The sequence below is a fragment of the Rhabdonatronobacter sediminivivens genome (assembly GCF_013415485.1).
Classification (GTDB): Bacteria; Pseudomonadota; Alphaproteobacteria; order Rhodobacterales; family Rhodobacteraceae; genus Rhabdonatronobacter; species Rhabdonatronobacter sediminivivens.
Map to the genome: position 1 here is coordinate 1 of NZ_JACBXS010000010.1, position 57,671 is coordinate 57,671.

Below are 57,671 nucleotides of genomic sequence, written 5' to 3' on the forward strand. Positions count from 1 at the left end.
GGCCATCCGCAACTTCGAAAAGGGCGGCCGCGCGGTCCGAGAATGGGTTGCGGCCCGCAATCAGCTGGCCATAATGTTCGCCGGGCGCTTCGACGCATGAACGTATCTGAAAACCGCATGGGCCCGATCAGATACACAGAGTTTCAGACACTCCCCGCGCCCGGCGGGGACCGCCACCAGAGCAGCAGGACAGCCCCCGCCGCGGCAAGTTCCAGCCCCAGTCGGATCAGACGCAGGCTGTCGTCCGGCTGCAGCAACTGGCCCGTCATGTTCCCCGACCAATGCAGCACTATGGCAGCGAAGATGCTCCGCCCGGCCGAAAAATAGATCCAGCCCAGCAGGATCGTCGCCGGGATGAGCCCCGCCAACTGATACAGCAGATGCGGGCCACCGCCCTCGAACGCATCGAAATAGCCCGGAAGCAGGTGCAACGGGATGTGCCAGCTCCACCAGATCAGCGCCAGCGTCAGGCTCGCAACCACCACCCCCAGGCGCGGCAACAGCTGGTCCAGCAGATAACCGCGCCAGCCGATCTCCTCTGGCAAGGGGCCGATGAGCAGCAGAAACAGCGCCGTGACCAGCAGTGCCCCCCAGCCCGGTGCGCCAATCCCGCCCGCCAGCCCGCTGCCCTGACCGGTTGCCAGAAGAATGGCGCCCGCCAGCAAGGTCAGCCCCGGGTAAAGCCCCAGCGCCACCGCCCAATGCCAAAGGCCAAGGGGGCGCGGATCAATGGTGCTTCGCCCCAGCCGAACCAGCCCGGCGCGCCCTTGCGTGGCCCCGGCCATGACCACCGCGCCAAGCACGACCCCCGCACCACCAACCAGAAAGGCGCCCAGCGCCGCCCCGCTCCAGACCGACCCGCCGCCAGATGCCAGCAGCGCCGCCACCGCCCAGAACCCCCAGGTCCATCCATGCGAGAACGCCAGAAACCCCGCCACCGGGTGGCGTGCCAGAAAACCGGACCCGAAGGATGACAGACCAGACCGCATGATCGCACCCCCCCGCGCCGCATCACGCCTGTCAGTACCACTGGTCATTCCTGTTGTCATAGGAGCGATTCAGGCGTATGACCCGGCAATGTTTCGCTACTTCGACATGACTGATCATGCACGCCTGCCGCAGCGCTTCTGCCGCGAGAACCGTTCGGTTCTGGCGCGACTACGCTGAACGCGCTGCAGGCCGCCATCGGGCCTGCCCAGCCGCCGCGCCACGCGCGCGCATGCCACACGCCAATGATCCAGAGAGACCGCGTCATGACCGCTCCGAAAACCCTCTATGACAAGATCTGGGACGCCCATGTCGTCCACGAAGACACCGACGGCACCTGCCTGCTCTATATCGACCGCCATCTGGTGCATGAAGTCACCAGCCCCCAGGCCTTCGAAGGGCTGCGCATGACCGGCCGCAAGGTCCGCGCCCCACAAAAGACCATCGCCGTGCCCGATCACAACGTGCCCACCACCGAAGGGCGCGACAACCCCGACCAGATGCCCGAAGACAGCCGCATCCAGGTGGCGGCGCTTGACACCAATGCCCGGGAATTCGGCGTACACTACTACCCCGTCAACGATATCCGCCAGGGGATCGTCCATATCGTCGGCCCCGAACAGGGCTGGACCCTGCCGGGCATGACCGTTGTCTGCGGCGACAGCCACACGGCGACCCACGGCGCCTTCGGCGCGCTGGCCCACGGGATCGGCACCTCCGAGGTCGAACATGTTCTGGCCACCCAGACGCTGATCCAGCGCAAGGGCAAGAACATGAAGGTCGAGATCACGGGCCAGCTGCCCCCGGGCGTGACCGCCAAGGACATCACGCTCACGGTGATCGGGCGCACCGGCACCGCCGGCGGCACCGGCCATGTGATCGAATACTGCGGCGAGGCGATCCGCGCGCTCAGCATGGAAGGGCGCATGACCGTATGCAACATGGCGATCGAAGGCGGCGCCCGCGCCGGGCTCATCGCCCCGGATGAAAAGACCTTCGCCTATATCCAGGGCCGCCCCCACGCCCCCAAGGGCGCACAGTGGGAGGCCGCGCTGGCCTGGTGGAAGACCCTCAGCTCCGACGAAGGCGCGCATTGGGACAAGGTCATCACCATCGCCGCCGAGGAGATTGCCCCCGTGGTCACCTGGGGCACCTCGCCCGAGGACGTGCTGCCCATCACCGGCGATGTTCCGGACCCGGAAAGCTTCTCGGGTGGCAAGGTCGAGGCCGCCCGCCGCGCTCTGGACTACATGGGCCTGAAACCCGGCCAGAAACTGTCCGAGATCGAAATCGACACCGTCTTCATCGGTTCCTGCACCAATGGCCGGATCGAAGACCTGCGCGCCGCCGCCGAAATCCTGCGCGGCCAGAAGATCAAGGTGAAGCGCGCCATGGTGGTTCCCGGCTCGGGCCTGGTGCGCGCCCAGGCCGAGGAAGAGGGGCTGGCGCAGGTGTTCATCGACGCGGGCTTCGAATGGCGCCTTGCGGGCTGCTCCATGTGCCTGGCCATGAACCCCGATCAGCTGGCCCCGGGTGAGCGTTGCGCCGCCACCTCGAACCGCAATTTCGAAGGGCGCCAGGGCCGCGGCGGGCGCACGCATCTGATGTCCCCTGCCATGGCCGCCGCCGCCGCCATCACCGGGCGGCTCACGGATGTGCGCGAAATGATGCGCGAGCCCGCCTGATTTCATCCTTGCACAAATATCCTGGGGTCCGGGGCAACGCCCCGGCGCTCCGGACAGGAGAGACCGATGGAAAAATTCACCACCCTCACCGGCGTTGCCGCCCCCATGCCGCTGGTCAATATCGACACCGACATGATCATCCCCAAGCAGTTCCTGAAGACCATCAAGCGGTCCGGGCTGGGGGTGAACCTGTTCGACGAAATGCGCTATGACGACCAGGGCCGCGAAATCCCCGATTTCGTTCTCAACCAGCCCGCCTATCGCAACGCGCAGATCCTCGTGACCGGTGACAACTTCGGCTGCGGCTCCTCGCGCGAACACGCGCCCTGGGCGCTGCTGGACTTCGGCATCCGCTGCGTGATCTCCACCAGCTTCGCCGATATCTTCTACAACAACTGCTTCAAGAACGGCATCCTGCCGGTAGCGCTGCCGCAGGAGCAGGTGGATGTTCTGATGGAAGACGCGCGCAAGGGCGAGAACGCGCGGATCAGCGTGGACCTCGAGAATCAGACCGTCACCAGCGCCGACGGGCAGGTGTTCTCCTTCGAACTGGACCCGTTCAAGAAGCACTGCCTGCTCAACGGGCTTGATGACATCGGCCTGACGCTTGAGAAAGTCTCTGCAATTGATGCTTTCGAACAACAGGCGCAGCAAAGCCGACCCTGGGTCTGAGACCTGAAAACACTCGCGTTATTCCTGGCGCCCCAACCGGGGCGCCATCTTTTTTCCATGGTTTTGATGCAAATCTGCGACAGTTCGACCTCGAAAACGCCGTCGGCGCTCGGCATCCTTTGGACAGGGTTGAAAGGGTGTCTGAAAGTGGGCAGAATTGTGGCAACAATGCGGCACCTGCGGACGCGGGTGCAAAACAGAACCGGGGCCGGGCTTGTTGCGCGGACCGCCGGTCGGGGCAAAGGTGGCAGCAGTTACATGTCGCAACTTACCGGGGCGATGATTCGGGCATGCGCCGTGGCCGTCCTTGTGGCGATGCCCGCGCTGATGCTGCCCAATGTCTCGGGCGATACCGCACAGATCGTCACATTGCTGGCACTGGTTGCCGGGGCTGCAATTCTGGCCGAATACTCCGCCGCCTACCCCGGGCTGATAGAATTCCGCGATGCGCCGCCCTATAACCGGATGCGGTTCATCCTGCTGTTCTTCCTCATCCTGTTCCTGTCGATCCTGGCGCGCACCGATGTGATGCCCACACGCTTCAGCCTGCTGCTGGACGCTTTGTCACAGTGGCTGGGCCATGGGTTTGACTTTGCCTACAGCCCTGTGCGGCTTCTGGTGCTGGCCCTGCCCTCGGGACTGCCCGAGGCGCATCTGGCCTCGGTCCAGGCAGGCGCGTCACTGGCCTATACCATTGCGGTGCTTGGGATTCTGGGTTTCCTGCTGTCCATTGCGGTGGGCTACTGGCCCCGGCGCACGGCCTCCTTCAACGTCTGGATCAACCTGCCCACGTTCGACCCCACCGCCGGGCAGGATGTGGTGCAGCGGCTGGAACGTGACGGGCTTGTTAACATGGCATTAGGGATTTTGCTGCCATTCCTGTTGCCGGTGCTGTTGCGCCTGTCCGAGCTTCTGATCCAGCCGGTGACCCTGGAAACACCGCTGGCCTATGTGTGGGGAATTACGCTTTGGGCCTTCATTCCGGCCAGTCTGGTGCTGCGCGGCATCGCCATGCAGCAGGTGGCGCGCCTGATCCGCGAAAAGCGCCGCCAACTGGCCGAGGACGAAGGCAGTATCCCCCGTCCGGCGCGTTCGGCCTATTCCTGACGCTGGCCCTGGCCCTGTGGCTGCTGCCACAAGGCGCCGCCGCCGAGACGCGCGATGCGGCAACGCTGCGGGTTGCAACCTATAATGTGAACCTCTCGCGCCGGGGCCCCGGGCTGTTGCTGCGCGACCTGCGCAATGGCGACCCGGCCGCACAGTCCATCGCGCAGGTCATCGCCCATGTGGCCCCTGATGTGCTGCTGCTGACCAAGTTCGACTATGATCACGGGTTGGTTGCGCTGGACAGCTTCGCCGATCTGCTGCGCCGACACGGGCTGGACCTGCCCCATGGTTTTGCCCTGCGCCCCAATAGCGGGATGCAGACCGGGCTGGACATGGTCGGCGATCGCCGCCTCAACACCCCGGATGACGCGCAGGGCTATGGCAGTTTTGCCGGGGCGGGGGGGATGGCGCTGCTGTCGCGCCTGCCGGTGGACCGGGGCGCCGTGCGCGATTTCTCGGCCTTTCTGTGGCGGGATCTGCCCGGCGCGCGGCTGCCCCGCGCCAACGGCCGGCTCTTCCCCTCGGCCGAGGTGTTCGAGATCCAGCGCCTGTCCACCACCGGCCATTGGTCGGTGCCCCTGATCCTGCCGGATGGCGGCCGGCTGGAGGTGCTGGCCTATTACGCCTCGCCCCCGGTGTTTGGCGGCGCCAGGGACCGGAACCTGCTGCGCAACCATGATGAAACGATGTTCTGGGTGCATCTGCTGGACGGCGCGCTGCCCTTCGCGCCGCCGCAATCGCCCTTCGTGCTGATGGGCGATTCCAACCTGGACCCGCAGGACGGCGACGGCCTGCACCAGGCCATGCGCGCCCTGCTGGACCACCCCGCCCTGCAGGACCCGCACCCCCGCAGCCCCGGCGCGGTCGAGGCCGCCTCGCACCCCGCCAGCCACGGGCATCTGGGCGACCCGGCGCTGGACACCACCCACTGGACGCGCGAGATCGGGCCGGGCAACCTGCGTGTTGATTATGTCCTGCCCTCGGCCGATCTGCGGGTGGTGGATGCGGGCGTCTTCTGGCCCGCCACCGATGACCCCCTGCACGCCCTTCTTGGCCCGCCCGAGGATCCGCCCACCCGCCACCGTCTGGTCTGGGCCGATCTGGCGCTGCCCTGAGCGCCCGCCGCCGGTGGCAAATCCGCTACAGATGGTGGTGCCCCAGGGCATCACCACATCATCCGGGGCAACTGTCACAGTTCTGCACCCCAAGGCCCCACGGCATAAGCGTTTTTCTGGACCCGGGCCGCCGGGCAGGTTACTGTATCGGCAAAACGGGGCGACACAGACCCCGGACAAGAGGCAGCCATGATCTATCCGCAGCGGTTTTCGAACCTGCCAGAATACGCATTTCCGCGTCTGCGCGCGTTGCTGGACGGCCACGCGCCCGGCGGCAATGTGGTGCATATGTCCATCGGCGAGCCGCGCCACCCGATGCCGCCCTTTCTGGGCGCGGTTCTGCAGGACAACCTGCAGGGCTTTGCGAAATACCCGGTGAACGAAGGCACCCCCCCGCTGCTGGAGGCGATCGCCGCCTGGGTGCAGCGCCGCTATGGCGTCTCTCTGGGGCCGGAGCGGCTGATGGCGCTCAACGGCACGCGTGAAGGGCTGTTCAACCTTGCCCTCGCCCTCTGCCCCGAGGAAAAGCGTGGCGCGCAGCCCGTGGTGCTGACCCCCAACCCCTTCTACCAGGTCTATGCCGTCGCCGCCCTGGCCACCGGGGCCGAGCCGCAGTTCATCCCCGCGACCGAGGCCACCGGCAACCTGCCCGATTACACCGCCCTGGACCCGGCACTGCTGGACCGGGTGGCGCTGGCCTATGTCTGCTCGCCCGCCAATCCGCAGGGGGCCGTGGCCTCGCGCGCCTATTGGTCCGCCCTTCTGGCGTTGGCGGAAAAGCATGATTTCCGCATCATCGCCGATGAATGCTATTCCGAGATCTGGCGCGACACCCCGCCGCCCGGCCTGCTGGAGGCTGCCGCCGAAACCGGCACCGACCCGGAACGCGTGCTGGTGGTGCATTCACTCTCCAAACGCTCGAACCTGCCGGGGCTGCGATCAGGCTTCATTGCCGGCGGGCCGGAGAGCATCCGCCGCATCCGCCAGTTGCGCAACTATGCCGGCGCGCCGCTGCCCGAACCGCTGCAGGCCGTCGCCGCCGCCGTCTGGGCCGATGAACCCCATGTGACCGAGAACCGCGCGCTCTATCAGCAGAAATACCGCATTGCCGATCAGGTGCTTGCGGGCGTGCCGGGCTATATGGGGCCGCCCGCGGGGTTCTTCCTGTGGCTGCCCGTTGCCGATGGCGAAGCGGCGGCGCTCAAGCTCTGGCGCGAGACGGGGGTGCGGGTGCTGCCCGGCGCCTATCTCAGCCGCGACACCGCCACCGGCAACCCGGGCGCGGGTCATATCCGCGTGGCCATGGTGGCAGGCGCCGATGAATTCCGCGATGGCCTGACCCGGCTGCGCGCATGTCTTTATTCGTGAAGAGGGGTTGAAATGGCATCCTGGAACGCCCGGCACCGTGAACCGCTTCTGGACCGCAACGCGCAGGACCTTTTGCGCCAGCGCGGGTTGGAGATGCTGGGCATCGCGCTGGTGGTGGCAGGGGTTGCGCTGGCCATGATCCTGGGCAGCTATTCGCCCGATGATCCGGGCTGGATGGCAGTCACCGACGCGCCGGTGAACAATGCGCTGGGCCGTTTCGGGGCGACGCTGGCATCGCCGCTGATGATCATCGCGGGCATGGGCGCCTGGGGGCTGGTGCTGGGATGTGTGGGCTGGGGCCTGCGCTTCATGCTGCACCGGGGCGAGGATCGCTTCCTGGCCCGCGCCATCTATGTGCCCATTGCGGTGGCGCTGAGCTCCGTCTGGGCGGCCACCCTGGTCCCCGGCGCGGGGTGGGAACATGTATTCGGCATGGGCGGCGTCTTTGGTGACACGGTTCTGGGCGCGCTGGTCACGGCGCTGCCCATGGCACCGGGCGCGGCCGTCAACTTGCTGACGGTTGCTCTGGGGCTGGCGCTGCTGCTGGCCTGGGGCTACGTGCTGGGCGTCGTGCGGCCTGAGGCGCGCGCCTTTCTGCGCTTCCTGCTGCTGGGTCTGGTCCTGAGCTACAGCGCCCTGCGCACCGTCCTGCGCGGCGGCACCCGTGGCGGGGCGAAACTGGGCGCGGCCGCCGCACAGGGGATGGCGGGGCGGGTCATGTCCGGCGCCAGCGAGCTGCGTGCACGCATGAGCGCCCCCCGGCGCGCGCCTTTGGCCTATGCACAGGATGATGGCGACCACGACCCTGCCGACGCGCCCTATCATGACCATGATCCCCGCTGGCACCCCCAGCTGCCGCGCGAACCCGTTCTGACCGCCGCAGCGCAGCGCAGCGTCGAACCTGTGTTGCGTGCCGAACCCCGGCACGCTCCGGCGCATGAAGACCCCGGCCACAGCGCATCGCGTGTGCGCCGTGCCCCGGAACCTGCGCCGCTGCCCCAGGCCGAGGACCCGCTGTTCGACGACGACCATGAAGCCGACGGCTGGTCAGCGCCCTACGCAACGGCACAACCCGCCCGGATGCAGCCCGGCGCCACGGATCACCGCGCGAAACCGCATGTCGAAGCGCCATCGCCGATCCCGGCCACCGGCCCTGGCCCCACCGCGACCGAAGACACCGCGCCGGGCATTCTGTCACGGCTCAAACGCCTCAGCCAGCGCCCCGCCGAAGAGGCCCCCGCCCACGAGTTGGTGGAGCAGCCCCCCTCCCCCGGCGCCTTGGCGGCCCAGGCGCCCGAGGATGACCGCATCCGCGCGCGTATCGCCGATGCGATCAAGGCGCGCTCGCGCCAGGCACAGGCGTTGCAGGCCAGTCGGCGCGAACCCCTTGTCGCCCGCCCCCGCGCCGAACCAGCGCTGCGCGCGACACCTGCCCCGGCGCAATCCGCACGCAGCCCCTGGCAGCAGCAGCCCGCAACACAGCAGAACCCGCAACCGATGCCGCGCGCGATGCCGACCACCACACCGGCGGCCCCTCAGCCGCCCGCGCCCCCGCAACAACCAGCGCCCGTGTCGCAGACGCCCGCGCCCACCCCCGAACCCCTGACCGCAGCCGTCAGCCCGACCACCATCTCGGTCGGCAGCTGGCTGGATGCACTGTTGCCCTTTGGCCAATCCGCACCCCCTCAACCGGCGCCGCAGCCCACCCCGGCGATCCCGGACACCCACCACGTTGAGGCCGACGGCACCGACACCGCCACGCCGCTGGTGGCCGAACCCCTGTTCGACCCTGAAGCCCCCACCACGCCCACACGCCCCGGCCAGGTCTTTCAGCGCCGGGTGCTGCCCAGTGGCGGGCGCAAGCCCATCGCACCCTCCAGCCGCGCGGTGGCCGAAGCCCAGCCCGCCCTCGCCTTCGACCCCGAGGCCCCCGAATACGAGCTTCCGCCGCTGTCGCTGCTGACCAACCCGGATGAGATCCAGCGCTATTCGCTCAGCGATGACGCGCTGGAAGAGAACGCCCGGATGCTGGAGAACGTGCTGGATGACTACGGCATCCGCGGCGAGATCGTCAGCGTCCGCCCCGGCCCGGTGGTCACCATGTATGAACTGGAACCCGCCCCGGGGTTGAAGGCCAGCCGCGTGATCGGCCTGGCCGATGACATCGCGCGGTCGATGTCGGCACTGTCGGCGCGGGTCTCCACCGTGCCGGGGCGGTCGGTCATCGGGATCGAACTGCCCAATGCGCACCGGGAAAAGGTGGTCCTGCGCGAGATCCTGGCCGCGCGCGATTTCGGCGACAGCCAGATGCGCCTGCCGCTGGCCCTGGGCAAGGATATCGGCGGCGGCGCCGTGGTGGCGAACCTGGCCAAGATGCCGCATCTGCTGATCGCGGGGACCACGGGTTCGGGCAAGTCGGTGGCGATCAACACCATGATCCTGTCGCTGCTCTACAAGCTGACGCCGGATGAATGCCGCCTGATCATGATCGACCCCAAGATGCTGGAACTCAGCGTCTATGACGGCATCCCGCATCTGCTCTCGCCGGTGGTAACGGACCCGAAGAAGGCGGTGGTCGCCCTGAAATGGGTGGTGGCCGAGATGGAGGACCGCTACCGCAAGATGTCCAAGATGGGCGTGCGCAATATCGAAGGCTACAACGGCCGCGTGCGCGAGGCGCTGGACCGCGGCGAGATGTTCAAGCGCACCGTCCAGACCGGGTTTGACGATGAAACCGGCGATCCGGTCTTCGAATCCGAGGAATTCGCCCCCGAAGCCCTGCCCTATATCGTTGTCATCGTCGATGAGATGGCCGACCTGATGATGGTCGCGGGCAAGGAGATCGAGGCCTGCATCCAGCGGCTGGCGCAGATGGCGCGCGCTTCAGGCATCCACCTGATCATGGCCACGCAGCGCCCCAGCGTTGATGTCATCACCGGCACGATCAAGGCGAACTTCCCCACGCGGATCAGCTTTCAGGTGACCTCGAAGATCGACAGCCGCACGATCCTGGGTGAACAGGGGGCCGAGCAGCTTCTGGGCATGGGCGACATGCTCTACATGGCGGGCGGCTCGCGCATCACCCGCGTTCATGGCCCCTTTGTCAGCGACGAGGAGGTCGAGGAGATCGTCAACCACCTGAAAAGCTTTGGCCCGCCCGATTACGTCGGCGGCGTGGTCGAAGGCCCCGACAGCGAGAAAGAGGCCGATATCGACGCCGTTCTGGGTCTGGGCGGGAACACGGATGGCGAGGATGCGCTTTACGATCAGGCCGTGCAGGTGGTCATCAAGGACCGCAAATGTTCGACCAGCTACATCCAGCGCAAGCTGGGGATCGGCTACAACAAGGCCGCGCGCCTGGTTGAACAGATGGAGGATGAAGGGCTGGTGACACCGGCCAACCATGTGGGCAAGCGCGAAATTCTGGTGCCCGAACAGGGGTGACGCCCTGCGCGCCGGACAGGAACGGGGGCTGTGCCGATCCCTGCAAAGCGGCGTCTTCTGGCGATTGATGCCGGCCGCACGCGACAGTCCCCGCTCGGTCCGGCAGGGCGGCCATTGCCCAAGGGCCGGTGTTGCCTCAGCGCGGCGCCTCCGTCTCGGCGCGGGGCATCACAGGCTGCGGCTCCGCCTCCAGGTCCAGCCAGAGCTCACCCCGGCGATACCCGCCACTGATCAGAAATCCGGGCACCCGGACTTCGGGGAATTCATCGGCCCAGTCGCGGAACCGGTCATTCGTCACCACACGCGCCTTCATGTCACGCGCCGCCTGCAGGATCAGCGGATCGGCGGGGACACCCTTGTCGGCCATCAGAATGCGATCCGGCGGCAGCCCAAGCTGCTTTCCCAGCGCGTGATCATGCTGATACCGGCCCGAAAGCAGATACCCGGCATTGGCATCGAAAACCACGCCCGGAATCAGGCCCCGCAATTCCAGCTGCCGGATGACCTCTTGCAGGGGCGCGATCCCGGGCGTGCCATCCTGCCAATGGAGCACATTCGACCCATCGATCACCACATGTTCGCCGCGCCGAGGCTCCCTGCGCCATGATCTTGCCAGCAAATACAAGCTGGCCAGCACCATCGGCCCGCCAATCAGCAACAGATCAGAAAAACCCGGCACAGCAAGACCGGCAAGCAAGAGCGCGAAGGACACCAGAAGAAGGGCAAAAGGGGCTTTCATGCCCGGAAGATATCGCAGGGCACCGGGATCGCAAAGCCAGCAACTGGCATTCTGCTGCAGCCCTCTGACGCAAGACGTCCACGCCGGCCGAATTCGGCTTCAGACGCAACGCCGGCCAAGGAGGGACACGGCGGCGGTTCAGCCTCGGGTACGGCCACTGACGCGCAAGGCCTGCCTCATCCCCCATGCTTCGCAGCCGGGCGCTGAATAGTCGCCCACACCGATACAGTATCCGGCCAATACATCACGCCACGCACACTCAGGCCGCTCAAGCCGGATCATGCAGCACCAAAGCAGGTTCTCAGGATCCTCGAATACCGCCGCCAGAAGAATTCGGAACCAGACAGTGAATGGTCGCACGGGACAGAACCGTCAGCGAACAATAAGCTCCGCATGAAGCGCGCCGGCCGCGTTGATACTGTTGAGGATATCGATCATCTCACGCGGGGCGACACCCAGCGCGTTGAGCCCGGCAACGATATCCGTAAGCGATGTGCTTGCTGCCAGTTCGGCCATGCCCACGGCGGGTTGATCCTCGATCTCGACATCGGTGCGGGGGACAACAACAGTCTGACCGTCGGCGAAGGGGTTGGGCTGCACCACCATCGGCTCTTCGGTCACACGCAGGGTCAACCCGCCCTGCGCCACGGCGACCCGGCTGATGCGCACATCTTCCCCCATGACAATGGTGCCCGAGCGTTGATCGATCACCACCCGCGCCCGTGTCTGTGGGCTGACGGTCAGGTTTTCGATCTGGCTCAGCGCATGGGCTGGGGATGCGGCGCGGGTGGCAGCCATGTCCAGGGCAACGGTCCCGGAGTCCAGCATGCGGGCGATCGGACGGCCGTAATGGCGGTTGACGACCTCCTCGATCCGGGCGGCGGTGGTGAAATCCGGGTTGCGCAGCGCCAGGCGCACCCGGCTGAGGCTGGCCAGTTCGAATTCTACCTCACGTTCGACCCTGCCGCCGAGGGGAATGCTGCCAGAGGTCGGCACGCCCTGGACAACGCGGGCCGCCGCTCCTTCGGCCGCCACCCCCCCGGCAAGGACAGCCCCCTGCGCCACGGCATAGATCTGCCCGTCGGCCCCGTTGAGCGGGGTCATTACCAGCGTTCCCCCCAGCAGGCTGGAGGCGTCTCCGATGGCCGAGACAGTGACATCTATCCGCCCGCCCGCGCGGGCAAAGGGCGGCAAGGTCGCCGTGACAACCACCGCTGCGACATTGCGGGGGCGAAACTGCTCTCCGGTAACATTCACCCCCAGACGTTCGAGGATATTGGCCATGATATCTTCGGTGAACGGCGCGTTACGGATGCCATCGCCGGTTCCATCCAGCCCGACAACCAGCCCATACCCCAGCAGGTCATTTCCGCGCACCCCGTCGAATTCGACGAGATCCTTCAACCGCACCGAAGCCGCCGCAGTTTGCGCGACCAGCACCAGCGCAAGGAACAGGGCAACAGGCCATCTCATCGCAGATATCCGGTCAGAGACAGGCGTGAGCTGCGCGCGGTGATCACCAGCAGCGCCTCCAGCCGGCTCATGGTTTCCTCAAGCCGGGCGGCAGCTTCATAGGGATCCGCTTCAAGCAAGGCAACGCGGGCGCGGTCCAGGGTGGCCAGCTCTGCCTGCGCGGCGCTTTCTGCGACGGCAACGCGGGCTTCGTCGCGCCCCAGGGCTTCGGCGGCACCGGTCAGTGACTCAATGGCGGTGCTGAGTGTCCCGGCAGCAGCGCCGACCATGTGGGCGCGCCCCTCGCGGCTGTTGCTGGCCGGTAGCTCGCTGGCCAGTGCGGCCATGGCCAGGCCGGCCAGTGTCTGCCGAAAAGCGGGGTCACGCGCGGTGGTGTCCTGGGCAATACTGTACCCTGCCCCCAGGGTCAGCGCCGCGCCGGGCGGGTTATCGCCCAGATAGCTTTCGGCATCGAACCCGCCGCCTGGCGCGAACCAGTCTGCGATGGCCGTGGCGGCGTCCTGGCTGTCGGCGGTCCCGGAAATGGCATCGCGCAGCTGTTCCAGCATGGTATCAGCATCCACAAGGGCGGGGCCATCCGTGCGCGTTCCGGCAAACAGGCTGCGCCCGGCGATCTGGGTGTTCAACATGCCCACCACTTGGGAAAACTGCGCGCGCGCTGCATCCGAGGCCTGATCCAGGTTGTTGCTGGTGCCCGATTGCAGCGCCAGGAACAACCCGTTGCGCAGATCCGAGAGCCCTTCACCCATCTCGCTCAGCGCCAGTTGGGTCACCTCCAGCCGCGTGGCGCTTTCGCGCGCGGCCTGCAGATGGGCTTGCGTCCGCGCGTGCGCGCTCTCCAACGTGGCAAGCCGCGCGTGATCGCCACCGAAAGCCGCGTTGCGGTCGCTGACCACCCCGGTCGAAACCTCTTGCGAGCGTGCGGCGATATCCTTGCGCATGGAGGAACCAAGCCTTGCCAGCATGAGGCTTGATGCCTGATCGCCAAATCCCGTTCCGATCATGTCCTCAGATCTCCATCAACTGGCGCAGCATGTCATCGACGGCGCGCATGACCCGCGCATTCGCGGCATAGGCCTGTTCAACCTGCAGCAGGCGTTGCAATTCAGCGTCTGTATCAACCCCATCGGCGGCCTGGCGTTCATGCAGCTGCGTGGCATTGGCCGAGGCAAAGGCCAGGGTTCCTTCGGCGGTATTGCGTGCGATTCCCACATCGGAGAGTAGCCGCGCGGCGTGGCCGCCGAAGTCCCGCGCGGTTTCACCTGCGCCAAGCTGTGTTCCCATATCCATGGCCTGCAACATGCGGTCCAGCACCACGGTTTCTCCCACCGGGCCGGGGGCGGCCGCGCCAAGACCACTGCGCAGGCGCCACAGGTCACCGCCCTGCGCCGGGTCTGCCAGCGGGTTCACCCGCAGCCGCCCGGCCACACCGGGAGCGTCCGGATCCGGGCCTGCCGCCATGATCAAGCCACCGACGCCTGCCGCCAGGGTGGGATCAGCCTCGGGGCCTGAAAAGCGGGCTGCAAGATCCGCGGCCAGGGCATCGACCTGCGTCCGCGCCTGGGGGATCATCTGGTCGCGGATCTGCAGGGTTGCGTCCAGCCGACCTCCGGCCAGGGGGCCGTTGGCGCTGAGTGCGACCGGGCGTCCGTTCAAGGTGACCTCCACTGCCGCGCCACCCGGAAGGCCTGACACGTCGAACTGTGCAGCGGTGCGGTTGAGAACCAGAGCGCCGCCATCGGTCATCAGGCTGATGGAGCCATTGCCCTGGGGCAATTCCCGCAGCGGAACAATCTGCGACAGCGAATCGACGATGCGGGCGCGTTCATCGATCAACCCGTTGGGAAACCCGCCCGAAATCAGCTCACGGGTGATCTGCCCGTTCAGCGCCTCAACCTGTTTAAGGCCGGTGTTCAGGCGGTCTATATCGCTTGCGATATCGCTGTCGGTGCGCGCCCGTGCCTCGGTCAGGGTGCGGTCGATCGCGGCGAATTTCTGAACCAGCGCGCTGGCCTCATCCACGATGCGTGCCAGGCGCGGCTCACTTTCCGGTGCGGTGCGCGCCTGTACCAGCGCGGCTTCCAGCGCCGAGATCCGCTCCCCCAACGCACCGGGTGCATCGCCGGTGCCGATCACGGTTTCCAGTTCGCGCCAGAGGGTGGTGGTCGCTTCGGATGCGGCCTCGGACGCGCTGGCCATCCGCAGGGCCGCACTTAGCAGCGGATCGGCCTGGCGGTCTATTCCGGTGACCCGCACCCCGGTTCCCTGCCCCCCGGCAACCACCGAAGACAGGCCAACCGCCCGGGGCGCGAACCCGTCGGTGCCGCTGTTGGCCACATTGTCGGCCACCACCATGGCCTGGCGCGACACCGCGGCCAGACCCGATGACGCGGCCAGAAGGGCGGAATTCAGGGACATGGCAGCTTCCTTTCAGGCTGATCATGGACACGGGGCGCGCCGGGCGCGCCCCGCGCAACAACCGCGGGTGCGCGTATCAGCGCTTCAGGTTGGTGGTTTCCTGCAGCATCTCATCCACGGTCTGGATGACCTTGGCATTCGACGAATAGGCCCGCTGGGTCTGGATCAGTCCGGTCAGTTCTTCGGCGATATCGGTGGCCGACTGTTCCAGCGCATTGCCCAGGATAGTGCCCGTCGGCCCCTCTCCCGGGGTCCACATCAGAAAGTTGCCGCTTTCCGTGGTGATGCGATAGACCTGATCATTGAGCGATTGCAGCCCGTTGGGGTTGGGAACATCCACCAGCGGCACACGGTACAGCGTGCGCACCTGCCCCTGGTCATAGATGGCCTGAACAAGCCCGTCCTCGGTCACCTTGACGCCCAGCAGATCGCTTTTGGCAAAACCGTTGTGTTCGATCTGGTAGGGATTGAAAGCGGTGGAATGCTGCGTCATGCCCGCAGGGTCCAGCAATTGGCCCAGGCCGAATGCGATCTCCTGCCCGTCCAGATCCAGCAGCACGGCGCCGGTGGCAGGGTCATAGGCGGGGCTGCCTCCGGCCTCGACCACCGAAACCAGAAGACCGCCATCATCGCTGCCATTGCCAAAGGTCAGTTCATACTCGGCAATGGGCACATCATCGCCAGGGGCGCGAATCTCCAGGGTCCAGCTGTTGCTGTGCTCTGGCGGGGTGATGTTGGGCGCAAAGGTCACATCCAGGTTGCGGCGCAGCCCGGTGTTGTCCACATATTCCACCGAAAGGTCATTGTTCACCGGGTCGGCATCCGGCAGCGTGGCCGAGGCCGGAAGGTTGAGCTGCAGGTTGATCTGCGATGTCGCCAGTGGCGCATGCTGGGTTTCGGTCATGCGCACGGGCTGCAGCCCGTCGATGCTGTTGGGGGAAAAAGGCGGAATGCTGCCATCGGCATTCGCGGGCACGCCCAGAAGCACCATGTCCGCCGTGTCACGCAGATAGCCATCTGCATCAAAGCGGAAAGACCCGGTGGTTGCCAGCATGAAGGGCATGTCACCCTGCGCCTGGCGCGCGCCCTGCAAGCTGGTGACCGGCAGGAAGCCGCGCCCGTTGATGGCCAGGTCGGTGCTGTTGCTGGTTGATGCGATCTGGCCACCCTGATCGATCACACGCATCGTTGTGGTGCGCACACCACCGGCGGTATAGGTGCCCCGGCTGCCCGCGGCCTCGCCCAGCACCATCGAATGGAAGCTGGTCTGCACCCTGCGGTATCCATTGGTGCCCGAATTGGCGATATTGTCGGAAATCGTCGCCAGCCGCGTCGCGTTGGCAGCCAGGCCTGCGATCCCGGCATTCATGGTGGCGGACATGGACATGTTCATGGTCATGGGGCGCATCCCTTTGCTGCACACTGATTCTCCGGAACAGAATGGGCCGCGTGGTTTAATTTCTCCCTAACGCCCCTGAGGCGCGGCATCATGGCGGGCCAGCAGCATTTCGATCCGGTTGTTGCGCGGGGCGACACTGTTGCTGGTGGCGGGCAAGCGGTCGCCATGGCCGGTCAGGCGCCGGACGCGGGCGGGATCGACCCCCGCCCCTTCCAGCAGGCGGCGGAATTGCTGCGGGCGCTCCACCGACAGTTCCCAAACCTGCTGCGTACGCTCCACCACGGCCCGGGCGCGCACATGACCGTCCAGCAGCACGGGGTTCGACACCATGGCCATGACCTCGCCCAGCAACTCCGCCAGCATCTGCAGGACCGGGCCGGGATCGGCGGTATCAGGCGCAAAGAGCGGCGCCTCATCACGGTCGAAGAGCTCGATCAACAGGCCGTCATCGGTCATGCGGATCATCAGATGATGCAGCAGCTCCGTCGCTGCCGGGTCATCGCCCAGCGCCTCCAGCAGCATGGCCTCGATGTCAGGCAGCGAGGGCTCGCCCGCCAGCTTGAATTCCATCATGCCATCTTCGCTGCCGCTCTCACCGCCTGCGCCGCGCGCGCCACCGGACAAGGTATCATCCGACTGCGCGGAGTCCCCGCCGAACGCGCCATCCCCCCCGGCCGAGGACTGATAGACCGGAAGACTGGGGCTGAAGTAATCCGCCAGCCCCCGGCGCTGGTCTTCGGTCGTTGCCCCCAGCAACCACAGCATCAGGAAGAAAGCCATCATCGCGGTGACGAAATCCGCATAGGCAACCTTCCAGGCGCCTCCGTGATGGCCACCACCGGCGACAACCTTCTTTCGTTTGACCACGATCGGCCGGGAGTTGTTACGCTCCGACATGCCCACACCCATTTGTTCACCCGCCACCATCCTGCGCGTCGGATATGAATCTTCGGTTAAGCCGCGATCAGACAGCCTGGCAGAGCCCTGCCGGGCTTCACGAATCCGGTATCAGGCGGCTTTCGGCGCTGGGCGGCGGGATATCGCGTTTCGCGCAGAGCGGTTTTGCGCTATGCTTTCGCCAAAACAAAACCATGAGGCAGTCCCTTGAAGAGCATGTTTTTCCGCTTCGCCGTCGTGGCATTGCTGGTTGCCGCCTGCGGAGGGCGGCAGGAATTCAGTGCGCCGCGCAACCTTGAGAACGCCTGTGCCATCGTTGACGAACGGCCGCAGTACCTGCGCGCCATGCGCAATGCCGAACGGCGATGGGGCGTGCCGGTGCCCGTTCAGATGGCCATCATCCATGCCGAAAGCCGCTTCATCGGCGATGCCCGGACCCCGGTGCGCTACACGCTGGGGGTGATCCCCATGGGGCGGCAGTCTTCGGCGTATGGCTACAGCCAGGCGCTGGACCGCACCTGGGAGGAATACCAGCAGGAAACCGGCAACCGACGCGCCCGGCGCGAGAATATCAACGATGCCACGGATTTCATCGGTTGGTATTCGCAGAAATCGCGCGAACGCAACGGCATCGCCCTGACCGATGCGCGCAACCTTTATCTGGCCTATCACGAAGGTCACGCGGGCTTCCGCCGTCAGAGCTATAATGCCAAGCCCTGGCTGCTGGGGGTCGCCCAGCGCGTCCAGACCCGGGCCGAAAATTACGACCTGCAGTTGCGCGCCTGCGGACGCAGGTAACCGGGGGCGGCGGGCATTCGGGCCCACCAGAGGGATTGCGGCGCGCCCGGGGTTGCGCCTATCCTGAGGCATGTCACCCGGAGGGCCCCCATGCGCCGCCTGCTGCTTTCGCTTTGTCTGGCATTCTGGCCTGGGGCGCTCCCGGCGCAGAGCTTCTCCACCGGCCCCGAGCTGCGCCCCATCCTGGAGCTGACCCGCGCCAGCTGGCTGGCGATCGGCACGCAGACGGGGCAGGACCTGCTCTATTTCACCCAGCTTCTGGCCTGGCGCTGCGGGCTGGAGAGCATCCGGTACGGCATCAACGGCGCCACCCCTGAAACCGCCTTTCCCATGGAGCCCTGCTATACCGACACCGCCCAACCCAACGCCATCCGCGAGCTTCCCTTTGTGGGTTATGGATTGGGCAGCATCGAATCGGTGACGGTGGAAATCACCTATGAGGACGGCGTGACCGAGAGCGCGCATTTCGCACGCCAGGAGATATTGATGCCGTGAGGCGCCTTGGGGGCGAAGCCTCGGTTCCGATCAACGTCCTGCGGATCTGGTCCGTATCCCGCTTCACCGCTTCCCTCGCCGCTTTACCCCGCCGCGCTGGCCCGGCTTTCCGGCGGTGGAGCGGCCCTTGGTCTTGACCGCCTCCTCGACCGCGCCTTCCACCGCCGATTGCCGCGCCAGCGGGTCGTCGGCCACGGCCAGTTCCACGGCTTCCAGCCGCTTGATCTCATCGCGCAACCGCGCGGCTTCCTCGAATTCCAGGTTCTCGGCGGCCTTGCGCATGTCGGTGCGCAGCCCTTCCAGATGCGCCTGCAGGTTGGCGCCGGGCTTGACCTTCTCCACCACCGCCGTGACCCGGGACATGTCGGTATCGCCCTGCCACAGTCCGGCCAGCACGTCCTCGACATTCTTGCGCACGGTCTGGGGCGTGATGCCGTGGGCTTCGTTATAGGCGACCTGCTTTTCGCGGCGGCGGTTGGTTTCGGCCATGGCGCGTTCCATGGAGCCGGTGATCCGGTCGGCATACATGATCACCCGCCCGTCGGCATTGCGCGCCGCCCGCCCGATGGTCTGCACAAGTGAGGTTTCCGAGCGCAGGAACCCCTCCTTGTCCGCATCCAGGATCGCCACCAGCCCGCATTCGGGGATGTCCAGCCCCTCGCGCAGCAGGTTGATGCCCACCAGCACGTCAAAGGCGCCAAGGCGCAGGTCGCGCAGGATCTCGATCCGTTCGATGGTGTCGATGTCCGAGTGCATGTAGCGCACGCGGATGCCCTGTTCGTGCAGGTATTCGGTCAGATCCTCGGCCATGCGCTTGGTCAGCACGGTGACCAGGACGCGCAGGTCACGCGCCGCCACCTGCCGGATTTCATCCAGCAGATCATCCACCTGCATCTCCACGGGGCGGATTTCCACCGGCGGGTCGATCAGCCCGGTGGGGCGGATGACCTGTTCGGTAAAGACGCCGCCCGCCTGCTCCAGCTCCCACGCCGCGGGGGTGGCCGAGACAAAGATCGATTGCGGGCGCATGGCGTCCCATTCCTCGAACTTCAGGGGGCGGTTGTCGGTGCAGGACGGCAGGCGGAAGCCGTGTTCGGCCAGGGTGAACTTGCGCCGGTAGTCGCCGCGATACATGCCGCCGATCTGGGGCACCGACACATGGGATTCATCGGCGAAGACGATGGCGTTGTCGGGGATGAATTCGAACAGGGTCGGCGGGGGTTCGCCCGGCGCGCGCCCCGTGAGGTAGCGCGAGTAATTCTCGATCCCGTTGCACACGCCGGTGGCCTCCAGCATCTCCAGATCGAACTGGGTGCGCTGCTCCAACCGCTGCGCCTCCAGCAGCTTGCCTTCGGCGATCAACTGGTCCAGGCGCTGGCGAAGCTCGACCTTGATGCCCTTGACCGCCTGCTGCATCGTCGGGCGCGGGGTGACATAGTGGCTGTTGGCATAGACGCGGATCTTCTCGAACCGGTCGGTTCTGGCGCCGGTCAGCGGGTCGAATTCGGTGATCTCTTCCAGCTCCTCGCCGAAAAAGGACAGCCGCCAGGCGCGGTCATCCAGGTGCGCGGGCCACAGTTCGATCACATCGCCGCGCACCCGGAAGCTGCCGCGCTGAAAGGCGGCGTCATTGCGGCGATATTGCTGGGCCACCAGTTCGGCCATGATCTGGCGCGGGTCGTAGCTTTCGCCCACGACCAGATCCTGGGTCATGGCGGAATAGGTCTCGACCGAGCCGATACCGTAGATGCACGAGACCGAGGCGACGATGATCACGTCATCGCGCTCCAGCAGCGCCCGGGTGGCCGAATGGCGCATCCGGTCGATCTGCTCGTTGATCTGGGATTCCTTTTCTATGTAGGTGTCGCTGCGCGGGACATAGGCCTCGGGCTGGTAATAGTCATAATAGCTGACGAAGTATTCCACCGCGTTGTCAGGAAAGAACCCCTTGAATTCGCCGTATAGCTGCGCGGCCAAGGTCTTGTTGGGGGCCAGGATGATGGCCGGGCGCTGGGTTTCCTCGATCACCTTGGCCATGGTGTAGGTCTTGCCGGTGCCGGTGGCGCCCAGCAGCACCTGGCTTTGATCGCCCTCCTGCAGGCCCTGCACCAGTTCGACAATGGCCTTCGGCTGGTCGCCCGCAGGCTCGAACGGGGCCGCCATGCGAAAGCGTTTGCCGCCCTCCAGCTTGCTGCGCTCCGTGGTTGGCCTGATGGTGGTCTGCGTGGTGGTGGTCATGGGCGCCGCTCTCCTGTTCGAAGCCAGAGGATGGGGGTTTTTGCGCCCGCTTCAACCCCTGACAGGCTGCACCCGCAGATGGCCATCAGCGTAACCCCGCCTTTACACGGGACTGCCAGAATGATGTTGCGGGAATGCCATTGTAGCAGGGGGTGCAATCTGCAAAGGTTCGACTTGATGACAAGATGCGATAAGTTCCGGGCATGAACGTGCGAAAAACGACCCCGAAAAAGACGGCGACACTGGGCGCTGCGCTTGCAAGCTGCCTGGTTCTGGCAACGCCCGGGCAGGCTCTTGACCAGCTGGTGTTCAGCACGCCGGGCGCATCCGACACGTTGCGCACGGCGTTGGAGCGGTCCTCGCTTCTGACCCGGGCTGAGGCTGACGGGATCACCGACCCCCTGGAGGTCTTCTCCATCGCGCGGGTGGAATACGGGCGGCTGATCGGCACCTTGTATGAGGCCGGGCATTATTCCGGCGTTATCAACGTGCTGATCGATGGGCGGGAAGCCGCCGACATATCGCCCCTGGATCCGCCCGCACAGATCGGCACGATCGAGGTGCGGGTCAATCCCGGCCCGAAATTCGTCTTTGGCCGGGCCCGGATTGGTCCGCTGGCCCCGAACACCACCGCGCGCGATGACTTCGCACCGGGGGCTCCCGCGCGCAGCACCGTCATACGCGATGCCGCCCGCGGTGCCGTTGACGACTGGCGTGACCGTGGTCACGCCAAGGCGGAACCCGCCGACCAGGACGTGATTGCCGATCATGACACCCGGCAGCTGGATGCCGATGTGACCATCGATCCCGGCCCACGCCTGCGCTTTGGCGAATTGCGCCCCACCGGGCAGCGCCATGTGCGCCCGGAACGGATCGTTGCCATTGCCGGCCTGCCCACCGGCGAACGCTTCTCCCCCGAAGCGGCCACCCGCGCGGCCACCCGGCTGCGCCGCACCGGAGCCTTTGCCTCGGTCGCCCTGCGCGAGGCCGAGGACCCCAACCCCGACAGCACGCTGGATTTTGACGTCTCGGTGGTGGAAGCGCCCCGGCGGCGGATCGGCGCCGGGGCCGAGTATGACACCGAGGACGGCGTGCGGCTGACGGCCTTCTGGATGCATCGCAACCTGCTGGGTGGGGCCGAACGCTTCCGGGTGGAGGGTGAGGTCGCCGGGATCGGCGCGCGCTCGGGCGGGGTTGATTTCCGGCTGGGCACCGAATTCACCCGCCCGGCGACCTTTACGCCAGATACCGCCCTGACCCTGGGCGCCATGCTGGAAAGCGAGGACCAGCGCGATTACACCGCCCGCCGCGCGCGGATCAGCGCCGGGGTAACCCATCTGTTTTCGGATACGCTGACCGGGGATGCGGCCATCGAATACCAGTTCGAACGCGCCCGCTTTGGCGCCGACCGCAGCGTGCGGCGCAACTTCAGCACCGTGGCGCTGCCGCTGGGGCTGACCTGGGACCGGCGCAATGACACGCTGGACCCCACGCGCGGTTTCTATCTGGCCGGAACCGCCACGCCCTTCCTGGGCTTGCGCGATGCCGATACCGGCGCGCAGACCACGCTGGATGCACGCGGCTTCTACCCCTTTGGCGGGGAGGACCGCATTGTCTTTGCCGCCCGCGCGCAGCTGGGCGCGGTGCTGGGCGCGGATATCTCGGCCACACCGCGGCGGTATCTGTTCTATTCGGGCGGCGGTGGCACGGTTCGGGGCCAGCCCTTCGAATCGCTGGGCGTGTCGCCCGGCGGGGTGGATTCCGGCGGTCAGGGGTTTGCCGCCTTTGCCACCGAAGTGCGCGTGGGCGTCACCGACACCATCGGCGTGGTCGCCTTTGCCGACGCGGGTTTCGTGTCCGAAGGGGCGTTCAGCGGCGCCTCGGACTGGCATGCGGGGGCGGGGCTGGGGGTGCGCTATGACACCGCTGTCGGCCCGCTTCGCGTGGATCTGGGCATGCCGGTGCGCGGCGATACCGGGCGCGGGCTGCAAATCTACATCGGCATCGGGCAGGCGTTCTGATGCGCAGGTTTCTTGTCCTTCTTGCCGCTCTGGTCCTTGGCCTGACCCTGACACCCGCCGCGCACGCGCAATCGGGTGAAGATGACGTGGGCTTCATCACCCGGCAATTGCAGGAGCTGCTGTCCGAAGCCGGGCGCGAAGTGCGCATCCGCGGCTTTCGCGGGGCACTGTCATCGCGCGCCACGATCGACGAAATGACCATCCTGGATGATGACGGCGAATGGTTGATCCTGCGCGATGCAACCATGCAATGGAATCGCAGCGCCCTTCTGGCCCGCCGGATCGAAATACGGGAGATCACGGCCCGGGAACTGATCATCCTCCGCCCGCCCGTCACCGATGATGACACCCTCCCCGCCCCCGAAGCGCGCGACGAACCGGCCACGCCGTTTGCGCTGCCGGAATTGCCGGTTTCGGTGCAGTTGGGCCAGTTGCAGGTGGACCGCATCGAACTCGGCGCCCCCTTTCTGGGCCGCGAGGTTGCGCTTTCCGCCGCAGGCAGTGCCTCGCTGGCCGATGGCGCCGGACAGGCCGCGTTGCGGATCGAACGGATCGACGGGGCCGAAGGGGAATTCGACCTTGATGCCGCTTTCTCCAACCTGACGCGGGAGCTGTCGCTGGACCTGACGCTGAGCGAAGGACCCGATGGCATTGCCGCCAACCTGCTGGGCATTCCTGACCGCCCCGCGACCAGTCTGACCATCGCGGGCACCGGCCCACTGGATGATTTCGCGGCCGAAATCGCCGTGGGAACCGATGGAGAGGAACGGATCGAGGGGTCGGTGTCCCTCAGCGGCGATGGCACCGAAACCCCGCAGGTTCTGGGGATCGACATCGCGGGCGATCTGCAACCGTTCCTGGAGGCCGATTTCCAGCCCTTCTTTGGCAGCGAAAGCCGCCTGCGCACCCAGGCCCGGCGTGACCCGGACGGGCGGATGCATCTGGAAGAGCTGCTGGTGCAAACCGAATTGCTGGACCTGCAGGGCAGCGCCGAGCTGGCCGCCGGGGGCATTCCGGAAATGATCGACCTGCGCGGGCAGATTGCCAGCGCAAACGGAGAGCGGGTGGTGCTGCCCATCGGCGGGCCGCGCACCACCATTGAACGCGCAGACCTGCAGGTCAGCTTTCTGGCCGAGGAGTCCGAGGATTGGGAGCTGGAATTCGACATCCGCGACTTCCGGCGCCCGGACATCACCATCGACCGGTTGCAGACCAGCGGCATCGGGCGGATCAGCCAGGGCGACGATGGCGCGCTGCAGGTGGTGGATGCGGTGGTGGATTATAATGCCGACGGCATCGCCCCCGCCGATCCTGCGCTGGCCCAGGCCATCGGCACGCAGGTCACCGGCAGCACCGGCATCATCTGGCGCGTGGGCGAACCCTTCTACATTCCCGGCCTGCTGGTCGAAGGCGAAGATTACTGGGCCCAGGGTGAGGCGACATTCGACGACGGTCTCCTGCAGCTTGACCTGCAGGCCGAGCTGTCCCGCCTGAACCGGTTTTCGATGCTGGCCGGGCGCGATTTGTCCGGCGCGGTGGCGGGCGAGGTCCGCGGCACGGTCTCTCCGCTGACCGGGGGCTTCGATCTGGACACTGCGGTGATCGGTCAGAACCTGGCCATCGGCATCGAAGAGGTGGACCGCCTGCTGTCAGGGCGCAGCGAAATCCGGGTGGAGGCCCGGCGCGGGGCCGACGGCATCACCCTGCGCCACCTGTCAGCCAATGCCCAGACGCTGATGGCCGAACTGACCGGGATCATCCGCACCGATGGCCTTGCGCTTGAAGGCGGGCTGGATTTCGCGGATCTGTCGGTGCTGGGCGATCAATACGGCGGCGCGCTGGATGCGCAGGTTGACCTGCGCAGCGAAAACGGCAGCGAACGGCTGATGATGACGGCCAGCGGGCAGGATCTTGCCTTTGGCATTGATGAAGCAGACCGGCTGCTGGCCGGGCGCAGCGAAATCCGCCTGGATGCCCAACGGCGCGGCGAGGTGATCACGATCAACAACCTCACCGCCAATGCGCAGACCCTGCTGGCAGAGGTCACCGGCACCATCCGGGGCAACGATCTGGCGCTGGATGGCGCGCTGGATTTTTCGGACCTGTCGGTGCTGGGCGCGCAATATGGCGGCGCGCTGGATGCCACGGTCGCCCTGCGCAGCGAAAACGGCGCCGAGCGGCTGGTGCTGGACGCCACCGGGCGCGACCTGAGCATCGGCCAACCCGAGGCCGACCGCGCGCTGAGGGGCGAAACCGCGCTGCGCGTCAACGCCCTGCGGCGCGCTGAGGTCATCACCCTGGATGAGGCAACCGTATCCAACGCCGCCCTTTCTGCGGCGGTGCAGGGGCGGATTGCCAGCGGCGCTTCGGTCCTGGATCTTGAATTCGACCTGCCGTCCCTTGGCGCGCTGCGCCCGGAACTGGGCGGTGCCCTGCAGGGCAGCGCCACCCTGCGCGAGGACGGCGAAACCCGGCGCCTGGGCCTTGATGTCACCGGCACCGGCCTGCGTGCGGGCATCGCTCAGGCCGATGGGCTGCTGGCGGGGACCACCCGGCTGACCGCGCAGGTCACCGAACGCTCGGGCGATATCTTCATCGAGGACGCGGACCTGCGCAATCCGCAGCTGAATGCCCGCGTCAGTGGCGAAGCGTCTGGCGCCACCCGGCAAATGCGGATCGAGGCGCGGCTGAATGATCTGGCCCAGGTGGTGCCGGGGATCGGTGGGGCGTTGCAGGTCAGCGGGACGGTGCGCGAAACCGACAGTGGCTTCAACCTCAACCTGACCGCCGGGGGCCCGGCGGGGATCACGCTTCAGGCCAGCGGCGATATCGGGCGCGATCTTCAGGCCAATCTGTCAGCCTCGGGACAGGGGGATCTGACGGTGATCAACCCGCAGATCGAACCGGGGTCGATTCAGGGTCCGGTGCAGTTCGACCTGCGGATCAACGGTCCGCTGGCGCTGGAGTCGGTCAGCGGCACAGCCACGGTGGCCGGGGCCAGCTTCGTGCAGCCCGCAGCCCATCTGCGGCTGGTCGATATCGCCGCGCGGGCCGAATTGCGCGGCGGGCGCGCCGATGTGGATGTGCGCGGTGGCAGTGCGCGGGGCGGGCGCTTTTCGGTCACAGGCTTTGCCGAGCTGACCGGCGCCCGGCGGGTGGACATGCAGCTGGCGCTGAATGAACTGGGCGTGGCCGATCCGCAACTGTTCCAGACCACGGTTTCAGGGACCGCGGCCTTCACCGGCGCGCTGACCGGGGACCGGCTGGTCTCCGGGGCGCTGCAACTGGGGCCCACGGAAATCCGCATTCCCAGCACCGGGCTGGGCGGGCCGGGCTATGTGCCGCCCAACTTGCGCCATGTGAACGACTCTGCCGCCGCGCGCCAGACCCGCGCGCGCGCGGGCATCATGACCGGCGAGACCCACGGGCGCACGCCACGTCCGATCCGGCTGGACCTGTCGCTGGATGCGCCCAACCGGGTGTTCATCCGCGGCCGCGGGCTGGATGCCGAACTGGGCGGCGGGCTGCGCCTGACCGGGACCACGCGCGATGTGATCCCCATTGGCCAGTTCAGCCTGATCCGGGGGCGGCTGGACCTGCTGGGCAACCGTTTCACCCTGACCGAGGGTTTCGCCAGCATGCAGGGCGAATTCATGCCCTTCGTGCGGCTGGTGGCCACCACACAAAGCGATGGCGTCACCACCAGCATCATCGTCGAGGGCGAGGCCGCGGCCCCGCAGATCACTTTCGCCTCGGTCCCCGAACTCCCCGAGGAAGAGGTCGTCTCGCGCCTGATCTTCAACCGTGACCTCAGCTCGCTGTCGGTGTTTCAGGCGGCGCAGCTTGCCTCGGCGGTGGCAACGCTCACCGGGCGTGGAGGCAACGGGTTCATGGAGCGGCTGCGCAGTTCCGTGGGGCTGGATGACCTTGATATCACCACCGATGAAGACGGCAACGCGGCCTTGCGGGCCGGCCGCTACCTGACCGAAAACATCTATACCGATGTGGTGCTGGACCCCCAGGGCCGCAGCGAGGTGTCGGTCAATCTGGATGTCTCGCCTTCGGTCACAGTGCGCGGACGGGTCGATGAACGGGGGCGCACCGGTGTCGGCGTGTTCTTCGAGCGCGATTACTAGGCGGGCGGGCGCGTCAGAGCGGCCGCCACAGGCATCATGCCTTGCGCCCGGATTTCACATCTTCCCTTGCATATGGCAGAACGGTAGAGCGTGCATATGACTGACACCCTGTCTGCATTGCTGGCGCTGACCCTGTTCGACACCCCTGCCGCGCTGACCGCGGCGGTGGTCGCGGTCAGTCTGGTCGGCCTGTCCAAGGGGGGGCTGGGCGGGGCTTTTGCCCTGATGGGCGTGCCGGTGCTGTCGCTGGTCATGCCCCCGGTGCAGGCGGCGGCGCTTCTGCTGCCGATCCTGCTGATGATGGATGCGGTGGGGCTGTGGACCTGGCGCCATTTCCGGGACTGGGCAGTGCTGCGCGCCATGCTTCCGGCGGCGATGCTGGGTATTTTCATCGGCTGGATGGCCGCGGCCTATACCTCCGAGGCCCTGGTGCGGCTGCTGGTGGGGCTGGTGGCCCTGGGCTTCGTGCTCTATGTCGCCCTGCCCCGGCGCAGCGCCGCGCCTGTGGCCGGGCACCGCCCGGTTGCGGCCTGGATCTGGGGCTCCAGCGCGGGGTTCACCAGTTTCGTGGCCCATGCCGGATCGCCGCCCTTTCAGATCTACACCCTGCCCCTGCGGCTGGACCCAAAGGTGTTCACCGGCACTGCGGTCGTGTTCTTTGCGGTCAACAACCTGGTCAAGGTGGTGCCCTATGCCGCTCTTGGCCAGTTTGACACGCGCACCCTGTGGTCGGCGGCGCTGATGCTGCCGCTGGCGGTGGTGGCCGTGCTGGCAGGGGCGATGATCGTACGCCGGATGCGCGCAGCGGTGTTCTATCCGTTCATGTATGCGATGGTGGCGCTGGTCTCGGTCAAGCTGATCCATGACGGGGTGCGCGGGCTTCTGGGCGGGGTCTGAGCACCGTCCGGGGGCATGGCGTTGCGAAATGGGCCTGATTTGACTATAGTTCACCGCGATGTGACTGGAAAACTGCGGGGGCGCCCGTGTGGGGCCAGGTTCTCGTATCGATGCTGAAGCGGCTTGTCCGCCATGGTCAGTTGCGGCTGGTTGCGCCGGATGGCCGGGAATGGCGCTTTGGTGACAATAACCCGGACCTGCCCGATGTCCGCGTGACCCTGCATGACGCTGCCATCATGCGCAGGCTGGCGCTGAACCCGGAGCTTGCGCTGGGCGAAGCCTATACCGAGGGCCGACTGACCATCGACCGTGATGACCTGCACGGGCTGCTGGAGCTGGCGCTGCGCAACATCAACGCCGGCAACCGCAATCCGCCCATGCGTCTGACGCGGCTGGCGCGCAACTGGCTGCGCGCGCTGCGCCAGTTCAACCCCATGCCCCGGGCCCGACGCAATGTGGCGCATCACTATGACCTCTCGGGCGACTTCTATGACCTGTTTCTGGATCAGGACCGGCAGTATTCCTGCGCCTATTTCCACGATGAAAGCGACAGCCTGGAGGCGGCCCAGGCGCAGAAGAAGGCCCATATCGCGCGCAAGCTGCTGTTGCGCCCGGGCATGCGGGTGCTGGACATAGGCTGCGGCTGGGGGGGAATGGCGCTGACCCTGGCCCGCGACCATGGCGCGCAGGTTCTGGGCATCACCCTGTCCGAAGAACAGCACCGCCACGCCACCGCGCGGGCCGCCCGCGAAGGGCTGGGCGATCAGGTGCAATTCCGCCTGATGGACTACAGGGCCGTGACGGGCCAGTTCGACCGGGTTGTATCGGTGGGCATGTTCGAACATGTGGGCGCGCCGCATTACCGCGCCTATTTCGGCACCCTCCGCGCGCGGCTGGCGCCGGACGGTGTGGCGCTGGTCCACAGCATCGGCCGGGCCGAGCCGCCAGGGTCCACCAACCCCTGGATCGACCGCTACATCTTTCCCGGCGGCTATGTGCCCGCCATGTCCGAAGTTCTGGCGGCGATCGAACAGGAGGGGCTCTGGACCACCGATATCGAGGTCTGGCGCCTGCATTACGCGCATACCCTGCGCCACTGGCATGACCGGTTCCGCGCCAACGAGGACCGTGTCCGGGCGATGTTCGATGACCGTTTCTGCCGGATGTGGCGGTATTACCTGGTGGGCTGCGAACAGACCTTCCGGTTCAACACCCAATGCGTGTTTCAGTTCCAGTTGGCCCGGGAACAGCAGGCCGTGCCGCTGACGCGCGACTATCTGTACCGCGGCCAGAGGGCGCCTGCGGACATGGCGCCCGCCTCGGCCGCGGAATAGGTCGCGCGCCGGGGTGTCATTTCTTCAACGTGTCCAGGCGGGACTGCAGCTCGGCCAGTTGGCGCTTGATTTCGGCCAGGTCTTCGGGCGCGCTTTCCCGGGGTTTGCCCTGATCGGCCTGCGCATCCTCCCCCGGCGCCACGCCGGGCCAGCCCGCCATCATGCTGCGCATGAAGGCCTGCTGCTGGCGCTGCATTTCCTCGAACCCGGGCATCCCGGCCATCGGGTTGGGCAGGCTGGTCATGTTCTCGACCATCTTGGACTGGCCCTCACGCAGCATGTCAAAGGACATCGCCAGAAACTGCGGCACTACCGATTGCGCCTGGGTGGTGTAGCTGCGCACCAGATCGGTCAGCACCGCCAGCGGCAGGACATTTTCGCCGCGGCTTTCGTGTTCGGCGATGATCTGCAGAAGATACTGACGGGTCAGGTCGTCGCCGGATTTCAGATCGACGATCTGCACCTCGCGGCCTTCGCGGATGATGCGGGCGATATCTTCCAGCGTGACGTAATCGCTGGTTTCGGTGTTGTACAGGCGGCGACTGGCATACCGCTTGATCAACAGCGGCTTGTCGGTTTCGGCCATCGTCCCCTCCCTTGCGGTTTTGCGCTGCAGCAAGCCTATGCGAGTGCCGTGCAAAAGAAAAGGGCGAGCCGCAATGCTCGCCCATCGCATTTCACCGGCAGGGAGGAGGAACCGATGAACTGCAGTCTGTCCGCAATGCGGCCAGATGACTTATTTCTTTGCGCCAGCCGGAGCGGCAGTCGCCGATGCCTTCTTGGCGGCAGCGGTCATGTCGTCGGTGGCCTTCTTGGCAGCGGCGGTCATGTCTTCGGTCATGTCCTTGCCTGCAGCCATCATCAGCTCGACAGTTTCCATCTGGACCTTCTTGGCGATCTCGGCGAATGCGGCCATGTTTTCGGCAGCCATCTCGGCCGAGGACGACGCGAATTCGGTCATCGCCTTGGAATAGTCGGCGGGCTCTTCCTTGATGGTGGACACTTCGCCAACCTTGGCGAGGGTGTTCTTGGTCCACTTGGTCGAGATCTCGGTCGATTTCTCGGCAGCTTCCAGAACAACCTTGCTCATGCGCTCGGTCAGGGCGGCCTGGGTCTTGAAGGCTTCCTGCATCGCGGCGGTGTCCACGGGGAAGGCGCCCATCATGTCTTTCATCATCTTGGTGTAATCGGTGGTGGTCATGTGCATATCTCCTTGCGTCGCTCTGTCCGGATCGTCCGGGCGTTGCTTCTGAGAGGAATATGCATGCTGCATCGCAGCATTTCAAGGCTTTTTTCTGCAGTGCAGCATTTATTTCCGGGCGCGGCTCAACCCTTTGATTCTTCTTGCTGAGGTGTGGCCACCACATACGTCCCGGGTGCATCGCACAACGCCGGATAGCCCGAATCACCCGGACTCCGCGCTGCGGTCCTTGCCCCGGACCGCTTTTTCAGCCATGCCTCCCAGCGGGGCCACCAGGACCCCTCATGGAAGGTTGCGCGCGCGCGCCAGCTTTCGGCGTCATCGAGCGGCCCGTCGGCGGTGTAATGGCCGTATTTGCGCTTGGTCGGCGGGTTGACGATGCCCGCGATATGCCCGGATTGCGACAGAATGAACTCCCTGGACCGCGACCCCATCGCCGCAACCCCCCGGAAGCTGGATTTCCATGCGGCAATATGGTCGGTCTCGCAGGCAATCGCGCAGAGCGGAACCTTCACGCCCTTCAGGTTCACCGGCTCGCCGCATATCTCGAAGCTGTCGGCTGCGAAGCGGTCCTGCTGGCACAGGCCACGCAGATATTGCACGGTCATGCGCGCGGGCAGGTTGGTGCCGTCCCCGTTCCAATACAGCAGATCAAAGGCGGGCGGCGCCTCGCCCATCATGTAGCTGCGGATGGCCGGACCGTAGACCAGATCCTTGGAGCGCAGGAACGAGAATGTCCGCGTCATGAATTTTGACCGCAGCACACCCGTTTCGTTGACCTCATCCTCGATCCCGTCGACGAAATCATCATCGAGGAAGACGCCAACCTCACCCTGGTCGGAAAAATCCGTGAGCGTGGTGAAGAAGGTGGCCGACCGGACGGACTTGTCCTTGCGCTTGTCCAGCAGCGCCAGCGTCAGGGACAGCACAGTCCCGGCAACGCAATAGCCAATGGCGTTGACCTGCTTCTCGCCGGTGATCTCGCGCGCCACACGGATCGCTTCCAGATACCCTTCGGAGACATATTCATCCAGTCCGACATCGGCATAGGTTTCATCGGGGTTGACCCAGCTGACCACGAACAGTGTATAGCCCTGATCCACGATCCATTTGATCAGGCTGTTCTGCGGTTTCAGGTCCAGGATATAGAACTTGTTGATCCAGGGCGGGAAGATCACCAGCGGCGTGCGGTGCACCTCATCGGTGGTGGGCGCGTACTGGATCAGTTCGAACATGCGGTTGCGAAACACCACCTTGCCGGGGGTGGTGGCGATATTGCCGCCGACGCGAAACGCATCGCGGTCGGCCAGGGTGACCAGCAACTCGCCCTTGTTGGCCTCGACATCGTGGACCAGGTTCTCCAGGCCCCGCACCAGGCTTTCGCCTTCGGTCTCCACGGCCTTGGCCAGGGCATCGGGGTTGGTGGCCAGGAAATTCGTGGGCGCCATCATGTCCACGATCTGCTGGGTGAAATATTCGATCCGCTTCTTTTCGCGGTCATCCACCGTGTCCAGCGCCTGCACGGCATCATGCACGGCCTCGGCCGCCATCAGGTATTGCTGCTTGACGAAATTGAAATAGGGATGGGTCTTCCACAGCGGGTTGGCAAAGCGCCGGTCATCGGGGGTGTGATCCTCGGGGGCGATCAGCTTGCCGGTGCGCAGGGCCTCCTGGGCCTCGACATAATGCTTCAGGGTCTTGCCCCAGTAATTGATCTGATGCTCCAGCATCTTTGACGGATTGTTCATCATTTCCGACCAATATGCGGTACTCGCCCTGAGGAAGAGGGAATGGTCCGGCGCTTCCAGCTCGGCCTTGGGCAGTTCGCGTTGGGCAAGGGCGGCGACCAGACGCTGGGTCAGCTCTTCGATGCGGGCCAGATTCTCTTTCAGGCGTTCGACCTTTGGCTCACCTTCATATTCAGAAGTTGTCATGGCAGAAATTCCCCCTTATCCTCGCACCCGCAGCATAACGCCGTGCAGGTCCGGGGGGAAGCGGCGAATCCAGCAAGACGGGGCCACCCCCCGGAAGGAGACAGCATGAAACATATGGCGACCTACGATCTGATGGAAACCATCCGCAACACGAATGAGTGGATGGGGGCATCGGCGCGGGCCTTCGCGTCCTACCCGGTGTGGGGCATGTTCCCCCATCCGATGTTCAAGGTCATGTCCGCCTGGGGCCGGGTCACGGAACGCAGCTTTGCCCGTATGGTGATCAAGCCTGACTGGGGCGTACGCACCGTGGTGGGCAGCGACGGGCGCGACCATCTGGTCGAACGCGTGTCCGAGGTCAGCCGCCCCTTCGGCGACCTGATTCGCTTCAAGGTGCACGGCCGTGAGGAAAAGCCCCGCCGCGTGCTGCTGTGCGCACCGATGTCGGGGCATTATGCGACGCTGCTGCGGTCCACCGTGGCTTCGCTGCTGCCCGATTGTGAGGTCTGGGTGACAGACTGGCACAATGCCCGCGATATTCCCGTGTCCGAAGGCAAGTTCGACATCGAGGATTACACGCTCTATCTGATGGATTTCATGCGGCATCTGGGGCCGGACACCCATGTGATCGCCGTCTGCCAGCCGGTGCCGCTGGCGCTGGCCGCCACCGCCTATCTGGCCGAGTTGGAGCCCGCGGCACAGCCCCGCACGCTGACCCTGATCGGCGGCCCTGTGGACCCGGATGCAGCCCCGACCGAGGTGACGGATTTCGGCCGCCGGGTGACCATGGGCCAGCTGGAGCATCTGGCCATCCAGCGCGTGGGCTTCAAGTACAGGGGGGTCGGGCGGCTGGTCTATCCGGGGCTGCTGCAACTGGCCTCGTTCATCTCGATGAATGGCGAGCGCCATACCAGGGCGTTTACCGACAAGATCAGCAACGAAGCCAAGGGCGAAGCCACCGAGCGCGACAAGCACAACCGTTTCTATGACGAATATCTGGCCGTGATGGACATGACCGCAGAATTCTACCTGTCCACGGTGGAGCGCATCTTCAAGTCACGCGAGATTGCCCGCAACGCGTTTGTGGTCGATGGCCATCAGATCGATTTCGGCAAGCTGGACAGCGTGGCGGTCAAGGTGGTCGAAGGGTCAAAGGACGATATCAGCGCGCCGGGGCAATGCCTGGCGGCGCTGGACCTGCTGACCGGGCTGGATGCCAGCAAGAAGGCCAGCCATCTGGAAGACGGCGCGGGCCATTACGGCATCTTTGCCGGCAAGAGCTGGCGCAACAACATCCGTCCGCTGGTGATGGAGTTCATGGACACCCATGCAGCCCCGCCGCCGGGGAAACAGGCGCGGCCCAATATCTCGCTGGCGGCCTCGAACGGCTGACGCGCGTTCCGGGCGCAGCAGGCTAACCGGACGTTCTGTATCTGGCCTGCGCAGGCAGTGAGCGCCCCCGAGCCGCACCCACCCACCCACCCTGCGCGCCTCGGGGGCGCTGTCGGGCGCAAAGGCGCCCGACGCCGGGTTTGTGGGGTGTTTTCACACCAGCCTGCGATTGCGAACCGTCAGGGTCCGCCACGCGATGCGTCCAGCCCTGCGCGGGTTTCGGCCGTGGTAAGCTGGTCATGCAACCGCTGGAACTGGGCATGGGCAGTGCCACGCTGCCCGGTGTTGAGATGGGCATAGGCGCGCATGATCGCCAGATCCCGGCGCAGCCCGCCGGATGCCGACTGTTCCAGCGCATCGAAACTGGCGATGGCCTGACGGAATTCACCCAGCCGGAAGGCCCGCACGCCGCGCTGGTCCAGCACGATGGTTTCGACCTCCAGGCGCTGGGCATCGGTCAGGTTGGCAGTCCCGGCGATGCGCGCGCCTTCTTCGGTCATCTGTAGCGACAGATGCGCCAGCGCCAGACCGTATCGCACATCGCGCGGGATATTCCCGCCCAGCGCGCCGCCGCGTTGGGCGACGGCGGCGAAACCGGCCAGCGCCTCGGCCGGGCGGTCATGGGCCAGGGCGCACCAGGAGCGCTCGTAGAGCAGCTCGAGCGAGCGCGGCGCGGCAGAACGCGCAAAGCAGCGGGACCAGTTTTCGGCCTCCTTGGCGGCGCGAACTTCGGATACGCGGGCATCGCCGCGCAGGGGCAGGCCGTCGAAAGACGTTGGGGCGCCCGCAGGCATGGCGCCCGCCGCGGCCGCAGGGGCAGGTGCCGCGGAGGGCGCTGGGCTGCGTTGCGCCGTGGGTGCCGGAGCACTGCCCGTGCTGCCACCACCACGCCCGGCACGCAGGCGCTGTTCCAGCCGGTCCAGCTGGTCACGGTGCTGGGGGGCCGCCTGGCGCGCGGCGCTGAAAAGTTCGGCCATCTGCGCAGGGCTGGCGACGGCATCGGCCTTTTCCAGCGTCGGCTCCATATCCGCAAGGCGCTGGCAGGAGCCGAGGGTGGAGCGATAGGTGGCCACGGCATTCGCGGTCTGCCCGGCCAGATGGTACATTTCGGCCAGGCCCCAGGCGTTGTTGATCCGGTCACAGCGCATCAGTTGCGGGGTGCGGCGGGCAACGGCAATGGCATCGGGGGCATTGCGCGCGGCAACCGCGGCGTCGAAACGGGCCTGTGCCTCGTTCAGCTCCAGGATGCGGAGCATTTCGCCATCCGGGGTCCAGTCCGGATGCGCCCTGCGGGTCTGATCGATCATCCGCCGCGCCCCGGCAAAGTCCTGACGGTCGATACGTTGCCAGATACCCGCGACATCGGGACCGCCGCCGTCGGCTTCGGTGCCCACCAGCTCCGACAGGGTCGCGGGCGGGCGCCAGTCCGGGAACTGGGCGCGCAGGCGGCGGAGTTCGGCCTGCACCGCCGGCTGGTCATCCTGTTGCAGGTAGAAGACCAGGGCACGCAGGTCCTCCTGGGTAGCGGTCTGGGCGGGTGCGGTTTGGGGAGCCAGCGCCAGCAGGGCCGAGAGCAGCACCGCGGCTGCCAGCCGCGGCGCGGAAGTCAGATGGGAACACATTCGGGCAGGACCTTGTTCGCGGCCAGCAGGGCAAGCAGGTGCAGGGTGGCCGGATAATAGGGTTGATGCGGGTTGAAGGGCGGGATTTCAGCGCCCGGGCCGCCATCGCGGGCGCAGCGCACCAGCCCGGCCAGCGCGCGGTATCCGTCATCGGGGCTGGTTTCCAGCACCACACCGGACACGGGTTCCAGCACGGTGGGGACAGGCTGGCCCGGGCGCACCGTTCGGTCATAGGCGCGGGCGGCCTGAAGCACGGCCTGGTGCGACACGGCCCCTGACCAGGCCAGGAACAGCGGCACGCGCAGCGCCTCGTAGCCGGTGTTGCTGTCCAGCCGCACCGAGGGCGCCCAGCCATCGGCCGAGACATCGATCCAGTCAGGAACCAGCCCGTCCGAGGCGATGCGGGCCAGCAGCTCCTCGCCATCCCGGGCGCAGCGGGAAAGCGAGTCGGCCCCCGCGGCATCGGCCAGTTCGCGCATGGCCAGCGGCATGTAATAGGACGGATTCACCGTCACCGCACCGTCATGGACAAACCCTGCGGCGGCGGGCAGGAGCAGCAGCCGGTCCGGATCGGACGGGTCACGCACGATGCAGGTTTCGGTGAGTGCCCGCGCGATGCCTACGGCGCGGCTCATGTAGCCTGCATCGTCCCAGCGCCGCCCCCCGCGCAAGAGCGCCCATGCGTAGAACAGATCCCCGTCCGAGGCATTGTTCAGGTCCGGAACCTGATCCGACAGATGCGGCAGCCAGCGCCAGCTGAGCAGCCCGTCCGCCCGGCGCGCCAGGTTGAGTTCCGCCCAGTCGAACATGCGCGAAAACGCATCGCGGTCGTCGAATGCGCTGGCCAGAACCATGCCGTAGCCCTGGCCTTCGGAATGGCTGGCCTCTTGCTGGAGCACATCGACCACGCGGCCATCCGGGGTCAGATGCACCTCTTTCCAGGCCTGCCAGACGGAAACGGCGGCTTCGGCCAGATCGGCCGGTTCATTCAGGCTGGCCCGGGCCCGCCCGGCCAGCATCGTCGCTGCCATGGCCGCCATGAGGTGACGCCGCTTCATGGATCATGCTCCCTTGTCGATATGACCAGCTTCAGCGCCAGAAAGGCCGACAGCACCGCAAAGCTGAACAGCATGATGGTCAGGCTGATCGGATTGGCCGAAACCACATTTCCCATCGCCGCGCGAAAATTCGACAGGCTCCAGGGCTCCAGCATCACGGGGCGGCGGTCAGGGGCCAGCCAGTTGTGCCATTCCCCGTCATGGTCCAGCACGGAAACCTGCCCGCGCGGGCCCTGGCCATGGGTGCGCGCCACCACGATCGCCGAGGCAATCCGGTTGATGTCGGCATCGGGGCTGCGCATCATCCAGACATGTTCGGGGCGGTGGTGATCCAGTTGCAGGAACACCGCCTTGCCCGATTGTTCGGCCAGCCATTCGTTCAGCTGGTCCTGGCTGCGCGGGAACAGCCATTGTGAAAACGCCATCCCATGACCGGCGAACCAGTCCCACCACGCAAAGAGCGCCCCGCGATAGCCGCGCGATTCGTCGATGAAGCGGAACGGGTCGGGGCGTGCGGGGGTGTCGGTATCGTCGATTTCGGCATCGGGGTGGCTCAGCAGCACTTCCTCCAGCAGGCGGCGGTCCACGGAGTAACCACCCGGCGGGATGGAGCCCATGTCCTCCAGCGCCATCAGATGCAGCACGCCGGGGCCGAATTCCGCCGCCGCGCGCGACAGCGCCGCCCCCAGCACGACCTGATCCTCATTGCTGAAACTGCGATGGGTCAGGTCATTGCGCCGCAGGCTGTCCGGGGTCAGCGCCGAGAACGCCAGCCCCATATCCGCCAGATACATGCTGGGGCTGTAGGGGACGTTCAGCGTAGAGTTCTGGCCGATCTCCAGCACCTCGCCCCGGGTGCCGGAACAGGGCATGTCCGGCGGGTCGCCGGGGATCAGCAGCTCCCAGCCGATGATGTTGTTGCCCGCGTTCAGCAGCCGCGCCTCGAAATCGATGGGGAAGCCTTCGAAATAGCGGTTCGGCTCATCCCAGAGCGGCAGCATCCGCACGGGTTCGCCATTGACCATCAGGATCAGCACCGAGCCGCGCGGCAACCCTTCGGTATAGATGTAATCCAGCCGCAACCGGGCCTTGGCCGCGGTCAGGATCAGCCAGTTGTCCGGCAGGCGAAAGGCGAACTCGCGATAGGCATAGCGCTGGCTGTAGCGTTCGGTTTCAAAGCCGATCTGCGCCAGCGGCACGTCGCGGCCGACCTCGACCTGCGGCGGGCGTTCGGCCTGCGGCAGCGCGGCAAGGTTTGCGCCCAGACCCTCCAGGTCCACGGGCGCGGATTCGGGGATGTATTCGACCACCATGACCTGCGCGCCATCGGCGCCGGTGCGGTAGCGGATCTGGTTGCGTGTTCCGGGGATGAAGGTGACCCGGGCGCGGGCCGGGCGCTGCTGGGCCAGGCTGTTCCAGTAGTCGGTGAAGCGATAGGTCAGCGGCTGCCCCCCCATCACATTGCTAAGCTGTGCGGTCAGCATGCGGATCCAGGCGGTGCGTTGCGCGCCCAGATGCGCGGTGCCGCGCACTTCCAGCCCCACCGGGTCCACGCCCTGTGCGGCCAGCCCCATCAGGAAACTGTCAGGGCCGGGTTCGATATCGGCGGGATCGACCGATAACCCGCTCTGCGACAGGTCGATATCCGTCCAAAGCGCCCAGGAGGCATCCGGGCCGCAGAAGATGCGATGGTGCTGGATGACCTCGATCTCGACCTCGTTACGGCCCGCCCGCAGCAACCCTTCGGGCAACTGCAGCTCCTGGGTGCCGAAACCGGTCAGATTGCCCATGCGCAGGCTGCCCACCCGGGTGCCATTGACCCGCACCAGCGCCGAGGACCGTTCCGGGAGCACATTGACCGTGGACTGGCTGGTGATGCGCAGGACATTTGACAGGCGCGGGTCCGCCACATGCAGCGCAAAGGATTCGCGGTGGAATTCACCGGTGAAGCGCAGCACCGGCCAGGACGGGTTGCGGCTGACACGGGTGGGGCGCAGGGGTGCGATCCAGTGCCCTGCACCCGGTTCCGCCGCAGCAGGCGCGGCGCGGCGGAAACCGTCAAAGCGGGTGTCCATTCCGGCGGTGGCCTCGGGCAATTCGGTTTCAAGCTCATCGACCAGCGGCACCGGGATCAGCGGCGCCTCGGCGCGGGCCATGGCGCCGGGCAGCAGCAACGCGGCCCCCAGCGTCAGGGCGATCAGCGGGATGGCGTTCAGCGGGATCATGCGCAGCCGGATCATGCGGGCCTCCAACCTTCGCCGCCCTGCGGGGCAACGGGAACGGGTATCGGCTGGCCGCCGGTGACAGGGTGCCCGGCGTCGGACCTGCGGGCAGCGGGATCAAACGGGATGCGCGTGGCCGAAGGACCGGGTTCCGGGTCAAAGGTTTCGCCAAAGGCCAGCAGATGCGCCGGGACAGCGCGTTCCCGTTCGGCCGCGCGTTCGTCGGCACGGGCGCGTCGGCGCCGCGCCGGTTCGGCGGCAAGGGCGCGCATGGTGTGATAAACGCTGGTCACGGCCAGCCCCAGAACATACAGCATGCCCACCGTCATCGGCTTTGGCTTGCTGCGACCGGCGCGGATGTTTTCCCACACCGCACTGTCGCCAAAGATCAGATGCGCCACGGTTTCGCGCACCGCCATGGGCTGGTCCGGGTCATAGCGCACGCCCACGACAAAGCCCTTGGCATCCTTGTCCACCGTCTTGACCTGCACCCGGACGGCGTTTTCCAGATGCGGCGAGCGGGGAAACTCGGGCGTGAAATAGAACACCTGGCCTTCGACCAGGGCGGCCAGTTCGCGCCGGTCCTCTTCCGTGGCGGGTTGCAGCAGCAGCCGCGCGCCGCTGGTCGAGGCATTGACCACCGTGGCCTTTACAAAGGCGTAATCTTCACGCCCGATGGCGGCGATGGCGGGCGCCTCCATCGGCACCCGGGGCGAGGCGCGGCGCTGCATCCGCTCGGCGATGACGCGCAGCGCCGCCGACAGGATCAGGAAATTGAAGATCGCCCAGCCGCCGACCACCATCAGGATGGTATGGTCGCCCGGAAACAGCATCCAGCGGATCCCGGCGGCGATCACCCCCAGCCCGGCCAGCGCCCAGACGATCAGCAGCGGCTGGTAGATCGGGGTGATCACATCCTCGTCCAGAACCTCGTCCTTGGCGGTGACCTTGAACTGCGCGCCGCGCGGCTTGAACAGGGTCCGCAGCACCACGCCCGAAAGGTAAGGCGCCTGGGCGGTCTCATAGAGTTCCGAGATCAGCGGCCAGCGCACGCGGGCATAAAGCGCGTTCTGGACCATGAAACTGACCAGCATGTAGCTGGACATGTAGACCATGACCTCCTGGAACGTGGCCACGAAGATCTGCAGCCCAAAGAACAGATAGGCCAGCGGCGCCAGGATGAAGGCCATCCGCACCAGCGGGAACAGCCAGAAGGTCATGGAATTGAGGTAACAGAGCCGCTGCGTCAGGCTCAGCCCCTTGCGGCGCAGGGGGTTCTTCAGCCGCAGCAGCTGCATCATCCCCGCCGCCCAGCGCCCGCGCTGTTCGATGAAGGTGGTAAAGGTTTCCGGCTGCAACCCGGCGATCATGGCGTGATCGACGTAAAGGCTCTTCCAGCCCCGGCTGTGGATCTCCAGCGCGGTTTCGGCGTCTTCGGTGATGGTTTCCCCGGCGAAACCGCCCACATCATCCAGCGCCGCGCGCCGGATCACCGCCGCCGAGCCGCAGAAGAACGCGCCCCCCCAACGGTCCAGCCCGCGATGCCCCTGATGGTAGAACATCTCGTTTTCCGGGGGGCAATCGGCGCGCAGGCCGATATTGCGGTCGATGGGATCGGGGTTGAGGAAGAAATGCGGCGTCTGCACCAGGAACAGCTTGGGGTCCTCGACGAAATACCCCACGGTGCGGGCCAGGAAATCGCGCGACGGCACATGGTCGGCGTCGAACACCACCACCAGGTCGCCATCCAGCCGCTCCAGCGCGGCGGACATGTTCCCGGCCTTGGCGTGCTCGTTCCGCTCACGCGTGGAATAGACCACGCCCAGTTCGCGGCACAGCGCCTGCAGGTCGCGCCGCCGCTTGCGCGCGGCCTCGGCCAGCTCCGGATCGTCGGAATTGCAGCGCTGGTCAGTGCCGCCATCATCGCAGAGCACCACGGTGCGCTTTTCGGGCGGGTAATGCATGTTCCTGGCCGCCGACAGCGTGATGCTCAGCATCTCGATCGGTTCGTTATAGCTGGGCACCAGGATATCGACCGTCGGCAGGTCAGTGACGGCAACCTTGGGCGGCAGGCTGCGTTTCACCGGGTCGGCGGTGATGAAGGAGCTGATGAAGAACACGCCGATGGCATAGGTTTCCACCATGAACAGCAGCGCCGCCGCAATGAACGAGATCGGCGCATCCACCGGCGGCAGGGTTTCCGTCAGCCGCCAGGACCAGTAGCGCATGACCACCACGCTGGCGACGGCCAGCAACAGGAAGCGCACGACAATGTTCTTCATGGTCCACGGCTTCAGCGCCGCCACAACGATCACTGCAAAGATCCCCAGCACGCCCTGTACCGCGGTCGAAGTGGGAATGCTGACCAGCAGCAGAATGGGCACCAGAACCAGCGCCCAGAGGATCACCAGAAGGATCTCTCGGGCGCGCAGTTTTCGGGTGGCAATCAGGAAACTCATGACACATTACTCCACTTCGCTGCGGTGCGCGGGGTCACTGGCGTGCCCCGGACCGCGGGGTCGCCAGACCAAAGGCCGCTTCGCCGATCGGCGCCAGCGCCTGTTCGGCGCTACCCTCGATGCAATTGCGCAGCATGATGTCCAGCGCGGTGCTGCCCCGCGGCAGGGGCCGGGCGCCCGATGGGGCCCGCCGGAACGCCAGGACGCAGACAACCCCGTTGCCCATTTGCCGGGTGGTATGAACATAGCTGCCGTAACGGTCCTCGACGGTCATGAATTGCTGACCCGAGGTCGCGGCAAAGGGCGCCGGCGCGCCCCCGAAACGGGTCAGCACGTCCTCCATGACCAAGCGGTTCGGACTGGCACTGGCCGAGGTTTGCGCCCGCAGCAGGATCTTGTTCTCGCCCGCCAGGGACGTGCTGTTGGGCAGGGTGATCCGCTGCTCAAGCGCGCTGCCCAGATCGCGCTCCAGCACCAGCAATGCGTTGGAACTGTTCACATAGGCGCGCGAGGTCGGCACGATGGCGTATTGCGCAGTTGCCTCGGCGGTTTCGATCCGATCACTGGCCGGGAGGCCGAAATTGCGCTGCACCCCGGCCGTATCGCACCCGGCAACAAGCGCCACCAATGTCCCCAACGCAATCAGCGCGGCAACATGCAACCGTGTTGCCGCATGGGTACCGTGGCGCACAACGGCACCGAATACCCCGTCACAAGAGGCTCTCGTCATCTGCTCTGCCCTGCCCGATCAGGCACCTGGCATGCGCTTCGCCATCACGACTTTCGTGACAACTCACACCCGCCGACACCCTTTGACTCGTTACGATTTCTTGCCTGCACGTCTTTTTTGTTTGTTGTTTGGTAGCAAATCGGCGCGTTTCAGACAACGCCGGGGATTAAGGTCGCCTCAAAAGTTAATGAAGATAAAGCATTTTCGCCACAGTGATCTCTTTCGCGCAAACCGGCGAAGGGGTGGGCGGCGGGGTCCACGGCCCTGCGGCGCAACAATCTGTTGGGCAGCATGGCCCGGGGCACCCCCATATGCGCCAGGCCCGGGCCCTGCATGATCGCCAGATCACCCAGCGCCCGGGCCTGGCGCCACTGCGTCAGCGGCGTTGACGCAGCTTGCCCAGTTCCGTGTCAAGAACGTTGCGCAGCTTGTCCACCGCGCCCGAAACGGCCGAGGTGATATTGTCCGCATCATGGGTGGCCGACAGCGGCGCACGCCCCTGCAACCGGGCCTCGACCATGCAACGCTTGTCATCGGGGCCGGATTTATGGGCGTTCTGGTCCTGCAGATGCACCTCGATCCGCGTGATCGACTGGGACACCGCATCCAGCTTCGACTTGACCACCGATTCGACCATCTGCACCACATCCTGGCGCCCCTGGATGGTGTTGTCCGTATTTACCTGAATCTGCATACCTTCGGATCCTTTGGGATTTCATGATCCCGCAGCGCTATTCCCTTCCCGGCGCCGGGACAAGAGGGCGGCGCAGATACTCATGCGCCACGCAGACCGGAGGCACCTCGCGCAGCGGGAAGCTGCCCACCAGCGCCCATTCGCGCAGATCGAACTCCGGAAAGAACGTATCCGCCCCGGCAATGTCGATCTCCACCTCGGTCACGACCAGCCGCTCTGCAAGAGGCATCAGCGCGGCATAGATGCGCGCGCCACCCACACCATAGACCCGCGCATGTCCGGCGCGCTGCGCTTCGGCCAGGGCAGCGTCAATGCTCGCCACCACCGCCTGTGGCCCCTCAAGCGCGGTCGAGGACACCACGATGTTATGGCGGCGCGGCAGCGGACGGCGCGGGAGGCTCTCCCATGTCCGCCGCCCCATGATCAGCGCCCCGCCCAGGGTCTCGCGCTGGAAGAAGGCCAGATCCTCGGGCGCGTGCCAGGGGATTGCCCCCCCCAGCCCGATCGCCCCGTTCCGGCCCCGGGCGACCACAAGGCTCAGCATGCGCCCCCTCCTGCGAAGCACCACCGCCCGTCCCCCCCCGCCCGGCGCGGGCGCAAGGGTGGGTGGGTGGGGCGCCCGGGCCGGGCGGGGGGGGACGGGCGGATCACACCGCCACCGGGGCGCGGATCGCCGGATGCGGGTCATAGCCGGTGATCTCGAAATCGTCATAGCGGAACTCCAGGATATCCCGGACGTCGCGCCGAAACCGCAACTGCGGCAAGGGGCGCGGGCTACGCGACAGTTGCGTCTGCACCTGCTCCATATGGTTGGAATAGATATGCGCATCGCCGATGGCATGCACGAAATCCCCGGGCCGGTAGCCGGTGACATGGGCCAGCATCATCTGCAACGCGGCATAAGAGGCGATGTTGAACGGCACCCCCAGAAACATGTCCGCCGAACGCTGGTAAAGCTGCAGATGCAGCCGCCCGCCCAGCACCCGGACCTGCCACATGGTATGGCAGGGCGGCAATGCCATCTGCGGCACATCCACCGGGTTCCAGGCAGAAACGATCATCCGGCGGCTGTCGGGGGTGGTGCGGATGGTATCGACCAGCGCGGTGATCTGATCCATGCCCCCGAAATCACGCCACTGCTTGCCATAGACCGGTCCCAGATCGCCGTTGTCATCGGCCCATTCATCCCAGATCGATACGCCATTGCGCTGCAGATAGCCGATATTCGTATCGCCCGACAGGAACCACAGCAGCTCGTGCAGGACTGATTTCAGATGCACCTTCTTGGTGGTTACCAGCGGAAACCCCTGCTCCAGCGGGTAGCGCATCTGCAGTCCGAAATACGACAGCGTGCCCGTGCCGGTCCGATCATCCGAAGGCACGCCGTCCCGCAGGATCAACCGCAAGGCATCCAGATAGGTTTGCATGGCGTCCCCCGGCCTGTCGTTCCAGCCTTGTTTAGCGACAGCAGGCGTTGCTCTGCAACCGGGAACCGCCCTTGCCTCGCGCCCGCGCCCGGATAGACTCCTTTGGGCACGCACCGCCATGAACGAGAAAGAGAGAGAGAACGACCGATGAAATACCTGCACACGATGGTCCGGGTTCTGGACCTGGAGAAATCCATGGACTTCTACAGGCTTCTGGGGCTGGAGGAAACGCGCCGATACGAGAATGACCAGGGCCGTTTCACGCTGGTCTTCATGGCGCCCCCTGGCCAGCCCGAATGCCCGATCGAGCTGACCTGGAACTGGGACGGGGATGACGGCCTGCCCTCGGACAGCCGGCATTTCGGCCATATTGCCTATGCGGTCGAGGACATTTACGCGATCTGCCAGCACCTGATGGACAATGGCGTGACCATCAACCGCCCCCCGCGCGACGGGCGCATGGCCTTTGTGCGCTCTCCGGACAATATCTCCATCGAATTGCTGCAGCAGGGCAATGCGCTGGAGCCGCGCGAACCCTGGGCCAGCATGGGGAATACCGGCCACTGGTGACACAGCCGTGCCGGGGTTCCCTCAGGGCGGGGGCGCCCCGGCGCTGAAGAACAGCCCGTCATCCAGCACCGCCTGCACCGTCGCCCGGCGCACCATGGGCTGCTGTTCGGCAAAGGCGTAGGTCAACGACAGGTCGCAGAGCTGGTTGACCAGCCGCGGCACCCCGCCGGTGGCACTGTGCACCAGATCGGCGGCCTGTCGGCTGAAGGTCGAGGGCTGCCCGCCCGCCACCCGCAGGCGATGCGCGACATAGCCGGCAACCGTGTCCTGATCCATCACCGGAATATGGTAGTTGGCCGCCACACGCTGGGCGAACTGGATCAGCTCGGGGCGGCGCACCATGTCGCGCAACTCGGGCTGGCCAACCAGGAACAGCTGCAGCACATCCTCCTTGCCGATATTGATGTTGGTGAGCATGCGCAGCTCTTCCAGCGCCTCCAGGCTGAGGTTCTGCGCCTCGTCGATGATCAGGACGACCCGGCGCCCTTCGTTGTATTCGTTGATGAAGAACTCGCGCACCCTGCGAAAGGTGCGTTCATCGCCGGTGCTCTGGTTCGCCAGTTCGGGCAGCAGCCATTGCAGGATGTCGCGCGTGCCCGGGCGGGTGTTGGTGACCATCGAAAGGGTCACATCCTCGTCCAGATCCTCAACGAAATACTGCAGCAGCAATGTCTTGCCGGATCCGATTTCGCCGGTCAGCAGGGTGATGGGGGCATGGGTGTTCAGCCCGTATTGCAGCATCGCATAGGCGCCACGATGCGCATCTGTCCAGTACAGGAACTCCGGGTCAGGCGTCAGGGCGAAGGGACGCTGCGCAAAGCCGAAGAAATCCAGATAGGATGCGAGTCTGCTTGCCATCAGCGGGTACGCCGTTGTTCGGAGGTGCGGTTCATTGGGGAGGGTCTATAGGGCAAGGATGGCGAAAGTTGAAACAAATCCGGGCAGGAAGATGGTCAACGCGCTCCACGGTCGCGCGAAAACGCATGTTGCCGGGCCGGGCAGAGGCAAGTAGTTTCAACGCATCGGGGCCTGAATTTTCCATCACGTTGATTCGCGCATTTCTGAGAACTCATCCCTGAATTTACTAAAGATAAAGGCAATTCAACCCAGGGTTGTGGGGCAAACAAGACCACCCTTGCCCGGTCAATTTGACGCGCATGGGCGACAAAAGCGGTTACCACATAACAATTTGATTTTATTTAAAAATATAGGGTTTCCTGCAGCGAAACTATTTGTTCCGATCACATCTCGCCGACACCCATTTCCTTTTGTCTAAAATTGGGCACATAACCAATTCGTAACCATGCTCAAACGGCACTCGCATTACGAATGACGGCGCTGCGGGCTCTCATGAACCCAACCGCCGTGGCTCGTGCTTGGCCGGACTCTGCGCTCTGATCGGTGAATGATAATGATGATGATGACGCTCCACTTCCATAGCCTTCCGCAGCTGGAACGCGGCGAGACGCCCGCGGAAACGGCGCGTGGGTTTCGTCTCTATCGTCATGTCCTGAAGCGCCTCCTTGACCTTGTGTTCATCGCCCTTGCTCTGCCGGTAGTATTGCCCGTTATGGTGATTGTTGCGGCGGCATTGTGGCGCGAAGGAGGCAATCCGTTCTATGCGCAAAAAAGACTGGGGCAGAACGGCCGCGTCTTCTGGGTCTGGAAGTTCCGGACCATGGTGCGCGATGCTGACCGGGTGCTCGCTGATATCCTGAACGCCAACCCCGCCCTGCGGGATGAATGGGATCGCACGCAGAAGCTGCGCCAGGATCCGCGTGTCACGCCGCTGGGCCGGCTGCTGCGCCAGACCTCGCTGGATGAGTTGCCGCAACTCTTCAACGTGCTGCGTGGCGATATGAGCCTGGTCGGCCCGCGCCCCATGCTGCCCGAGCAGCTTCCCCTCTACGGCCATTATGCGCCCAGCTATTTCGCCCTGCGCCCCGGCCTGACCGGCCTGTGGCAGGTGTCCGAACGCAACGAGGCCGCGTTCATTCGCCGCGCCGAACTGGACGCCATCTATGAACGCGATGTCAGCTTTACCCGCGACCTGTCGGTGCTGGCCGCCACCGTGACCGTGGTGCTGCGCGGGACCGGATGCTGACCCGCGCATTGCGTGGAATTTACCGGGCGGCGATCGTTCGGCCTTGCAGCCTGCGCCGGGACCGGTCAGACCTTCGGGCATGAGTGATTTCGCCCGTCTGTCCAACCGGCCCAACGCGCCTGCCGTGCTCTGGCTGGTCGGTCTTACCTGCATCCCCGAAGCCATGTTCACCCTGCTGGGCGCCGATCTGATCGGCCAGGGCAATCTGCGCCAGGTCGCCATGGTCTATGGCGCCTTCTGGAACGGGCTGATCAGCGCCGGGTGGGAGGCGCTCTATCCCTTCCAGCGCGAGGTGATGTTCCTCAGCTATGCCTTTCTGCATGGCGGGTTCCTGCATCTGATCGGCAACATGATGGCGGTGCTGGCGCTGGGGGGGATCGTGGTGGCGCGGATCGGGCAGCAGGGGTTCCTGCTGCTCTATGTGCTGACCAGCATCGGCGGGGCGGCGGGGTTTGCGCTGCTGTCCTCCAGCACGGCGCCGATGGTGGGCGCGTCAGGCGCGGTGTTCGGGCTGATCGGCGCGTGGAAGTTCTGGGAATGGCAGTTGCGCCGCCATACCGGGGCGGCCATGGGGCCGCTGTGGCGGTCGCTGGCGGGGCTGGCGGGGCTGAACGTGCTGCTCTGGCTGCTGCTGTCGGGCCTGCTGGCGTGGGAGGCGCATCTGGGCGGCTTTCTGACCGGTGTGGCCTTCGCCGCGATTGTCACCCCCAGCCTGCGCTATCGGATCTGACCGCCCTCAGCCGTCGTGGCCCTGCACGAAACTCAGCAATTGCCGGGTCGAGCCGTCCTTGTCCACCGCACTGGCCTGCCCGTCCAGCACCGGGCCGAGGGATTGCGCCAGCTCCTTGCCCAGTTCTACCCCCCATTGATCAAAGGAATTCAGTCCCAGGATCACCCCTTCGACGAAAACCCGGTGTTCATAAAGCGCAATGATCTGGCCCAGCACAAAAGGTGTCAGCTGCGGATAGATCAGCGTGGTCGAGGGGCGGTTGCCCGGAAACACCCGGTGGCGGGCCTGTTCCTCCAGCGCCGCGCCCTCCAGCCCCTTGGCGGCCAGGGTCGCGCGGGCCTCGTCCAGCGACCGGCCGCGAAGCAGCGCCTCGGACTGGGCCAGACAATTGGCCACCAGCAGCCGGTGCTGATGCGCCAGATGCGGCTCATGCCCGCGCGCGGCCAGCAGGAATTCGCAGGGCACCACCCGCGTGCCCTGGTGGATCAGCTGGAAAAACGCGTGCTGGCCGTTGGTTCCCGGCTCGCCCCAGACCACGGGGCCGGAATGGCGCGGCAGGTCGCTGCCATCCAGCGCCACGCGCTTGCCGTTCGATTCCATCTCCAGCTGTTGCAGATAGGCCGGAAGCCGCGCCAGCCGCTGGTCATAGGGCAGCACCGCGCGGGTGGCATGGCCGCAGATCTGGTTGTGCCAGACCCCCACCAGCGCCAGCAGCACGGGCATGTTGGCGCCCAGGGGGGCGGTACGGAAATGGTCATCCATTGCACGGCCCCCGGCCAGGAATTCCCCGAACCGCTCCGCCCCCACGGCGATCATCAGCGCCAGCCCGATCGGCCCCCACAGGCTGTAGCGCCCGCCGACCCAATCCTCAAAGCCGAACACCCGTTCGGGCGCGATGCCGAAGGCCGCCGTGCGCTCCTGCGCGGTAGAGACAGCGGCGAATTGCGCGCCCGGGTCGCTGACCTTCGCCGCCATCCAGTCGCGGGCGGTTTGCGCGTTGGTCATGGTTTCGATGGTGGTGAAGGTCTTGGAGGCCACGATCACCAGCGTCCGTTCAGGGTCCAGCCTGGCCAGCACGTCCTGTATATGCGCCCCGTCCACGTTGGACACATAATGCACCCGCGGCCCGTCATGGAACGGCGCCAGCGCCAGCGTGGCCATGGCCGGGCCCAGGTCAGAGCCGCCGATACCGATATTGACCACATCGGTGATCCGCCCCGCCTGCCCCGCAAACCGCCCGCTGCGAACATCTTCGGCAAAGGCACAGGCGCGGGCGCGGGTCGCGCGGACCTGCGCCATCACATCAGCGCCATCGACCATGATCTGCGCATCATCCCCCGCCCGCAGGGCCACATGCAGCACGGCGCGGTCTTCGGTGGTGTTGATCCGCGCGCCGGTGAACATGGCCTCGCGCCGCGCCTCCAGCCCGGCGCCCTCGGCCAGGGCGACCAGCAAGGCGCGGGTTTCCGCGTCGATATTGGTCTTGGCGTAATCCAGCATCATCCCGTCGGAGTGCAGGGAGAACCCCTCGGCGCGTTTCGGGTCCATGAACAATTCCAGAATGGACCGGTCGCCGATGCGGGCGTGCTGTGCCTCCAGCTCTTGCCAGATATCCATGGGCGAGGCCTCCTTCGGATCGGTTACGCAGCGGGATAGCGCAAACACGACCGCTGATCCAGTAACGACTACCCCACCGGCTGCACTGTGCGTTGCAGTTTCAGCGGCTCGGTCCGGGCCAAGCGCAGGACATGCGCCATGAAGGGACGGGCCGAATCCTCGGTCCGCACGGCGGCATAAAGCCTGCGCGTCAGGCCCTGCGCCGTCAGCGGTTTGGTGACGTAATCGGCGTGGTAGCGGACCTCGCGCAGGACCCAGTCCGGCAACACCGCCACCCCGCGATTGGACGCCACCAGCAGCAGGATCACCGCTGTCAGCTCCACCTGACGCACCGCGCGGGGTTCAACCTTGGCCGGTGTCAGAAGCTGGGTGAACACGTCCAGCCGCGTGCGCTCCACCGGATAGGTGATCAGCGTCTGGTCGCGGAAATCCGCAGCCTCGATGAACGGTTTTCCGGCCAGCGGATGCGCGCGGGCGGCGACAAACACCGGTTCATAGTCGAAGAGCGGGATGAAATCGACACCGGGCAGATCCTCAGGGTCGGAGGAGATCACCAGATCCACCTCCTCGCGGCGCAGGGCGGGCAGGGCATCGAAGGCCAGGCCCGGGCGGATATCCACATCCACATCGGGCCAGGCGTGGCGGAACGCTTCCAGCACCGGAAACAGCCAGTCGAAACAGGCGTGGCATTCGATGGCGATATGCAGCCGCCCCGCATTGCCGCGCCGCAGCCCGGCGAATTCCTCCTCCAGCGCGGCGACGCGGGGCAGGATATCTTCGGCGGCACGCAGCATCTTCTGGCCTGCCGCCGACAGTTTCAGCGGCTTCGAGCGGCGCACGAACAGCTCTACCCCGGCCTGCTCCTCCAGCCCCTTCACCTGATGGCTCAGCGCCGACTGGGTCATGTTCAGAAGCTCGGCGGCGCGGGCCAGTCCGCCCGCCTGATGAATGGCGCGAATGGTGCGCAGATGGCGAAATTCGATGTGCATCCTGCGGTGCGCCTCATATTGATGTTGAAGATAATGAATTTGTCTCACATCCACGGCCATGCGACAAGGGCACAACAGTCAGGAGTGTCCCATGTCGCAGCCGCGCGTTTCCTTTGAGTTCTTCCCCCCCAAATCGCTGGAGGCCAGCTTCCGGCTTTGGGACACGGTGCGTATGCTGGCCCCGCTGGGGCCGGATTTCGTATCGGTCACCTATGGCGCGGGCGGCACCACCCGGCAGCTGACCCATGAGGCCGTGACCACCATCGGCCGTGAATTCGGGCTGAACGTGGCCGCGCATCTGACCTGCGTGGATGCCAGCCGGGCCGAGACGCTGGAGATCGCCCAAAGCTACGCCAAGGCCGGCGTGCGGGAGATCGTCGCCCTGCGCGGCGACCCGCCCAAGGATGCCGGCGGCTTCACCCCCCACCCCGAGGGCTTTGCCGATTCGGTGGAGCTGATCGAGGCGCTGGCCGCGACGGGTGATTTCCACCTGCGCGTGGGCGCCTATCCCGAGCCCCACCCCGAATCGGCAGATACCGCCGCCGATGTCGCCTGGCTGCAGCGCAAGTTCGGCGCCGGGGCCGACAGCGCCATCACCCAGTTCTTCTTTGAACCCGAAACTTTCCTGCGCTTCCGCGATGCCTGCGCGCGTGCCGGGATCGACAAGCCGGTGATCCCCGGCATCATCCCGATCGAGAATTGGACCGGCATCAGCAAGTTCGCCCGCGCCTGCGGGGCGTCCATTCCCGGCTGGATGGATGACGCCTTTGCCAAGGCCACCCGCGACGGGCGCGAGGATCTGCTGGCCACCGCGCTCTGCACCGAGTTGTGCGACCGGTTGCTGCGCGAAGGGGTGGATCAGTTGCATTTCTACACCCTCAACCGCGCGCATCTGACCCGCGATGTCTGCCATGCGCTGGGGCTGGTCCCGCAGGTGCAACTGGAAAAGGTCGCCTGAACCTGCCACCCCACGGACCGGACTGAGTCCTGTTTCCCCGGTCATGCAAGAGCGCCCGCGCAGGCCCGCGCCTGTTGCACGAAGGCGCCCTTTATCAACCACTTTTTCACCGTTTTACCCTCTTACTCCGGCAATGGAGACAACAGCAGGGAAGGGCGCATGGCGCCGTCATTCCCTGGCCTTGCCAGGAGGGTAACAGTGAAGAAACCGGCCCTGATCAGCATATTGGGCTTTGTCTGCGCCTTGTGCATCGGTCTGCCCCCAGCCAGCGCCGAGCCGGGCCGGTTCGGCCTGGGCGTGGGGGTGTCAACCATGGGGTTTTCGGTTGAACCGCGCTACCGGATCAATGACGCCATCGGCCTCAGGACGCCGATGGGCTTTGCAACTTTTTCGGACTCCATCGATTTCGAAGGCAACGCGTTCTCTGGCAATGTCCGGCTGGGCGGTGTGGCCCTGCTGACAGATTACGCCCTGCCCATGGGCGGGCTGCGCATCTCCGGGGGTGCCTTCATCTCCAACTACCGCGCCACGGGCAACGCGGCGGGGCAATTGACGATAGACGGCGTGACCTATGCCGAAGCCGAAGTGCAGGGACGCATCCGCACGCGTGACCGCATCAGCCCCATGGTCACGCTGGGCGCGGATCTGGGCACTGCCAGCGGCTGGCGCCTGTCAACCGATCTGGGCACCATCGTCACCCGCTTCGAAGGCCGCTTCACCGGCACCGAAACCAGCGGCGACCCGGGCTTCCCGCAGCGGCTGCAGAATTACGAAGACCGGATGAACGATGACCTGAGCAAGCTCAAGGTCCTGCCCTATGTCAGCGTGCAGGCGGTGTTTCAGTTCTGAGCGATAGAGACCACGCCGCCAGGGCAGCCCTGTTCAGGCCGCAAGCCCATGAGCGCCCATGTTCAGGAACTTGCGCCGCCGTTCGGCGACCAGCGTCGCTGCATCCTTGCCCTGCATCTCGCGCAGCATGGCCTTGGTTGCCGCGCCCACGGCCTTGATCGTCACCGCGCGCCCGCGCTGCGCACCGCCAAGCGGTTCCGGGATGATCCGGTCGATCACGCCCAGCTTGTGCAGATCCTGCGCGGTCAGGCGCAATGCCTCGGCGGCTTCGCGCATCTTTTCGGAATCCTTCCACAGGATCGACGCGCAGCCTTCGGGGCTGATCACCGAATAGACCGAATGTTCCAGCATCGCCACGCGGTTGGCTGTGGCCAGCGCCACCGCCCCGCCCGAGCCCCCCTCGCCGATCACCACCGACACCATGGGCACGCCGATTTCCAGGCATTTCTGGGTGCAGCGGGCAATGGCCTCGGCCTGGCCGCGTTCCTCGGCGCCCTTGCCGGGATAGGCGCCGGGCGTGTCCACAAGCGTGATCACGGGCAGGCCGAAGCGATGCGCCATGTCCATCAACCGGATCGCCTTGCGGTACCCTTCGGGCCGGGCCATGCCGAAATTGCGCTCCAGACGGGACTGGGTGTCCGTGCCCTTTTCCTGGCCAATCACCACCACCGGCTGGTCATCCAGCCGCGCCAGCCCGCCCATCACCGCGTGATCATCGGCGAAATTCCGGTCCCCGGCCAGCGGCGTGTATTCGGTGAACAGCGCGTCGATGTAATCCTTGCAATGGGGCCGGTCGGGGTGCCGCGCCACCTGGCATTTGCGCCAGGGCGTCAGCCCCTTGTAGAGGTCACGCAGCAGCTTTTCAGCTTTCTGGTCCAGCGCCGTGGCCTCATGGGCCACATCCATTTCGGGGTTGGCGCGGGCCATGGCGCGCAATTCGGTCGCCTTGCCTTCGATCTCGGCCAGCGATTTTTCGAATTCGAGGTAATTCATGTCATATCCCGGACCCTGTCAGCCCGGGATATATGCCCGCAGGTCGGCGTGATTGCAACGCGGTTCAGCCCACATGGAACAGGGTGTTGAACAGCTTTGGATCCAGGCTGTCGGCGGCGAAGGTCGGCCCTTCGGTCAGGATGCTCACCGCATCATGGCTGTGCAGGCTTTCCTGATGGCTGGCCACAACCCGGAAATCGCCGATGCGTGGGTCGGCCAGCAACTGCTTGCAAAATGACCGCGCGGCGTCTTCGACAAAGATCGGATTCGCGGCATTCAGCTCGGCAAAGGCCTGCTCATCCTCGCGCTTGACCATGACCTGGGTTTCGGTGGGCACGCCGGCGCGGCACAGTTCGATCAGATCCTCGAACCACAGCCGCTTGCCCGGCAGGGCCTCGATCGAAATCCGCGCGACCGAGCGTTGCGAATGCGGCGTGGCCAGCTGCCCGCGGCTCATGCGCGCGTGCTCGCTCAGTTCCAGCGAACAGGGGCAGGTCGAGGAATAGACATAGTCCAGATGCATGAACCGACGCCGCACGCCCTGCTGGTCGCACAGTTCCAGCGCAATGTCGTAATACTGATATCCCTCCAGCCCCGAGCGCAGGCTGCGCAGCTTCACCGGAAAGGAAAAGCGCATCTGGATGCGGGCGTCGAAACTGTCCAGATCGGATTTGTAATCATCCAGCGCCGCCTCGATCACGCCGAAGCTGAAGGTGCGCTCGGCATGGCCATAGAAGGTGCGCATGATCCGCGACATGTTGATGCCCTTCTTGCCGGCATCCAGGCTGACCGTCCCGGTGACACTGGTTTCCAGTGTCAGGTCGCCATTGTCGCGCGTGTGGAACCGAATCGGCAGGCGGAAGTTGGAGATACCGACATGCTGGATCGGCGCGCGCGCCCCCACGATCAGGCTGGACGGCCCGTTCTGCAGGTCCGGCAGACCGGCGCGGTAACCGACATCCGCGTCAAACGCATCGGGGTAACTGCGCGACAGCACGGGATAATCCACCGGCGGAGCATCGGGCAGCAGGCGTGCAACAACCGGGTCAAGCGCCGCAATCTCCTGGTCCTGAGCCTTTGCCGCCCAACGGCGCAGCACGTCGAGCGCGGCCTCTGCCTCGTCAAGGCTGGGCTGCAGGTCAACATCAGGCGTGTGCATGTTCATGAAGGCTATCCCCAGTTTCGCCGATAGACGCCAAGGATAGGCGTTTTCCGTGACGTTTCCACCCTGATACGCGCAGTTTCAGGATTCAGATCATGGCTAACGCTGCCTGCAGGTCATCGATCAGGTCCGCGGCATCCTCCAGCCCCACGCTGAACCGGATCAGCCCCGGCGTGATTCCCAGCGCCGCCTTGTCCGCATCCGACAGGCGCTGATGGGTGGTGGTGGCCGGATGGGTGGCAATGCTGCGGGCATCGCCCAGATTGTTGGAAATCACCGCAATCCGCAGCGCATCCAGCACCCTGAAGGCCGCCGCCTTGCCGCCGCGCACCTCCAGGGCCAGCATCGTGCCGTACCCGTCCATCTGCGCCCCCGCGATGGCGTGCTGCGGATGCCCCGGCAACCCGGGATATATCACGCGCGACAGCGCCGGATGCCCCTCCAGCACCTCGGCTATCCGCTGGGCGCTTGCGGTCTGGGCACGCACCCGCAGATCCAGCGTCTGCAACCCGTTGGCCATGACCCAGGCGTTGAACGGGCTGATGGCCCCGCCGGTATGCTTCATGTAGGGCTCGACCGTATTGCGGATGAAGTCGCGCGTCCCGCAGATCACCCCGCCCAGGCAGCGCCCCTGCCCGTCGATATGCTTGGTGGCGGAATAGATCACCACATCGGCGCCCAGCGCCACGGCCCGGCTGAAGACCGGCGTGGCAAAGACATTGTCCACCACGACAAGCGCCCCCGCCGCATGGGCCAACCGGCCAACAGCGTCCAGGTCGATCACCTCCAGCGTGGGGTTTGACACGGTTTCCAGAAATACCGCCTGCGCGCCACCCTGCAGAGCGGCCTCCCATTGCGCCAGATCGGTGCCATCCACAAAGACCACCTCGACCCCATAGCGCCGCAAGACCTGGTCGAGCACATAGTGGCACGAACCGAACAGCGCCCGCGCCGCCACCACCCGGTCCCCGGCACGCAGCATGGACATCAACGCGCCTGACACGGCGGCCATGCCGCTGGCGGTGGCAAAGGCGTCCTCGGTGCCCTCCAGCGCGGCGATCCGGTCCTCGAACACCGCCACGGTGGGATTACCGTAGCGGGCATAGATGAACTCATCCGGCCCGGTCTCCAGAAACCGCGCCTCGGCGCTGGCGGCATCGGGGTAGACAAAGCCCTGGGTCAGATACAACGCCTCGGCCACCTCGCCATACTGGCTGCGCCGCGCACCGTGATGCACCATCCGGGTCCGCCGCCCCCAGCCCTGCTGTCCATGATCCTGCATTGGCACCCCCTGCGCATCTTGGGGCCGACGTCGCGTGCCCCTCTTGTGACTGAACCCAGCCCGGGAAGGATGCCCAGGCCTCTTTAGCGGTCTGTTTAACGTGGCCCGCAATCCGGCAACAAATCACCACGCTTATTCCGCTACTGCCTCATGCAGCGCAGGTCAACACCGAAGCCCACGGCCCGGCGCCACGGCTTCATCTTGCCCCAAAAACCAAAACCCCAGCGCGGAACCGCCCGCCATGATGCCCCAATTCGCGCGCCAGCGCGCCCGGCCCAACCCCGGTCCGGGCGGCGCAAGCCGTCCTGCCGGGGGCGGGAGCACCCGCTCACCACATCGTGTCGCGCGCGCGGCCATGCCAGGCGGCGTCATAGGCGGCGCCGTCAAATCCGCCCGCGCTCACCTCGGCCACAACATCGCCGACGCTCGGCAAGCCCTCGGCGCAATTCCCGGCCTGCCACAGCCCGGCCCGCATCAACGCCCGGGCGCATTGGATGTAAACCTCGGCCAGGGTGAAATCGATCACCGTGCGCGGCGCCACCCCCTTGCGCGCGAAACTCTCCAGCAGCGCCGCGTCCCGGCTCAGCACCGCCCTGCCATTGCAGCGCACGACATTGTTCGACCCCGGCACCAGAAACATGAGCGACGCCCGCCCGTCCGCCACGATATTGCGCAGATTGTCCAGCCGGTTGTTGCCGCGCCAATCGGGCATCAGCAGCCGGCGCGGCCCGTCGATCCGCACCACCGGCCCGTCATCCCCGCGCGGGGTGGCCTGCACGCCCATTGGCCCCGCTGTGGACAGGATGCAAAAGCGCGACCGTTCAATCCAGCGCGCATAGGCGGGCGTCAGCTGCGGCGCAACCTTGTCCAGGCTTGCCCCCGAGGGCGTGCCATAGAGCGCCTCCAGCTCCTCCAGGCTTGTTACATGGCTCATGTGCGTTCCTCTCTCGCTCCGGGCGCAAATCCCGCCTCGGCCATCAGCGCGTCGGATCGCGCCTCGATCACCTCCTCCAGCTCGGCCAGAAACGCGCGCGGTGGACGTCCGGCGGGGATCGGGTCCAGAAACTCCACCACCGCCACCCCGGGCTTGCGATAAAACCCGTGGCGCGGCCAGAACACGCCCACATTGGTGGCCACCGGCACGCAATCCTGGCCGAGTTCCTGATACAGCACGGCTGTCCCCACCTTGTAGGGCAGATGCGCCCCGGGAGCCACCCGCGTGCCCTGCGGATAGATGATCAACTGGCCCGGCACCTCGGCCCCGTCGGCGACACGCTCCAGCATCTGGCGGATGGCATGGCCACGCTTGCCCCGGTCCACCGGCACGCAGCCGACCTTGAGCGCATACCAGCCCAGGAGCGGCGCCCAGACCAGTTGTTTCTTCATGATGAATCGCGGCCGGGGCAAGACCCCGAAAATCAGGATGATATCAAAGAAGGACTGATGCTTCGCCGCCACCAGCACCGGGCGATCCGGCACCTTGCCGCGCACTTCGGCACGCAACCCCACCATCCAGGCAGCGGACCAGCGCACATACCGGCAATAGGCATGGCAGGCGGTCAATGCATAGTCGCGATGAACAAGAACCAGCGGCGCGAAGGCAACGGCCAGCACCAGCATCGCCAGATACATCTGCCCGATGAACACAAGCGACCGGATCAGTTGCACCGCATAGCCCATCATGTCACCTCTCTGAGCACACGAAACGCCGCCACGCGCGTGGCCGCCCAGGCCACCAGCGCCGCCACCGGCGGGATTGCCAGCGGATAGAGCCATTCGATCCCGCGCAATCCGATCCCCGTCAACAGCCCCGCGCCGTCCTGGGCAGCCGGCATCGCCCATAGCGCCACCATCCCCAGCGCCACCCCCGCTGCGGCGCCGATCAGCGTGCGCAAGGTAAAGCGGCGCACAAAGGCGCGGGCAATGAAACTGTCACGCGCGCCCACCAGCCGCAAGACGGCGATGACGCGCGCATTGGTGGCCAGCGCCGCCATGGCGGCCAGCGTCACCATGGCCGCCGTGACCCCGCCGATCAACCCGATCGAGGCCAGCGCCAGCAGCCGCAGCCGCGCCGCGCCCTCGATCAGGGGGCGGCGCCAGCGGGTGTGATCATCCAGGATCGCGCCCGGCGCCTCGGCCGCCAGACGCAGGCGCAGGCCCATGCTGTCCACACCGCCGGGGGCCTCGATCACCTCGACCAGCCGCGGCAGGGTCAGCGCATCCATCGGCAGGTCCGGACCGAACCAGGGCTCCAGCAGGGCGGCCTGTTCGTCCTCGCCGATCACCCGGGCAGATTGCACCCCCGGCGTGGTGGCCAGCACCTCCAGCACGATGGCCGTCTGTTCCTCGATCTGGCCGGCAGGCGCGGCAATCCGCACCGTGGCGGTCTGCGCCAGGGCGGCCTGCCAGCGGTCGGCCAGCCGGTCCGCCGCCAGCGCCAGCGCCAGGGCGAACA

General features: G+C 65.9%; 47 protein-coding genes and 1 riboswitch (1 of these 48 running past the window's edge). Of the genes, 19 read left to right on the forward strand and 28 right to left on the reverse strand.

Annotated features, from left to right (window positions below):
* Positions 1-143: 143 nt before the first annotated feature.
* Positions 144-989, reverse strand: coding sequence for a CPBP family intramembrane glutamic endopeptidase (locus HUK65_RS06495; RefSeq protein WP_179905343.1), 846 nt, complete (start codon positions 987-989; stop codon positions 144-146).
* Here HUK65_RS06495 and HUK65_RS06500 point away from each other — a divergent pair.
* The 7 genes from HUK65_RS06500 to HUK65_RS06530 all read left to right on the forward strand — a co-directional run bounded on the left by HUK65_RS06500 (position 988) and on the right by HUK65_RS06530 (position 10,378).
* Positions 988-1,167: a hypothetical protein gene (locus HUK65_RS06500; RefSeq protein ID WP_179905342.1), complete on the forward strand. Its 180-nt coding sequence runs from the start codon at positions 988-990 to the stop codon at positions 1,165-1,167. The two genes, HUK65_RS06495 and HUK65_RS06500, sit on opposite strands and share 2 nt — an antisense overlap.
* An 86-nt stretch (positions 1,168-1,253) precedes the next feature.
* On the forward strand, positions 1,254-2,672 hold the full coding sequence (gene leuC, locus HUK65_RS06505) for a 3-isopropylmalate dehydratase large subunit (RefSeq protein ID WP_179905344.1): 1,419 nt from the start codon (positions 1,254-1,256) through the stop codon (positions 2,670-2,672).
* A 66-nt stretch (positions 2,673-2,738) separates the two neighbouring features.
* A complete protein-coding gene (gene leuD / locus HUK65_RS06510) occupies positions 2,739-3,344 on the forward strand; it encodes a 3-isopropylmalate dehydratase small subunit (RefSeq protein WP_179905345.1) in 606 nt (201 codons plus the stop codon).
* 258 nt (positions 3,345-3,602) lie between these two features.
* Entirely contained in the window at positions 3,603-4,451 is an 849-nt protein-coding gene (locus HUK65_RS06515; RefSeq protein WP_179905346.1) for a hypothetical protein, read from the forward strand.
* A gap of 86 nt (positions 4,452-4,537) precedes the next feature.
* The gene (locus HUK65_RS06520; protein WP_327787039.1) at positions 4,538-5,566 is read left to right on the forward strand and encodes an endonuclease/exonuclease/phosphatase family protein; all 1,029 of its coding nucleotides are present in this window, start codon (positions 4,538-4,540) and stop codon (positions 5,564-5,566) included.
* 189 nt (positions 5,567-5,755) lie between these two features.
* A complete protein-coding gene (locus HUK65_RS06525) occupies positions 5,756-6,934 on the forward strand; it encodes an aminotransferase class I/II-fold pyridoxal phosphate-dependent enzyme (RefSeq protein WP_179905347.1) in 1,179 nt (392 codons plus the stop codon).
* A 12-nt stretch (positions 6,935-6,946) separates the two neighbouring features.
* Entirely contained in the window at positions 6,947-10,378 is a 3,432-nt protein-coding gene (locus HUK65_RS06530) for a DNA translocase FtsK (RefSeq protein ID WP_179905348.1), read from the forward strand.
* A gap of 136 nt (positions 10,379-10,514) precedes the next feature.
* Here HUK65_RS06530 and HUK65_RS06535 read toward each other — a convergent pair whose 3' ends face one another.
* From HUK65_RS06535 to HUK65_RS06560, 6 genes are all read right to left on the reverse strand, one after another.
* The gene (locus tag HUK65_RS06535; RefSeq protein ID WP_179905349.1) at positions 10,515-11,117 is read right to left on the reverse strand and encodes an NYN domain-containing protein; all 603 of its coding nucleotides are present in this window, start codon (positions 11,115-11,117) and stop codon (positions 10,515-10,517) included.
* A 372-nt stretch (positions 11,118-11,489) separates the two neighbouring features.
* On the reverse strand, positions 11,490-12,590 hold the full coding sequence (locus tag HUK65_RS06540; RefSeq protein ID WP_179905350.1) for a flagellar basal body P-ring protein FlgI: 1,101 nt from the start codon (positions 12,588-12,590) through the stop codon (positions 11,490-11,492).
* Positions 12,587-13,594: a hypothetical protein gene (locus tag HUK65_RS06545; RefSeq protein ID WP_179905351.1), complete on the reverse strand. Its 1,008-nt coding sequence runs from the start codon at positions 13,592-13,594 to the stop codon at positions 12,587-12,589. Before HUK65_RS06545 ends, HUK65_RS06540 begins: the two co-directional genes overlap by 4 nt.
* A 4-nt stretch (positions 13,595-13,598) precedes the next feature.
* Positions 13,599-15,008, reverse strand: a complete 1,410-nt coding sequence (flgK, locus tag HUK65_RS06550; RefSeq protein WP_179905352.1) for a flagellar hook-associated protein FlgK — start codon at positions 15,006-15,008, stop codon at positions 13,599-13,601.
* A gap of 76 nt (positions 15,009-15,084) precedes the next feature.
* The gene (locus tag HUK65_RS06555) at positions 15,085-16,407 is read right to left on the reverse strand and encodes a flagellar hook protein FlgE (RefSeq protein WP_235441806.1); all 1,323 of its coding nucleotides are present in this window, start codon (positions 16,405-16,407) and stop codon (positions 15,085-15,087) included.
* A 66-nt stretch (positions 16,408-16,473) separates the two neighbouring features.
* Complete coding sequence (locus tag HUK65_RS06560) at positions 16,474-17,304, reverse strand: flagellar motor protein MotB (protein WP_179905353.1); 831 nt, start codon at positions 17,302-17,304, stop codon at positions 16,474-16,476.
* Between the two features lie 216 nt (positions 17,305-17,520).
* Here HUK65_RS06560 and HUK65_RS06565 point away from each other — a divergent pair, with 216 nt between their 5' ends.
* Both HUK65_RS06565 and HUK65_RS06570 read left to right on the forward strand, forming a co-directional pair.
* Complete coding sequence (locus HUK65_RS06565; protein ID WP_179905434.1) at positions 17,521-18,102, forward strand: transglycosylase SLT domain-containing protein; 582 nt, start codon at positions 17,521-17,523, stop codon at positions 18,100-18,102.
* 90 nt (positions 18,103-18,192) lie between these two features.
* Positions 18,193-18,597: a hypothetical protein gene (locus HUK65_RS06570; RefSeq protein ID WP_179905354.1), complete on the forward strand. Its 405-nt coding sequence runs from the start codon at positions 18,193-18,195 to the stop codon at positions 18,595-18,597.
* Between the two features lie 63 nt (positions 18,598-18,660).
* On the opposite strand, the gene uvrB is transcribed toward HUK65_RS06570, so the two are convergent.
* On the reverse strand, positions 18,661-20,835 hold the full coding sequence (gene uvrB, locus HUK65_RS06575) for an excinuclease ABC subunit UvrB (RefSeq protein ID WP_179905355.1): 2,175 nt from the start codon (positions 20,833-20,835) through the stop codon (positions 18,661-18,663).
* Between the two features lie 209 nt (positions 20,836-21,044).
* On the opposite strand from uvrB, the gene HUK65_RS06580 reads away from it, so the two are divergent.
* From HUK65_RS06580 to HUK65_RS06595, 4 genes are all read left to right on the forward strand, one after another.
* Positions 21,045-22,856: an autotransporter assembly complex protein TamA gene (locus HUK65_RS06580; protein ID WP_327787040.1), complete on the forward strand. Its 1,812-nt coding sequence runs from the start codon at positions 21,045-21,047 to the stop codon at positions 22,854-22,856.
* Positions 22,856-26,992, forward strand: a complete 4,137-nt coding sequence (locus HUK65_RS06585) for a translocation/assembly module TamB domain-containing protein (protein WP_179905357.1) — start codon at positions 22,856-22,858, stop codon at positions 26,990-26,992. Before HUK65_RS06580 ends, HUK65_RS06585 begins: the two co-directional genes overlap by 1 nt.
* A gap of 96 nt (positions 26,993-27,088) precedes the next feature.
* On the forward strand, positions 27,089-27,889 hold the full coding sequence (locus HUK65_RS06590) for a sulfite exporter TauE/SafE family protein (RefSeq protein WP_179905358.1): 801 nt from the start codon (positions 27,089-27,091) through the stop codon (positions 27,887-27,889).
* 110 nt (positions 27,890-27,999) lie between these two features.
* On the forward strand, positions 28,000-29,223 hold the full coding sequence (locus HUK65_RS06595; RefSeq protein WP_179905359.1) for an SAM-dependent methyltransferase: 1,224 nt from the start codon (positions 28,000-28,002) through the stop codon (positions 29,221-29,223).
* Between the two features lie 16 nt (positions 29,224-29,239).
* On the opposite strand, the gene phaR is transcribed toward HUK65_RS06595, so the two are convergent.
* The 3 genes from phaR to phaC all read right to left on the reverse strand — a co-directional run bounded on the left by phaR (position 29,240) and on the right by phaC (position 32,358).
* Positions 29,240-29,809 carry a polyhydroxyalkanoate synthesis repressor PhaR gene (phaR, locus tag HUK65_RS06600; RefSeq protein ID WP_179905360.1) on the reverse strand — a complete coding sequence of 190 codons (570 nt, stop codon included), beginning with the start codon at positions 29,807-29,809 and terminating at the stop codon, positions 29,240-29,242.
* A gap of 150 nt (positions 29,810-29,959) precedes the next feature.
* Positions 29,960-30,430, reverse strand: a complete 471-nt coding sequence (locus HUK65_RS06605; protein WP_407692417.1) for a phasin family protein — start codon at positions 30,428-30,430, stop codon at positions 29,960-29,962.
* A gap of 119 nt (positions 30,431-30,549) precedes the next feature.
* The gene (gene phaC / locus HUK65_RS06610) at positions 30,550-32,358 is read right to left on the reverse strand and encodes a class I poly(R)-hydroxyalkanoic acid synthase (RefSeq protein WP_179905362.1); all 1,809 of its coding nucleotides are present in this window, start codon (positions 32,356-32,358) and stop codon (positions 30,550-30,552) included.
* Between the two features lie 105 nt (positions 32,359-32,463).
* Between phaC and phaZ the strand changes: the two genes are divergently transcribed.
* Positions 32,464-33,750, forward strand: coding sequence for a polyhydroxyalkanoate depolymerase (gene phaZ / locus HUK65_RS06615; RefSeq protein ID WP_179905363.1), 1,287 nt, complete (start codon positions 32,464-32,466; stop codon positions 33,748-33,750).
* Positions 33,751-33,929: 179 nt separating this feature from the next.
* On the opposite strand, the gene HUK65_RS06620 is transcribed toward phaZ, so the two are convergent.
* The 8 genes from HUK65_RS06620 to HUK65_RS06655 form a co-directional block, all read right to left on the reverse strand.
* Entirely contained in the window at positions 33,930-35,372 is a 1,443-nt protein-coding gene (locus tag HUK65_RS06620) for a hypothetical protein (RefSeq protein ID WP_179905364.1), read from the reverse strand.
* Positions 35,357-36,430 carry a glycosyl hydrolase family 8 gene (locus HUK65_RS06625; protein ID WP_179905365.1) on the reverse strand — a complete coding sequence of 358 codons (1,074 nt, stop codon included), beginning with the start codon at positions 36,428-36,430 and terminating at the stop codon, positions 35,357-35,359. The genes HUK65_RS06620 and HUK65_RS06625 overlap by 16 nt, the downstream gene beginning before the upstream one ends.
* On the reverse strand, positions 36,427-38,670 hold the full coding sequence (locus tag HUK65_RS06630) for a cellulose biosynthesis cyclic di-GMP-binding regulatory protein BcsB (RefSeq protein WP_179905366.1): 2,244 nt from the start codon (positions 38,668-38,670) through the stop codon (positions 36,427-36,429). Before HUK65_RS06630 ends, HUK65_RS06625 begins: the two co-directional genes overlap by 4 nt.
* A complete protein-coding gene (bcsA, locus tag HUK65_RS06635; RefSeq protein ID WP_179905367.1) occupies positions 38,667-41,111 on the reverse strand; it encodes a UDP-forming cellulose synthase catalytic subunit in 2,445 nt (814 codons plus the stop codon). Before bcsA ends, HUK65_RS06630 begins: the two co-directional genes overlap by 4 nt.
* Before the next feature lie 34 nt (positions 41,112-41,145).
* A complete protein-coding gene (locus tag HUK65_RS06640) occupies positions 41,146-41,841 on the reverse strand; it encodes a hypothetical protein (protein ID WP_179905368.1) in 696 nt (231 codons plus the stop codon).
* A gap of 376 nt (positions 41,842-42,217) precedes the next feature.
* Positions 42,218-42,535, reverse strand: coding sequence for an HPF/RaiA family ribosome-associated protein (locus HUK65_RS06645; protein ID WP_179905369.1), 318 nt, complete (start codon positions 42,533-42,535; stop codon positions 42,218-42,220).
* Between the two features lie 37 nt (positions 42,536-42,572).
* Positions 42,573-43,079: a dihydrofolate reductase gene (locus HUK65_RS06650; protein WP_179905370.1), complete on the reverse strand. Its 507-nt coding sequence runs from the start codon at positions 43,077-43,079 to the stop codon at positions 42,573-42,575.
* A gap of 103 nt (positions 43,080-43,182) precedes the next feature.
* Entirely contained in the window at positions 43,183-43,962 is a 780-nt protein-coding gene (locus HUK65_RS06655; protein WP_179905371.1) for a thymidylate synthase, read from the reverse strand.
* Between the two features lie 147 nt (positions 43,963-44,109).
* Here HUK65_RS06655 and HUK65_RS06660 point away from each other — a divergent pair, with 147 nt between their 5' ends.
* Entirely contained in the window at positions 44,110-44,532 is a 423-nt protein-coding gene (locus HUK65_RS06660; protein WP_179905372.1) for a VOC family protein, read from the forward strand.
* 21 nt (positions 44,533-44,553) lie between these two features.
* On the opposite strand, the gene HUK65_RS06665 is transcribed toward HUK65_RS06660, so the two are convergent.
* Positions 44,554-45,390, reverse strand: coding sequence for an ExeA family protein (locus tag HUK65_RS06665; RefSeq protein ID WP_179905373.1), 837 nt, complete (start codon positions 45,388-45,390; stop codon positions 44,554-44,556).
* A 562-nt stretch (positions 45,391-45,952) separates the two neighbouring features.
* Between HUK65_RS06665 and HUK65_RS06670 the strand changes: the two genes are divergently transcribed.
* Complete coding sequence (locus HUK65_RS06670) at positions 45,953-46,636, forward strand: sugar transferase (protein ID WP_179905435.1); 684 nt, start codon at positions 45,953-45,955, stop codon at positions 46,634-46,636.
* 79 nt (positions 46,637-46,715) lie between these two features.
* On the forward strand, positions 46,716-47,366 hold the full coding sequence (locus HUK65_RS06675; RefSeq protein WP_179905374.1) for a rhomboid family intramembrane serine protease: 651 nt from the start codon (positions 46,716-46,718) through the stop codon (positions 47,364-47,366).
* A gap of 6 nt (positions 47,367-47,372) precedes the next feature.
* Here HUK65_RS06675 and pgi read toward each other — a convergent pair whose 3' ends face one another.
* The gene (gene pgi, locus HUK65_RS06680) at positions 47,373-48,983 is read right to left on the reverse strand and encodes a glucose-6-phosphate isomerase (RefSeq protein ID WP_179905375.1); all 1,611 of its coding nucleotides are present in this window, start codon (positions 48,981-48,983) and stop codon (positions 47,373-47,375) included.
* A gap of 68 nt (positions 48,984-49,051) precedes the next feature.
* On the reverse strand, positions 49,052-49,972 hold the full coding sequence (locus HUK65_RS06685) for a LysR family transcriptional regulator (RefSeq protein ID WP_179905376.1): 921 nt from the start codon (positions 49,970-49,972) through the stop codon (positions 49,052-49,054).
* Between the two features lie 91 nt (positions 49,973-50,063).
* Here HUK65_RS06685 and metF point away from each other — a divergent pair, with 91 nt between their 5' ends.
* Both metF and HUK65_RS06695 read left to right on the forward strand, forming a co-directional pair.
* Positions 50,064-50,930 (forward strand): methylenetetrahydrofolate reductase [NAD(P)H], encoded by an 867-nt coding sequence (gene metF / locus HUK65_RS06690; RefSeq protein WP_179905377.1) that lies wholly within the window; start codon positions 50,064-50,066, stop codon positions 50,928-50,930.
* A gap of 198 nt (positions 50,931-51,128) precedes the next feature.
* A complete protein-coding gene (locus HUK65_RS06695) occupies positions 51,129-51,779 on the forward strand; it encodes a hypothetical protein (RefSeq protein ID WP_179905378.1) in 651 nt (216 codons plus the stop codon).
* Positions 51,780-51,812: 33 nt separating this feature from the next.
* Here the strand turns inward: HUK65_RS06695 and HUK65_RS06700 are convergent, their stop codons facing one another.
* From HUK65_RS06700 to HUK65_RS06725, 6 genes are all read right to left on the reverse strand, one after another.
* Positions 51,813-52,772 (reverse strand): acetyl-CoA carboxylase carboxyltransferase subunit alpha, encoded by a 960-nt coding sequence (locus tag HUK65_RS06700; RefSeq protein ID WP_179905379.1) that lies wholly within the window; start codon positions 52,770-52,772, stop codon positions 51,813-51,815.
* A 64-nt stretch (positions 52,773-52,836) separates the two neighbouring features.
* Positions 52,837-53,937, reverse strand: a complete 1,101-nt coding sequence (gene folE2, locus HUK65_RS06705) for a GTP cyclohydrolase FolE2 (RefSeq protein ID WP_179905380.1) — start codon at positions 53,935-53,937, stop codon at positions 52,837-52,839.
* Between the two features lie 85 nt (positions 53,938-54,022).
* A complete protein-coding gene (gene metZ, locus HUK65_RS06710) occupies positions 54,023-55,216 on the reverse strand; it encodes an O-succinylhomoserine sulfhydrylase (RefSeq protein ID WP_179905381.1) in 1,194 nt (397 codons plus the stop codon).
* Positions 55,217-55,278: 62 nt separating this feature from the next.
* A riboswitch (SAM riboswitch) is annotated at positions 55,279-55,356 on the reverse strand.
* A gap of 188 nt (positions 55,357-55,544) precedes the next feature.
* Positions 55,545-56,150, reverse strand: a complete 606-nt coding sequence (locus HUK65_RS06715) for a pyridoxamine 5'-phosphate oxidase family protein (protein ID WP_179905382.1) — start codon at positions 56,148-56,150, stop codon at positions 55,545-55,547.
* A complete protein-coding gene (locus tag HUK65_RS06720) occupies positions 56,147-56,896 on the reverse strand; it encodes a lysophospholipid acyltransferase family protein (RefSeq protein WP_179905436.1) in 750 nt (249 codons plus the stop codon). The genes HUK65_RS06715 and HUK65_RS06720 overlap by 4 nt, the downstream gene beginning before the upstream one ends.
* Positions 56,896-57,671, reverse strand: partial view of a cell division protein FtsX gene (locus HUK65_RS06725; protein WP_179905437.1) — the 3' portion only. Its footprint extends 94 nt past the window's final position; the window shows 776 of its 870 coding nt (coding positions 95-870); the start codon falls outside the window, past its right edge; its stop codon occupies positions 56,896-56,898. The genes HUK65_RS06720 and HUK65_RS06725 overlap by 1 nt, the downstream gene beginning before the upstream one ends.

Coding starts and splice junctions, on each gene's coding strand:
- HUK65_RS06500 (WP_179905342.1), top strand. CDS start 988: ATGATCGCACCCCCCCGCGCCGCATCACGCCTGTCAGTACCACTGGTC.
- HUK65_RS06495 (WP_179905343.1), bottom strand. CDS start 989: ATGCGGTCTGGTCTGTCATCCTTCGGGTCCGGTTTTCTGGCACGCCAC.
- leuC (WP_179905344.1), top strand. CDS start 1,254: ATGACCGCTCCGAAAACCCTCTATGACAAGATCTGGGACGCCCATGTC.
- leuD (WP_179905345.1), top strand. CDS start 2,739: ATGGAAAAATTCACCACCCTCACCGGCGTTGCCGCCCCCATGCCGCTG.
- HUK65_RS06515 (WP_179905346.1), top strand. CDS start 3,603: ATGTCGCAACTTACCGGGGCGATGATTCGGGCATGCGCCGTGGCCGTC.
- HUK65_RS06525 (WP_179905347.1), top strand. CDS start 5,756: ATGATCTATCCGCAGCGGTTTTCGAACCTGCCAGAATACGCATTTCCG.
- HUK65_RS06530 (WP_179905348.1), top strand. CDS start 6,947: ATGGCATCCTGGAACGCCCGGCACCGTGAACCGCTTCTGGACCGCAAC.
- HUK65_RS06535 (WP_179905349.1), bottom strand. CDS start 11,117: ATGAAAGCCCCTTTTGCCCTTCTTCTGGTGTCCTTCGCGCTCTTGCTT.
- HUK65_RS06540 (WP_179905350.1), bottom strand. CDS start 12,590: ATGAGATGGCCTGTTGCCCTGTTCCTTGCGCTGGTGCTGGTCGCGCAA.
- HUK65_RS06545 (WP_179905351.1), bottom strand. CDS start 13,594: ATGATCGGAACGGGATTTGGCGATCAGGCATCAAGCCTCATGCTGGCA.
- flgK (WP_179905352.1), bottom strand. CDS start 15,008: ATGTCCCTGAATTCCGCCCTTCTGGCCGCGTCATCGGGTCTGGCCGCG.
- HUK65_RS06555 (WP_235441806.1), bottom strand. CDS start 16,407: ATGACCATGAACATGTCCATGTCCGCCACCATGAATGCCGGGATCGCA.
- HUK65_RS06560 (WP_179905353.1), bottom strand. CDS start 17,304: ATGTCGGAGCGTAACAACTCCCGGCCGATCGTGGTCAAACGAAAGAAG.
- HUK65_RS06565 (WP_179905434.1), top strand. CDS start 17,521: ATGTTTTTCCGCTTCGCCGTCGTGGCATTGCTGGTTGCCGCCTGCGGA.
- HUK65_RS06570 (WP_179905354.1), top strand. CDS start 18,193: ATGCGCCGCCTGCTGCTTTCGCTTTGTCTGGCATTCTGGCCTGGGGCG.
- uvrB (WP_179905355.1), bottom strand. CDS start 20,835: ATGACCACCACCACGCAGACCACCATCAGGCCAACCACGGAGCGCAGC.
- HUK65_RS06585 (WP_179905357.1), top strand. CDS start 22,856: ATGCGCAGGTTTCTTGTCCTTCTTGCCGCTCTGGTCCTTGGCCTGACC.
- HUK65_RS06590 (WP_179905358.1), top strand. CDS start 27,089: ATGACTGACACCCTGTCTGCATTGCTGGCGCTGACCCTGTTCGACACC.
- HUK65_RS06595 (WP_179905359.1), top strand. CDS start 28,000: ATGCTGAAGCGGCTTGTCCGCCATGGTCAGTTGCGGCTGGTTGCGCCG.
- phaR (WP_179905360.1), bottom strand. CDS start 29,809: ATGGCCGAAACCGACAAGCCGCTGTTGATCAAGCGGTATGCCAGTCGC.
- HUK65_RS06605 (WP_407692417.1), bottom strand. CDS start 30,430: ATGCACATGACCACCACCGATTACACCAAGATGATGAAAGACATGATG.
- phaC (WP_179905362.1), bottom strand. CDS start 32,358: ATGACAACTTCTGAATATGAAGGTGAGCCAAAGGTCGAACGCCTGAAA.
- phaZ (WP_179905363.1), top strand. CDS start 32,464: ATGAAACATATGGCGACCTACGATCTGATGGAAACCATCCGCAACACG.
- HUK65_RS06620 (WP_179905364.1), bottom strand. CDS start 35,372: ATGTGTTCCCATCTGACTTCCGCGCCGCGGCTGGCAGCCGCGGTGCTG.
- HUK65_RS06625 (WP_179905365.1), bottom strand. CDS start 36,430: ATGAAGCGGCGTCACCTCATGGCGGCCATGGCAGCGACGATGCTGGCC.
- HUK65_RS06630 (WP_179905366.1), bottom strand. CDS start 38,670: ATGATCCGGCTGCGCATGATCCCGCTGAACGCCATCCCGCTGATCGCC.
- bcsA (WP_179905367.1), bottom strand. CDS start 41,111: ATGAGTTTCCTGATTGCCACCCGAAAACTGCGCGCCCGAGAGATCCTT.
- HUK65_RS06640 (WP_179905368.1), bottom strand. CDS start 41,841: ATGACGAGAGCCTCTTGTGACGGGGTATTCGGTGCCGTTGTGCGCCAC.
- HUK65_RS06645 (WP_179905369.1), bottom strand. CDS start 42,535: ATGCAGATTCAGGTAAATACGGACAACACCATCCAGGGGCGCCAGGAT.
- HUK65_RS06650 (WP_179905370.1), bottom strand. CDS start 43,079: ATGCTGAGCCTTGTGGTCGCCCGGGGCCGGAACGGGGCGATCGGGCTG.
- HUK65_RS06655 (WP_179905371.1), bottom strand. CDS start 43,962: ATGCAAACCTATCTGGATGCCTTGCGGTTGATCCTGCGGGACGGCGTG.
- HUK65_RS06660 (WP_179905372.1), top strand. CDS start 44,110: ATGAAATACCTGCACACGATGGTCCGGGTTCTGGACCTGGAGAAATCC.
- HUK65_RS06665 (WP_179905373.1), bottom strand. CDS start 45,390: ATGGCAAGCAGACTCGCATCCTATCTGGATTTCTTCGGCTTTGCGCAG.
- HUK65_RS06670 (WP_179905435.1), top strand. CDS start 45,953: ATGACGCTCCACTTCCATAGCCTTCCGCAGCTGGAACGCGGCGAGACG.
- HUK65_RS06675 (WP_179905374.1), top strand. CDS start 46,716: ATGAGTGATTTCGCCCGTCTGTCCAACCGGCCCAACGCGCCTGCCGTG.
- pgi (WP_179905375.1), bottom strand. CDS start 48,983: ATGGATATCTGGCAAGAGCTGGAGGCACAGCACGCCCGCATCGGCGAC.
- HUK65_RS06685 (WP_179905376.1), bottom strand. CDS start 49,972: ATGCACATCGAATTTCGCCATCTGCGCACCATTCGCGCCATTCATCAG.
- metF (WP_179905377.1), top strand. CDS start 50,064: ATGTCGCAGCCGCGCGTTTCCTTTGAGTTCTTCCCCCCCAAATCGCTG.
- HUK65_RS06700 (WP_179905379.1), bottom strand. CDS start 52,772: ATGAATTACCTCGAATTCGAAAAATCGCTGGCCGAGATCGAAGGCAAG.
- folE2 (WP_179905380.1), bottom strand. CDS start 53,937: ATGAACATGCACACGCCTGATGTTGACCTGCAGCCCAGCCTTGACGAG.
- metZ (WP_179905381.1), bottom strand. CDS start 55,216: ATGCAGGATCATGGACAGCAGGGCTGGGGGCGGCGGACCCGGATGGTG.
- HUK65_RS06715 (WP_179905382.1), bottom strand. CDS start 56,150: ATGAGCCATGTAACAAGCCTGGAGGAGCTGGAGGCGCTCTATGGCACG.
- HUK65_RS06720 (WP_179905436.1), bottom strand. CDS start 56,896: ATGGGCTATGCGGTGCAACTGATCCGGTCGCTTGTGTTCATCGGGCAG.